The 56,071-nt window shown below is 73.2% G+C and carries 51 protein-coding genes (1 of these 51 cut by a window edge); 19 read left to right on the plus strand and 32 right to left on the minus strand.

The features are described 5' to 3' along the window. Positions 1–43 precede the first annotated feature (43 nt). The 15 genes from eboE to ABD371_RS25945 form a co-directional block, all read right to left on the minus strand. The gene (gene eboE / locus ABD371_RS25875) at positions 44–1,213 is read right to left on the minus strand and encodes a metabolite traffic protein EboE (protein ID WP_344481270.1); all 1,170 of its coding nucleotides are present in this window, start codon (positions 1,211–1,213) and stop codon (positions 44–46) included. A gap of 12 nt (positions 1,214–1,225) precedes the next feature. Then, positions 1,226–2,074, minus strand: a complete 849-nt coding sequence (locus tag ABD371_RS25880) for a TatD family hydrolase (protein ID WP_344481273.1) — start codon at positions 2,072–2,074, stop codon at positions 1,226–1,228. Further along, entirely contained in the window at positions 2,074–2,670 is a 597-nt protein-coding gene (locus ABD371_RS25885) for an EboA domain-containing protein (RefSeq protein ID WP_344481276.1), read from the minus strand. The genes ABD371_RS25880 and ABD371_RS25885 overlap by 1 nt, the downstream gene beginning before the upstream one ends. Beyond that, entirely contained in the window at positions 2,664–3,536 is an 873-nt protein-coding gene (locus ABD371_RS25890; RefSeq protein WP_344481279.1) for a sugar phosphate isomerase/epimerase family protein, read from the minus strand. Before ABD371_RS25890 ends, ABD371_RS25885 begins: the two co-directional genes overlap by 7 nt. Beyond that, the gene (locus tag ABD371_RS25895) at positions 3,533–4,597 is read right to left on the minus strand and encodes an SCO3242 family prenyltransferase (protein ID WP_344481285.1); all 1,065 of its coding nucleotides are present in this window, start codon (positions 4,595–4,597) and stop codon (positions 3,533–3,535) included. Before ABD371_RS25895 ends, ABD371_RS25890 begins: the two co-directional genes overlap by 4 nt. Next, positions 4,594–5,715 carry an inositol-3-phosphate synthase gene (locus ABD371_RS25900; protein ID WP_344481291.1) on the minus strand — a complete coding sequence of 374 codons (1,122 nt, stop codon included), beginning with the start codon at positions 5,713–5,715 and terminating at the stop codon, positions 4,594–4,596. The genes ABD371_RS25895 and ABD371_RS25900 overlap by 4 nt, the downstream gene beginning before the upstream one ends. A gap of 93 nt (positions 5,716–5,808) precedes the next feature. Further along, a complete protein-coding gene (locus ABD371_RS25905) occupies positions 5,809–9,480 on the minus strand; it encodes a ThuA domain-containing protein (RefSeq protein WP_344481964.1) in 3,672 nt (1,223 codons plus the stop codon). A 349-nt stretch (positions 9,481–9,829) separates the two neighbouring features. After that, positions 9,830–10,834 (minus strand): sugar phosphate isomerase/epimerase family protein, encoded by a 1,005-nt coding sequence (locus ABD371_RS25910; RefSeq protein WP_344481297.1) that lies wholly within the window; start codon positions 10,832–10,834, stop codon positions 9,830–9,832. A gap of 25 nt (positions 10,835–10,859) precedes the next feature. Next, positions 10,860–12,131 (minus strand): Gfo/Idh/MocA family protein, encoded by a 1,272-nt coding sequence (locus ABD371_RS25915; RefSeq protein ID WP_344481302.1) that lies wholly within the window; start codon positions 12,129–12,131, stop codon positions 10,860–10,862. Positions 12,132–12,209: 78 nt separating this feature from the next. Beyond that, complete coding sequence (locus ABD371_RS25920; protein ID WP_344481305.1) at positions 12,210–13,268, minus strand: substrate-binding domain-containing protein; 1,059 nt, start codon at positions 13,266–13,268, stop codon at positions 12,210–12,212. Positions 13,269–13,334: 66 nt separating this feature from the next. Further along, entirely contained in the window at positions 13,335–14,372 is a 1,038-nt protein-coding gene (locus tag ABD371_RS25925) for an ABC transporter permease (protein WP_344481308.1), read from the minus strand. Continuing rightward, positions 14,369–15,895 (minus strand): sugar ABC transporter ATP-binding protein, encoded by a 1,527-nt coding sequence (locus ABD371_RS25930; RefSeq protein ID WP_344481313.1) that lies wholly within the window; start codon positions 15,893–15,895, stop codon positions 14,369–14,371. Before ABD371_RS25930 ends, ABD371_RS25925 begins: the two co-directional genes overlap by 4 nt. A 156-nt stretch (positions 15,896–16,051) precedes the next feature. Continuing rightward, positions 16,052–17,233 carry an ROK family transcriptional regulator gene (locus tag ABD371_RS25935; RefSeq protein WP_344481316.1) on the minus strand — a complete coding sequence of 394 codons (1,182 nt, stop codon included), beginning with the start codon at positions 17,231–17,233 and terminating at the stop codon, positions 16,052–16,054. A gap of 167 nt (positions 17,234–17,400) precedes the next feature. Then, entirely contained in the window at positions 17,401–17,877 is a 477-nt protein-coding gene (locus ABD371_RS25940) for an NUDIX hydrolase (protein WP_344481319.1), read from the minus strand. A gap of 43 nt (positions 17,878–17,920) precedes the next feature. Then, a complete protein-coding gene (locus ABD371_RS25945) occupies positions 17,921–18,868 on the minus strand; it encodes a beta-ketoacyl-ACP synthase III (protein ID WP_344481325.1) in 948 nt (315 codons plus the stop codon). Between the two features lie 240 nt (positions 18,869–19,108). Here ABD371_RS25945 and fdhD point away from each other — a divergent pair, with 240 nt between their 5' ends. Then, a complete protein-coding gene (gene fdhD / locus ABD371_RS25950) occupies positions 19,109–19,960 on the plus strand; it encodes a formate dehydrogenase accessory sulfurtransferase FdhD (RefSeq protein ID WP_344481966.1) in 852 nt (283 codons plus the stop codon). A gap of 23 nt (positions 19,961–19,983) precedes the next feature. Here fdhD and ABD371_RS25955 read toward each other — a convergent pair whose 3' ends face one another. Continuing rightward, complete coding sequence (locus ABD371_RS25955; RefSeq protein ID WP_344481332.1) at positions 19,984–20,430, minus strand: (2Fe-2S) ferredoxin domain-containing protein; 447 nt, start codon at positions 20,428–20,430, stop codon at positions 19,984–19,986. 384 nt (positions 20,431–20,814) lie between these two features. Between ABD371_RS25955 and ABD371_RS25960 the strand changes: the two genes are divergently transcribed. The 5 genes from ABD371_RS25960 to ABD371_RS25980 all read left to right on the plus strand — a co-directional run bounded on the left by ABD371_RS25960 (position 20,815) and on the right by ABD371_RS25980 (position 25,215). Further along, complete coding sequence (locus ABD371_RS25960; protein WP_344481340.1) at positions 20,815–22,638, plus strand: AMP-dependent synthetase/ligase; 1,824 nt, start codon at positions 20,815–20,817, stop codon at positions 22,636–22,638. Between the two features lie 134 nt (positions 22,639–22,772). Continuing rightward, a complete protein-coding gene (locus ABD371_RS25965; protein WP_344481347.1) occupies positions 22,773–23,108 on the plus strand; it encodes a hypothetical protein in 336 nt (111 codons plus the stop codon). A 111-nt stretch (positions 23,109–23,219) separates the two neighbouring features. After that, positions 23,220–24,053: an aldo/keto reductase gene (locus ABD371_RS25970; protein ID WP_344481352.1), complete on the plus strand. Its 834-nt coding sequence runs from the start codon at positions 23,220–23,222 to the stop codon at positions 24,051–24,053. Between the two features lie 188 nt (positions 24,054–24,241). After that, positions 24,242–24,667, plus strand: a complete 426-nt coding sequence (locus ABD371_RS25975) for a hypothetical protein (protein ID WP_344481355.1) — start codon at positions 24,242–24,244, stop codon at positions 24,665–24,667. Between the two features lie 92 nt (positions 24,668–24,759). Continuing rightward, positions 24,760–25,215: an RICIN domain-containing protein gene (locus ABD371_RS25980; RefSeq protein WP_344481358.1), complete on the plus strand. Its 456-nt coding sequence runs from the start codon at positions 24,760–24,762 to the stop codon at positions 25,213–25,215. Positions 25,216–25,234: 19 nt separating this feature from the next. On the opposite strand, the gene ABD371_RS25985 is transcribed toward ABD371_RS25980, so the two are convergent. After that, entirely contained in the window at positions 25,235–26,128 is an 894-nt protein-coding gene (locus tag ABD371_RS25985) for a class I SAM-dependent methyltransferase (protein ID WP_344481360.1), read from the minus strand. 80 nt (positions 26,129–26,208) lie between these two features. Beyond that, positions 26,209–27,789, minus strand: coding sequence for an ATP-dependent DNA ligase (locus ABD371_RS25990; RefSeq protein WP_344481363.1), 1,581 nt, complete (start codon positions 27,787–27,789; stop codon positions 26,209–26,211). 529 nt (positions 27,790–28,318) lie between these two features. On the opposite strand from ABD371_RS25990, the gene ABD371_RS25995 reads away from it, so the two are divergent. From ABD371_RS25995 to ABD371_RS26020, 6 genes are all read left to right on the plus strand, one after another. After that, entirely contained in the window at positions 28,319–28,873 is a 555-nt protein-coding gene (locus ABD371_RS25995; RefSeq protein ID WP_344481366.1) for a toxin-antitoxin system, toxin component, read from the plus strand. Between the two features lie 27 nt (positions 28,874–28,900). Further along, entirely contained in the window at positions 28,901–30,061 is a 1,161-nt protein-coding gene (locus ABD371_RS26000; RefSeq protein WP_344481369.1) for an MAB_1171c family putative transporter, read from the plus strand. A gap of 417 nt (positions 30,062–30,478) precedes the next feature. Beyond that, positions 30,479–31,057 carry a hypothetical protein gene (locus tag ABD371_RS26005; RefSeq protein ID WP_344481375.1) on the plus strand — a complete coding sequence of 193 codons (579 nt, stop codon included), beginning with the start codon at positions 30,479–30,481 and terminating at the stop codon, positions 31,055–31,057. 6 nt (positions 31,058–31,063) lie between these two features. Beyond that, a complete protein-coding gene (locus ABD371_RS26010; protein ID WP_344481381.1) occupies positions 31,064–32,317 on the plus strand; it encodes an MAB_1171c family putative transporter in 1,254 nt (417 codons plus the stop codon). Positions 32,318–32,462: 145 nt separating this feature from the next. Beyond that, positions 32,463–32,891, plus strand: coding sequence for an SsgA family sporulation/cell division regulator (locus tag ABD371_RS26015; protein WP_344481388.1), 429 nt, complete (start codon positions 32,463–32,465; stop codon positions 32,889–32,891). A gap of 70 nt (positions 32,892–32,961) precedes the next feature. Continuing rightward, a complete protein-coding gene (locus ABD371_RS26020) occupies positions 32,962–33,768 on the plus strand; it encodes a helix-turn-helix domain-containing protein (RefSeq protein WP_344481394.1) in 807 nt (268 codons plus the stop codon). Here the strand turns inward: ABD371_RS26020 and ABD371_RS26025 are convergent. The 3 genes from ABD371_RS26025 to ABD371_RS26035 form a co-directional block, all read right to left on the minus strand. Next, complete coding sequence (locus ABD371_RS26025) at positions 33,765–34,190, minus strand: hypothetical protein (protein WP_344481402.1); 426 nt, start codon at positions 34,188–34,190, stop codon at positions 33,765–33,767. The genes ABD371_RS26020 and ABD371_RS26025 overlap by 4 nt on opposite strands. A gap of 225 nt (positions 34,191–34,415) precedes the next feature. Continuing rightward, entirely contained in the window at positions 34,416–36,524 is a 2,109-nt protein-coding gene (locus ABD371_RS26030) for an alkaline phosphatase family protein (protein ID WP_344481410.1), read from the minus strand. Between the two features lie 186 nt (positions 36,525–36,710). Beyond that, positions 36,711–37,115 (minus strand): recombinase family protein, encoded by a 405-nt coding sequence (locus ABD371_RS26035; protein WP_344481417.1) that lies wholly within the window; start codon positions 37,113–37,115, stop codon positions 36,711–36,713. Between the two features lie 131 nt (positions 37,116–37,246). On the opposite strand from ABD371_RS26035, the gene ABD371_RS26040 reads away from it, so the two are divergent. Together ABD371_RS26040 and ABD371_RS26045 are read left to right on the plus strand one after the other, a co-directional pair. Beyond that, the gene (locus ABD371_RS26040; RefSeq protein WP_344481424.1) at positions 37,247–38,017 is read left to right on the plus strand and encodes an MBL fold metallo-hydrolase; all 771 of its coding nucleotides are present in this window, start codon (positions 37,247–37,249) and stop codon (positions 38,015–38,017) included. Then, entirely contained in the window at positions 38,014–38,688 is a 675-nt protein-coding gene (locus ABD371_RS26045) for a DedA family protein (RefSeq protein ID WP_344481432.1), read from the plus strand. The genes ABD371_RS26040 and ABD371_RS26045 overlap by 4 nt, the downstream gene beginning before the upstream one ends. A gap of 40 nt (positions 38,689–38,728) precedes the next feature. Here the strand turns inward: ABD371_RS26045 and ABD371_RS26050 are convergent, their stop codons facing one another. Further along, positions 38,729–39,961, minus strand: coding sequence for an aminotransferase class I/II-fold pyridoxal phosphate-dependent enzyme (locus tag ABD371_RS26050; RefSeq protein WP_344481440.1), 1,233 nt, complete (start codon positions 39,959–39,961; stop codon positions 38,729–38,731). Between the two features lie 141 nt (positions 39,962–40,102). Continuing rightward, positions 40,103–41,341 carry a sulfite oxidase gene (locus tag ABD371_RS26055; protein WP_344481446.1) on the minus strand — a complete coding sequence of 413 codons (1,239 nt, stop codon included), beginning with the start codon at positions 41,339–41,341 and terminating at the stop codon, positions 40,103–40,105. 297 nt (positions 41,342–41,638) lie between these two features. Here ABD371_RS26055 and ABD371_RS26060 point away from each other — a divergent pair, with 297 nt between their 5' ends. The 3 genes from ABD371_RS26060 (at position 41,639) to ABD371_RS26070 (ending at position 44,518) form a co-directional block, all read left to right on the plus strand. Further along, positions 41,639–43,186: a bifunctional phosphatase PAP2/diacylglycerol kinase family protein gene (locus ABD371_RS26060; protein WP_344481456.1), complete on the plus strand. Its 1,548-nt coding sequence runs from the start codon at positions 41,639–41,641 to the stop codon at positions 43,184–43,186. Positions 43,187–43,295: 109 nt separating this feature from the next. After that, positions 43,296–44,105, plus strand: a complete 810-nt coding sequence (locus ABD371_RS26065; protein WP_344481466.1) for a methyltransferase domain-containing protein — start codon at positions 43,296–43,298, stop codon at positions 44,103–44,105. 53 nt (positions 44,106–44,158) lie between these two features. Next, positions 44,159–44,518 (plus strand): VOC family protein, encoded by a 360-nt coding sequence (locus ABD371_RS26070; protein ID WP_344481477.1) that lies wholly within the window; start codon positions 44,159–44,161, stop codon positions 44,516–44,518. 8 nt (positions 44,519–44,526) lie between these two features. Here ABD371_RS26070 and ABD371_RS26075 read toward each other — a convergent pair whose 3' ends face one another. The 3 genes from ABD371_RS26075 to ABD371_RS26085 form a co-directional block, all read right to left on the minus strand. Beyond that, positions 44,527–46,500, minus strand: a complete 1,974-nt coding sequence (locus ABD371_RS26075) for a DUF5107 domain-containing protein (RefSeq protein ID WP_344481483.1) — start codon at positions 46,498–46,500, stop codon at positions 44,527–44,529. Between the two features lie 101 nt (positions 46,501–46,601). After that, positions 46,602–47,213: a GNAT family N-acetyltransferase gene (locus ABD371_RS26080; RefSeq protein WP_344481489.1), complete on the minus strand. Its 612-nt coding sequence runs from the start codon at positions 47,211–47,213 to the stop codon at positions 46,602–46,604. A gap of 47 nt (positions 47,214–47,260) precedes the next feature. Continuing rightward, positions 47,261–47,503: a lipopolysaccharide assembly protein LapA domain-containing protein gene (locus tag ABD371_RS26085; RefSeq protein WP_344481496.1), complete on the minus strand. Its 243-nt coding sequence runs from the start codon at positions 47,501–47,503 to the stop codon at positions 47,261–47,263. Positions 47,504–47,668: 165 nt separating this feature from the next. Here ABD371_RS26085 and ABD371_RS26090 point away from each other — a divergent pair, with 165 nt between their 5' ends. After that, entirely contained in the window at positions 47,669–48,415 is a 747-nt protein-coding gene (locus ABD371_RS26090) for a GntR family transcriptional regulator (protein ID WP_344481520.1), read from the plus strand. Between the two features lie 67 nt (positions 48,416–48,482). Beyond that, positions 48,483–49,547 (plus strand): adenosine deaminase, encoded by a 1,065-nt coding sequence (locus tag ABD371_RS26095; RefSeq protein ID WP_344481528.1) that lies wholly within the window; start codon positions 48,483–48,485, stop codon positions 49,545–49,547. 50 nt (positions 49,548–49,597) lie between these two features. Here the strand turns inward: ABD371_RS26095 and ABD371_RS26100 are convergent, their stop codons facing one another. From ABD371_RS26100 to ABD371_RS26125, 6 genes are all read right to left on the minus strand, one after another. Continuing rightward, positions 49,598–50,530 (minus strand): S66 peptidase family protein, encoded by a 933-nt coding sequence (locus ABD371_RS26100; protein WP_344481535.1) that lies wholly within the window; start codon positions 50,528–50,530, stop codon positions 49,598–49,600. Further along, entirely contained in the window at positions 50,527–52,551 is a 2,025-nt protein-coding gene (locus ABD371_RS26105) for a S9 family peptidase (RefSeq protein WP_344481541.1), read from the minus strand. Before ABD371_RS26105 ends, ABD371_RS26100 begins: the two co-directional genes overlap by 4 nt. A gap of 41 nt (positions 52,552–52,592) precedes the next feature. Further along, entirely contained in the window at positions 52,593–53,945 is a 1,353-nt protein-coding gene (locus ABD371_RS26110) for a M20/M25/M40 family metallo-hydrolase (RefSeq protein ID WP_344481545.1), read from the minus strand. Further along, positions 53,938–54,774 (minus strand): M55 family metallopeptidase, encoded by an 837-nt coding sequence (locus ABD371_RS26115; RefSeq protein WP_344481551.1) that lies wholly within the window; start codon positions 54,772–54,774, stop codon positions 53,938–53,940. The genes ABD371_RS26110 and ABD371_RS26115 overlap by 8 nt, the downstream gene beginning before the upstream one ends. A gap of 81 nt (positions 54,775–54,855) precedes the next feature. Next, positions 54,856–55,608: a class I SAM-dependent methyltransferase gene (locus ABD371_RS26120; protein ID WP_344481558.1), complete on the minus strand. Its 753-nt coding sequence runs from the start codon at positions 55,606–55,608 to the stop codon at positions 54,856–54,858. 124 nt (positions 55,609–55,732) lie between these two features. Next, positions 55,733–56,071 carry the final stretch of a SpoIIE family protein phosphatase gene (locus ABD371_RS26125; RefSeq protein ID WP_344481565.1) on the minus strand. It continues 2,112 nt past the right edge of the window, so only the last 339 of its 2,451 coding nucleotides appear in the window; the start codon falls outside the window, past its right edge; its stop codon occupies positions 55,733–55,735.

The following is a 56,071-nucleotide window of genomic DNA, read 5'->3' on the forward strand; positions in this document are numbered from 1 at the left end:
GGGGTGGGTGGGGAGGGGGGAGGGGGGAGGCCCCCGGGGGTGGTCATGGGAGCTCCTTGAGTCCGAGGCCGGTCAGGAGGTCTCGGGCGAGGGCGAGTTCCGCGGCGATGCCGTCCGCGAGCTGGGCGCGGTTGCGGGGGCGCAGCGCGGTGGGGAGGGCCTGCCAGGTGTAGGTCTCGACTTCGAGGTGGCGGACCAGTGGTGCGGCTTGGCCGACGAGCCGGGTCAGGGTGTCCTGGAGGACGGGGAGGGTGGAGGTGAGGGGTGGGGCGGGCGGGGCGTGGAGGGGGACGTGGAAGTGGGCGCGCCAGGGTGCGCCGTCGGGCAGGGCTTCCTGGTTGAGGGCTTCGTGGAGGTCGTCGGTTCCGCGCAGGCCGGCGGCGGTGCGGGTGCGGGTCTGGTGGAGGAAGCGGGGTTCGGCGAAGGCGGCGAGGGCGGTGCGTACGTCGGGGAGGTGGGGTTCTTCGGCGTGGAGGGCGGCGGACAGCTGTGCTTTGGGGATGGTGATGCCGGCGTTGGTGAGTCGGGTGAGTGCGGTGGCGGGGTCTTCGAAGGAGGTGGCGAGGTGGCAGGTGTCGACGCAGACGCCGATTCGGGGGGATCCGATCGCGGTGAGGGGTTCGATGGCGTCGGCGGTGGTTTCGACGGCGCAGCCTGGTTCGGGTTCGAGTCCGACGCGGATGGATTTTCCGGTGAGTTCCGCCAGGGCGTCCAGTCGTTGGGCGAGGGTGGTGAGGGCTGTTCGGGCGGTGGTGGCGGCCGCGGTGTCGAAGTGGGTGCGCCAGGCGAGCGGGAGGGTGGAGATGGTGCCTTCGGTGATGTCGTCGGGCAGGAGTGCGGCGAGTAGTCGGGCGAGGTCGGTGGTGTGGGAGAGGCGTTCGGGTTCGGTCCAGTCGGGTCGGTAGACGCGGTGTTTGACGTGGCCTGTGCCGAATCCTTCGTAGGGGAAGCCGTTGAGGGTGACGACTTCGAGTCCTCGGCGGTCGAGTTCGGCGCGTAGTGCGCGTTGTGCGGAGGGGTCGGCGATCAGGGTGCCGGCGGCGGCTTTGGCGAGCCAGAGGCCGATGCCGAGTCGGTCGCGGCCGAGTCGTCTGCGTACGGGTTCGCAGTGGTCGCGGAGTTGGGCGAGGACTCCGTCGAGGGTTTCGGCGGGGTGGACGTTGGTGCTGTAGGCGAGGTGGACGGTGGTGCCGTCGGGGTGGCGGAAGCGCATGGGGGTGGCCTCTCATTCCCCGCCGCGGAGGATGGAGTTTCCCTGGTGGAGGGGTGGGGGTGGGGTGGTGTCGAGCTGGAGGCGTCCGCTGAGTCCGTAGAAGGTGACGGGGTTGCGCCAGAGGACTTGGTCGACGTCGTCGTCGGTGAATCCGGCGGTGAGCATGGCGTCGCCGACTTTGCGGGTGGCGAGGGGGTCGCTCTTGCCCCAGTCGGCGGCCGAGTTGACGAGGATTCTCTCGGTTCCGTGGGTTCGGAGGAGGGTGACCATGCGGTCTTCGTCCATCTTGGTGTCGGGGTAGATGGAGAAGCCGAGCCAGCAGCCGCTGTCAGTGGCGTGTTCTACGGTTGTTTCATTGAGGTGGTCGAGGAGGACTCGCTCCGGGGGGAGGTCTGATTCCCGGATGACGTCGAGGGTGCGGTGGAGTCCGGCGAGCTTGTCGCGGTGCGGGGTGTGTACGAGGGCGGGCAGGCCGTGTTCGGCGGCGAGCTGGAGTTGGGCGGCGAGTGCGGTGTCCTCGGCGGGGGTCATGGAGTCGTAGCCGATTTCGCCGACGGCGACGACGGAGTCTTTGACGAGGTAGCGGGGCAGTTCTTCGAGTACGGGTGTGCAGCGGGGGTCGTTGGCCTCTTTGGGGTTGAGGGCGATGGCGCAGTGGTGGGCGATGCCGTATTGGGCGGCGCGGAAGGGTTCCCAGCCGAGGAGTGCGTCGAAGTAGTCGTGGAAGCTGGCGGGTGAGGTGCGGGGCTGGCCCAGCCAGAAGGCGGGTTCGACGAGGGCGCGGATGCCTGCCGTGTGCATCGCCCGGTAGTCGTCCGTGGTGCGGGAGGTCATGTGGATGTGCGGGTCGAAGATGCGCATCAGGTCTCCTTGGGCGGCTCGCCGGTGAGGGTCTGTACGCGGGTCAGGTCGGGGGGTGTGGTGCGGCCTGCGGCGGTGCGTTCGGCGGTGTAGTCGGTGAGCATGCGGGCGAGTTCGCGGTCGCCTCGGGCTCGGCGTTCCAGGTCGGCGACGGTGTCGAGGGGGACGCCGGTGAAGAGGCATTTGAGGATCGCGTGCCGCCAGGAGTGGGCGTCGAGGTGTTGGGCGGCGTAGGGGCCGAGGGCTGCGGCGATGAGTCGGGTGTCGTGGGTGCGCAGGGCGTCTTCGACGAGTGGGAGTGCGGCGGTGGGCGGGGTGAGGCTGTCCAGGTGAGGGAGGGCGAGGAGCAGGGCTCGGCGTTCGGCGGCGCTGCCGTGGTGGTAGAGGCGGGTGAGGGTGGGTGGGTCGGGTCTGGCCGCGGTGAGGAGGAGGGCGCGTACGGGGTCGGCGTTGTGTCGGCCGCAGTGGCGGCCGGCGGTGGCGAATCGGGTCTCCCAGGCGGGTTGGCGGGTGGTGGCTTCGGTGAGGGCGTGGTCGAGCCAGGTGCGGGCGGTGGCGTCGAGGCGGGTGTCGAGTTCGGTGCGGGGGGTCAGCACGCGGTCGCTTCCTGGGTCCGGAGGAAGTCGAGGGAGGTGCGGGCGAGTTCGGGGCCCGCGTGGGAGTGGCGGGGCAGTTCTACGACGGTGAGGCCCTGGTAGCCGATGTCGGTGAGGGCGTGGAGTACGGGTGGGAAGTCGATGTCGCCGTCGCCGAGGGGGAGGTGTTCGTGGATGCCTCGGCGCATGTCCTCGATCTGGACGTGGCGGAGCCAGGGGGCTGCGGTGCGGACGCAGTCGGCGGGGGGCTGGTCTTCGAGGCATTGGCAGTGGCCGATGTCGAGGGTGAGTCCGAGGGGTTCGGGGTCGCCGAGGAGTCCGCGCAGATGGTGGAAGTCGTCGAGGGTGGCGAGGAGGTGGCCGGGTTCGGGTTCGATGGCGAGGGGGATTCCGGCGGTGTGTGCGGCGTGGAGTGCTGGGGTGAGGGATTCCGCCAGGCGTTTCCAGGCGGTGGCGGGGTCGGTGTGGTGGGGGGTGGTGCCGCTGAAGCAGTGGACGGCGTGTGCTCCGAGGTCGGTGGCGATGCGGAGGGCGGTGATGAGGAGGTTGGTGCGGGTGGCGCGGGCGTCGAGGTCGGGGTCGAGGAGGGAGGGGCCGTGTTTGTGGCGGGGGTCCAGGATGTAGCGGGCTCCGGTTTCGATGGTGACGTGGAGGCCGAGTTCGCCGAGCCGGGTGGCGGTGTGCCGGGTGCGGGCGGGGAGGTCGGGGGCGAGGGGGTCGAGGTGCATGTGGTCGAGGGTGAGTCCGACGCCGTCGTAGCCGAGGTCGGCGAGGAGGGCGAGGGCGTCGTCGAGGCGTAGGTCGGTGAGCCCGTTGGTGCCGTAGCCGTAGCGGAGGGGGTGCGGGTGGGTGGGGGCGGGCCTCATGTGGGGGTGATCCTCCGGGCGAGTCCGCGGGCGAGGGGGGCGAGGGTCATGAGGGTGAGGGCGGTGAGGGTGCCGGTGGGGCTGTGGTGGTGGGCGGCGAGGGCGGATTGGAGGGGGATGAGGGCGCGGATGCCGCTGCCGACGGCGTGCTGGGTGAGGCGCGGGGAGGGGTTGAGTGCGGCGTGGAGGTAGGGGGTGGCGGCGGTCTGTGCGTAGTGGGTGGCGAGGGTGGTGCGCAGGAGTCGTCCGGGGGGTGAGGGGGGGCCGGTGGCGGTGAGGGCGGCGAGGGTGAGGGCGGCGGCGAGGGCGGTGAGGGGGGCGGTGGTGGAGCCGCCGTGTGCTTCGTGTCGTGAGACGGCGGTGACGGAGCAGGTGTGGGCGGCGAGGGTGAGGGCGGCGGGCAGCGCGGTGCGGAGGGCGGCCGCGGGCGGCGGCTTCCGGTGCGGGCGCGTGGTGGGCGTGGCGGTGGCGGTGGCTCCGAGGAGGAGGTCGAGTGCTCTTGCCGCGCCCATCGCCGCGGGGCCGGCGGGGGTGTGTTTGAGGTGGAGGTCGTAGGCCCAGACGGTGGCGGCGAGGGTGGTGGCGACGGTCAGTGCGGGGCGGCCGGCTCGGGCGGCGAGGGTGAGGCCTGTGGTGGTGAGGACGGTGGCCGCGGTGAGGGCGGCGGTGGGGGTGACGCGTCCTGAGGGGATGGGCCGGTGGGGGCGGTCTCTGGTGTCTTCCTCGCGGTCGGCCCAGTCGTTGAGGGCCATGCCCGCCTCGTAGAGGCAGAGGGAGGCTCCGAGCGCGAGTGCGGTGCCTCGGTTCGGGCGGATGCCGAGGGTGGCCGCGCCGGTGAGGGTGTCGCCGGGGACGGTGGCGAGTGCGGAGACGCGGAGGAGTTCGGCCCAGGCTCGCGCCCGGTCTCGTGGGGTGCGCCGGTCCGGGTCGGGTGCGGCGGCGGCCGGGGAGTGGGCGGGCGCGGGTGGGTGCCGGGGGCCGGGGGTGGTGAGGCGGCGGAGTGCGGTGCGGAGGCGGGTGGCCGGGGGGCGGGGGCGGGCGATGCGGCCGAGGAGGGTCATCGGGTCTCCCCCAGGCGTCGGGCGAGGGCGAGGAGTTCGGTGAACTGTTCGTGGAGGGAGGCGGGGCCGCCGTCGGGGTCCTTGAAGTAGAAGCCGAGCTGGGGCAGGGGGCCGGTGAGTCCGGCTTCGTGGGCGCGGGCGGCCAGCCGGGCGAGGTCGAGGACGAGGGGGGCGGCGAGCGCGGAGTCGCAGCCCTGCCAGATGGTCTGGAGGATCGTGCGGGAGCCGAGGAAGCCGTCGAAGGCGATGTGGTCCCAGGCGGTCTTCCATTCGCCGAGGGCGGGGACCTCGTCGATGTGGACGTCCCCCTCGGGGGTGTGGCCGAGGGTGTCGGTGAGGACGCGTTCCTTGCCCTTGTTCTTGGCGGCCGCGGCGGCCGGGTCGGCGAGGGCGGCGCCGTCTCCGCCGCCGAGCAGGTTGGTGCCGGACCAGGCGCGGACGGTGAGGGCGCGCTGCGTGAGCATGGGGGCGAGTACGGAGCGGAGCAGGGTCTGTCCGGTTTTGCCGTCGCGGCCCGCGTGGGGTGGTGCGCCGGGTGCTGTGGCGGTGTCGGCGAGGGCGGGGGTGCGGAGTCCGGTGGAGGGGGTGAAGTTGATGTAGGGGGAGCCGGTGCGGAGGGCTGCGGCGGCGTAGAGGGAGCTGGGGGTGAGGCGGGTGGTGCCGGGTGGGGGCGCTGGTTCGGTGGAGGCGAGGTTGATGACGACGACGCGGGTGAGGGCGTGGTGTTCGCGGAAGTCGGTGATGTCGGCGGTGAATCGCCGGATGAGTTGTTCGTCGGTGCGGGTGTCGCCGGGTTGGGGGCCGCCGGGGCGGATGGCCCGGTCGGCCGCGGTGAGTTCGGTGTGGATGGCGGTGGTGAGTCCGTGGGGCAGTGCGCCGGCGGCGGTGAGGGCTTCGGCGCGTTTGGGCAGGGGGCAGTCGGTGGTGTCGTGGCCGCCGAAGACGAGGGAGTCGAGGGCGGGGAGGCGGGCGTCGGCGAAGGGTGGGGTTTCGGTGAGGAGGCCGGTGGGCGGGTGCAGTCCGGCGGTGAGTGCCGCGCATCCGGCGATGGTGGTGGTGGCGACGGAGCCGCGTGCTCCGATGAGCCAGACTCCGGTGTGCGTTCTCTCGTTCGGCACGTACCGCTCGCCTTTCTGGCCGGTGTTTCCGAAGGGGTGGGGCGGCGGGCGGGGGTACGGCGTCTCCCCGCCCGCCGCGGTCGGTGGGGTGGGTCAGCCGGGGAGTTCCTTGAGGGTGATGTCGCGGAAGGAGACCTGGTCGTCCGGTCCGTGGTTCTGGAGGCCGATGTGTCCGTCGGTGAGGCTGCGTTCGGGGTCGGTGTTGGTGAAGCTGTTGATCTTGGAGCCGTTCAGGAAGACCTGGACGTTCTCGCCTCGGACCTTGATCTCGTAGGTGTTCCACTGGCCAGGGGGTCGCAGTACCCGGTCGCGGGCTCTGAGGTCGGCGGATTTGAAGCCGTAGACGGAGCCGGTGGTGCGGTCGGGTGTGTCGGTGGCGTCGATCTGGATCTCGTAGCCGTGGTTGACGGCGGACCAGGGGTCGTCGGAGGCGGGGAAGCCGATGAAGACTCCGGAGTTGGAGTCGCCGGTGATCTTCCAGTCCAGTTCGAGGGTGTAGGCGTGGAGTTCTCTGGCCTGGTACCAGAGCATTCCCATGCCGTCCTCGGTGCGCAGTTCGGCGTTGGCGACGGTGAATTTCCCGGGGCCGGCCTGCTTCCAGCCGTTGAGGGTCTTGCCGTTGAAGAGGGGGCGTTCGCCGGTCTTGGGCCGGCAGTCGGCCGTGACCTGTCCGGAGGCGTAGCGCAGTGCGCCGAGGAGGTGTTGGCGGAAGTCGGGTTCGGCGTAGGAGGTCTTGGTGTGTCCGCCGCCGGTGTAGAAGGAGCGGCCGCCCTGGTAGGTCTGGCACCAGGCGATGGGGTGGTCGCCGTTCATGGTGCCGCCCTCGTAGGTGGTTTCGTCGAGGGTGGCGAGGACTCGGGTGCGGTCGCGGGGGTTGGCGGCGTAGTTGTACCACTCGTCGGTGCGCTGCCATTCCTGGCCGAGGTGCTGGGTGGCGGGGTGGCTGTGGTCTTCGACGCGGACGGTGGCGGGCTGGATCCGGGGGTGGGAGCTGAAGTACGCGCCGACGAGTTCGCCGTAGAAGGGCCAGTCGTACTCGGTGTCGGCGGCGGCGTGGACGCCGAGGTAGGCGCCGCCGGTGGTGATGTAGTTCTCGAAGGCTTGTTGCTGGGCGGCGTTGAGGACGTTTCCGGTGGTGGAGAGGAAGACGACGGCGTCGTAGCGGGCGAGGTTGCTGGTGGTGAACTGGCCTGCGGTCTCGGTGGAGTCGACGGTGATGTTGCTGGTTCTGCCGAGTTCTTTGAGTGCGGTGATGCCGGTGGGGATGGAGTCGTGGCGGTAGCCGGCGGTTTTGGAGAAGACGAGGACGCGTTTGGCGGTCCGGTCGCGGGGGCTGTTGGAGAGGATGAAGTCGTCGAGGTCGTAGAGGGCTCCGCTGCCGCCCTTGAAGACGAGGAAGAGTTCGGTGGTCTTCTTGGGGACGGATCTCAGGGCGATGTCGATGTCCTGGAAGGTCTCCCAGCCGCCGGTGACGGGGACGGCGCTGGATCCGAGGATGGTGCCGCCGGGGGATCCGGTGCGGACTTCGAGGAAGCCGCCGGCTCCGTTGGAGGAGATCCGGGCGGTGAGTTTGGTGGATCCGGTCAGGTTGTAGGGCTTGAAGGAGATCCAGTCGTCGTTGTGGATGTCGCCGACGGTTTTGCCGCCGTTGGCGGTGGCTTTGTTGTAGGTGCGGACGCCGGCCGATCCGGTGTAGTGCTCGGCCTGGCGGTGGCGGGGCTGGAGCTGTACCTGGTCGTGGGTGGTGAGGGGGGCCTGGCCGCCGCCTCCGCCGTCGGTGTATTCGGCGTCGAAGACGCCGAAGATGTTGGCGTTGGGGTCGTGTCCGCCGTCGGACGAGGTTTTGATGGTGCCGGTGCATCCGTTGGCGGAGGTGATGGGGTGGCCGTGGCTGTCGTGGCCGAGGATGTAGCTGACTTTGATTTTGGCGCAGTCGACGGTGCCGTCCTCTGCGTCGGTGGCCTTGACCTTGAAGGGGATCTCGTCGCCGAAGCTGAAGAGGGATCCGTCTTCGGGGAGTTGCAGGGTGACTTTGGGGGCGGTGTTGCCGACGACGACGCGGACGCCGGCGGAGCCGGTGCGGCCGCTGGGGTCTTTGGCGGTGAGGGTGGCGGTGTAGGTGCCGTTGGTGCGGTAGACGTGGGTGGGGTTGGCTTCGGTGGAGGTGGTGCCGTCGCCGAAGTCCCAGTGGTGGGTGAGGGTGTCGCCGTCGGCGTCGGTGGTGCCGGCGGAGGAGAGGGCCACGCTCAGCGGTGCTTTTCCGGAGGTTCTGTTCGCGGTGGCCTCGGCGACGGGCGAGCGTCCGCCGGTGGCGTTCTCGATGCGGTAGAGCGCGGAGTTGTGGTCGCCGCCGAACCAGGCGGTGCCGTAGTCGAGTACATAGAGCGCGCCGTCGGGGCCGAAGGCCATGTCCATGACCTGGGTGCCGGTCCAGGGGAAGGCGTTGATGGTGCTGACGGCGCCGTCGGGGCCCTGTTCGATGCGTTTGATCCAGCGGCGGCCGAATTCTCCGGCGAAGTAGTCGCCGTCGTAGGCCTCGGGGAATTTGACCAGGGAGGGGTTGGCGGGGTCGTAGCGGTAGACGGGTCCGCCCATGGGGGATTCGGAGCCGCTGCCGAAGGCGGGCAGTGAGCCGCCGTCGTAGACGATCCACGCTTTCTGCGCGGCGGGCAGATCGACGAGTCCGGTGTTGTGGGGGGAGTCGTTCTTGGGGGCCGCGCAGTTGAAGGCGGCTCCGGGGGTCTTGGTGGCGAAGTCGTAGTCGACGTAGGGCTCGCCGGCGACGTTGCAGAGGGGCCAGCCGAAGTTCCCGGGGCCGGTGACGCGTACGAAGCCGACTTTTCCGGCCGGGCCGCGTGCCGGGTCGGCGGCGGCGGCGTCGGGGCCGTAGTCGCCGACGTAGAGGTGGCCGGTCTTCTGGTCGACGCTGAAGCGGAAGGGGTTGCGGAAGCCCATCGCGTAGATCTCGGGGCGGGTCCTGGCGGTGCCGGGCGCGAAGAGGTTGCCGGTGGGGACGGTGTAGGAGCCGTCGGCGGCGACCTTGATGCGGAGTATTTTGCCGCGCAGGTCGTCGGTGTTGGCGGAGGTGCGGCGGGCGTCGTAGGCGGGGTTGCGGCCGGGCCGTTCGTCGATGGGGGTGTATCCGTCGGAGGCGAAGGGGTTGGAGTCGTCGCCGGTCGACAGATAGAGGTTGCCCTGTGCGTCGAAGTCGATGTCCCCGCCGACGTGACAGCAGATGCCCCGGGTCGCGGGGACGTCGAGGATCTTCTTCTCGCTGGCGTTGTCGAGGGTGCCGTCGGGCTTGAGGACGAAGCGGGAGAGCCGGTTGACGCCGTCGAAGCGGGCGAAGTCGGCGGCGGTGCCGGTGGTGGGGGCGTCGCCTGCCGGGGTGGCCAGGGGTGGCGCGTAGTACAGGTAGATGAAGCGGTTCTGGCTGAACCCGGGGTCGAGGCCGATGCCCTGGAGGCCTTCTTCGTCGTGGGTGTAGACGGGGACGGTGCCGGCGAGGCGGGTGGTGCCCGCGCTGTCGGTGAGCCGCAGTTCGCCGTTGCGGGAGGTGTGCAGCACGCTGCGGTCGGGGAGGACGGCCAGCGATATGGGCTCGCCGGTCTCGGCCGCGCCCTTGGCCAGGGTGACCTGCTGGAATTGTTCGGCTGCCGGGTCCGGGGCGGGGTCGGCGGCGGCCTGGGGCGCGCCGAGGGCGAGGGTGGAGGCGGCGAGCAGGAGGCCGGTGACGAGTGCGAGGGTCCGGCGCGCTCGTGGCAGTGGCCGGTACTGCGGCCGTGGTCGTGGTCGTGTCCTTCGGGCTGGGGGGTTCCTGTGCGGGTTCGCGTGCACGTGATCCTCCGGAATGGACCGGTCGGGCGGGCGGGCTGCCGTGGAACCGGAGTGCGCCGTCACACCGGGCACGACCTAGGTGCTGTACACATCTGGGACGGTAGACGCGTAGGTACGGATCGGATAGCCCTTGCGTGGTGCCTAAGTCGGCCTTTCTCCCGCGACAGGACAAAGCCGGGGCGGGGCGTGGCGGAGCGTCCGGCGGCGGGGCCGGCCGTCCGGTCCGGACCTGCGGTGAGGCCTGTGGTGAGGGCCTGTGGTGAGGGGTGCCGGGGTGTCAGTCGCCGGAGCCGAAGGCGGCGTCGAAGGCTGCGGCCGGGGGGTCGAAGTCGAACTGCCGCAGATGGGCGAGTGCCTGGGGCGCGCCGGTGAGCCGGTCCATTCCGGCGTCCTCCCATTCCACGGAGACGGGCCCTTGGTAGTCGATGGAGCGCAGCATCCGGAATACGTCTTCCCAGGGGACGTCGCCGTGTCCTGCGGAGACGAAGTCCCAGCCGCGCCGGGGGTCTCCCCAGGGGAGGTGGGAGCCGAGCCGGCCGTTGCGTCCGTCGAGTCGTCTGCGGGCTTCTTTGCAGTCGACGTGGTAGATGCGGTCGCGGAAGTCGTAGAGGAAGCCGACGGGGTCGATGTCCTGCCAGACGAAGTGGCTGGGGTCGAAGTTGAGGCCGAAGGCGGGGCGGTCGCCGAGGGCGGTGAGGGCGCGCCGGGTGGTCCAGTAGTCGTAGGCGATCTCGCCGGGGTGGACCTCGTGGGCGAAGCGGACTCCTTCGGCGTCGAAGGTGTCGAGGATGGGGTGCCAGCGTTCGGCGAAGTCCTCGTAGCCTCGGTCGATCATGGTGGGGGGTACGGGCGGGAACATGGCGACGAGGTGCCAGATGGCGGAGCCGGTGAATCCGATGACGGTGTCGACGCCGAAGGCGGCGGCGGCGCGTGCGGTGTCCCGGAGTTCGGCGGCGGCTCGTCGGCGTACGCCTTCGGGTTCGCCGTCGCCCCAGATCCTGGCGGGCAGGATGCCGCGGTGGCGTTCGTCGATGGGGTTGTCGCAGACGGCCTGGCCGACGAGGTGGTTGGAGACGGCCCAGCAGTTCAGTCCGTACTTCTCCAGGAGGGCGTGCCGGCCGGGGAGGTAGGCGGGGTCGGCGAGTGCGCGGTCGACTTCGAAGTGGTCTCCCCAGCAGGCGAGTTCGAGGCCGTCGTAGCCGAAGTCGCGGGCGAGTCGGCACACCTCTTCCAGGGGCAGGTCGGCCCATTGGCCGGTGAAGAGTGTGAAGGGTCGTGGCATGGTGCTCGGCCTCCCTCGTTCCGGTTCACGGCTGTACGGGCACGGGCTGTACGGGTGTGGGCTCTGCGGGCACGGGCTCTGCGGGCACGGGCTGCGCGGGTGCGGATTGTGTGGGTACGGGGGTGTGGACGGAGTTCTTCCGGGCGCTCTCCTCGACGGCGGCGAGGACGCGCTGGACCTGGAGTCCGTCGGCGAAGGAGGGTTCGGGCCGGGTGCCGTGGGCGATGGCTTCGATCAGGTCGCGGGCCTGGTGGGTGAAGGTGTGTTCGTAGCCGAGGGCGTGGCCGGGCGGCCACCAGGCCCGTAGGTAGGGGTGGTCGGGTTCGGTGACGAGGATGCGGCGGAAGCCGGCGGAGGCGGCGGGTTCGGTGTGGTCGTGGAAGGAGAGTTCGTTGAGGCGTTCCAGGTCGAAGGCGAGTGAGCCGCGTTCGCCGTTGATCTCGAAGCGGAGGGCGTTCTTTCGGCCTGTTGCCATGCGGGTGGCTTCGAAGGAGGCGAGTGCGCCGGAGGCGAGCCGTCCGTTGAAGAGGGCCGCGTCGTCGACGGTGACGGTTCCGTATCCCCCGGCGGCGGTGGAGTCGTGGGGCAGGGGGCGTTCGCGGACGAAGGTCTCGGTGAGTGCGCTCACTCCGGTGAGGAGTTCGCCGGAGAGGTGCTGGGCGAGGTCGACGATGTGGGCCCCGAGGTCTCCGAGCGCGCCGGAGCCCGCGTGTTGTCGCAGCAGTCGCCAGGTGAGGGGGGCGGCGGGGTCGACCAGCCAGTCCTGGAGGTAGCTGAAGCGGAGGTGGCGCAGGGTGCCGAGGCGGCCTTCGGCGATGAGCCGGCGGGCGTGGGCGACGGCGGGGACCCGGCGGTAGTTGAAGCCGGTCATGGCGACTTGGCCGCGGGTCCGGGCGCGGTCGGCGGCGGCGGACATGGTTTCGGCTTCGGCGACGGTGTTGGCGAGGGGTTTCTCGCACAGGACGTGTTTGCCGGCTTCGAGGGCGGCGACGGCGATCTCGGCGTGGAGGTCGCCGGGGGCGCAGATGTCGACGAGCTGGACATCGTCGCGGGCGACGAGGGCGCGCCAGTCGGTCTCGGCTGCGGCCCAGCCGTGCCGGGCGGCGGCGGCGTGGACGGCGGTGCGGTCGCGGCCCGCGATCGCGGCGAGCACGGGCCGCAGGGGCAGGTCGAAGACGCGGGCGGCGGTGCGCCAGCCCTGTGAGTGGGCGGCTCCCATGAACGCGTGTCCGACCATGCCGACGCCGAGTGCCGGCGGTGGCCCGGCCTCGCTGTCGCTCTGTTCCGTACGGTCCATCTGTAGGGGTTCCTCCTCGTGGGTCTGCGCGGTGGTGGCGCGGTCGCCGGTCGGTCCGGTCCGGTCCGGTCGGTCCGGTCAGCTGAAGCCGGTGGGGAGGTACTGGTCGACGTTGTCCTTGGTGACGACGGCGGAGTAGAGGGTGATGGTGGCGGGGATCTCCAGTTCGGCCAGGCCGCCGACGCCTTTGCCCTGGGCGACGGCGCGGGCGATGTCGATGGCGGAGGCGGACATCGTCGGCGGGTAGAGCACGGTGGCCTTGAGGACGCTGTCGTCGGCCTTGATGGCGTCCATGGCGGATTTCGCGCCGGCGCCGCCGACCATCAGGAAGCCGTCGCGGCCGGCTTGGGCGATGGCGCGCAGTGCGCCGACTCCCTGGTCGTCGTCGTGGTTCCAGAAGGCGTCGAAGTCGCTCTGGGCCTGGAGGAGCTGGGCGGTCTTCGCCTGTCCGGACTCGACGGTGAAGTCGGCGGCCTGGCGGGCGACTTTGGTGATGTTGGGGTAGTTCTTGAGGGCGTCGTCGAAGCCTTTGGTGCGCTGTCTGGTGAGTTCGAGGCTGTCGACTCCGGCGAGTTCGATGACTTTGGCGCCGGTCTTGTTCTTGAGGTGTTCGCCGATGTAGCGGCCGGCGTTGAGGCCCATGCCGTAGTTGTCGCCGCCGATCCAGCAGCGGTAGGCCTGGGGGGAGGCGAAGACGCGGTCGAGGTTGATGACGGGGATGCCGGCTCTCATGGCCTGGAGGCCGACCTGGGTGAGGGCTTTGCCGTCGGCGGGGAGGATGACGAGGACGTCGACCTTTTTGTTGATCAGTGTCTGGATCTGACCGATCTGGGCGGCGGTGTCGTTGGAGCCCTCGGTGATCTCCAGGGTGACGTCGGAGTATTTCTTCGCGCGGGCGCGGGCGTTGTCGTTGATGGCGTTGAGCCAGCCGTGGTCGGCCTGGGGTCCGGCGAAGCCGATGGTGACGGCTTTGCCCGGCCGGTCGTCCGCGGCGGGCGCGGGGTCGTTCGCGGGGCTGTTCGCGGGCTTCTTCCCGGCGGGTTCATTGCTGGTACAGGCGGTGAGGACGGCGCCCGCCGAGACGGCGGCGGTGCCGAGGAGGATGCCTCTGCGGCTGGGTACGGGGCTCTGTGGCATGGCGGGACCGGCCCTTCGGAGGGGTTTCCAGGGGGTGGGTTCGTGCGGACGGGGCGGTGGGCCGGGTCAGGTGCGGCCCTCGCGCAGGGTGCGGTGCTGGACCAGGACGGCGGCGACGATGATCGCGCCCTTGGCGATCTGCTGGACGGCGCTCTCCAGGTTGTTGAGGGCGAAGATGTTGGTGATCGTGGTGAAGATCAGGACGCCGAGGAGGGAGCCGGTGATGGTGCCCCGGCCGCCGCTGAGCAGGGTGCCGCCGATGATGGCCGCGGCGATGGCGTCCAGCTCGTAGAGGTTGCCGTTGGTGTTCTGGCCGGAGCCGGAGAGCACGATCAGCATGAAGGCGGCGATGCCGCAGCAGAGTCCGGAGAGCAGATAGAGGTACAGGCGCTGGCGGCGGACGTCGATGCCGGCGAGCCGGGCGGCTTCCGGGTTGCCGCCGACGGCGAGGGTGCGGCGGCCGAAGGTGGTGCGGTTGAGCAGCAGCAGGCCGAGGGCGACGACGACCGCGAAGACGAGGACCAGCGGCGGGACGCCGAGGATGTTGGCGTCCTTGACGCCGAGGTCGAGCACGGAGTCCACGGTGACGATCTGGGTCTTGCCGTCGGTGATCTGAAGGGCGAGTCCCCGGGCGGAGGCGAGCATCGCGATGGTCGCGATGAACGGCACCATGCCCCCGTAGGCGATCAGCACTCCGTTGACCAGTCCGCAGCCGACGCCCACGGCGACGGCGGTGAAGAGGATGCCGGTGAATCCGTACTCCTGGGTGGCGACGGTGGTCGCCCACACCGAGGAGAGCGCCACGATCGCGCCGACCGACAGATCGATGCCGCCGCTGGTGATGACGAAGGTCATGCCGACGGTGACGACGCCGATGACGGACGCCTGGGTGAGGACGAGCTGAAGGTTGCTGGTGGCGAGGAACTCCTCGGGGCGGGTGAGGCCGCCGACGACGATCAGGGCGGCGAGTACGCCGAGGAGCGAGAGGGTGCGGATGTCGGCGCGCGCCACCGGCGCGGGGCGGGGGTCGCCGCGCCGGGGCTGCGGTGTCTTCGGGGGGCCGGCGGGGTCGTCCCGCCGGGCCGGTGTGGCCGGCTGCGTCATGCCGCCGGGCTCCCTTCCATCACGAGATCGAGTACGCGGTGCTCGTCCAGGTCGCGGGCGTCGGCGGTGTGCACGACGGTCCCCTCGCGCAGGACGAGGACCCGGTCGGCGAGGCCGAGCACCTCGGGCACCTCGCTGGAGACCAGGAGTACGGCGAGGCCCTCGTCGGCCAGCGCGCGGATCACCGCGTACAGCTCGGCGCGCGCTCCGACGTCGACACCGCGGGTGGGTTCGTCCAGCAGCAGTGCCTTGCAGCCGCGCAGCAGCCAGCGGGCGAGTACGGCCTTCTGCTGGTTGCCGCCGGACAGGGTGCGGACCGGGGCGTCGGGGTTGTCGGGGCGCAGGGAGATCTCCCTGGTGGCGCGCTCTGCGGCGGCGCGTTCGGCGGCGCGGTCGACCCAGCCGGCGCGGGAGAGGCGGGGCAGTGCGGCGAGGGAGACATTGCGGGTGACGGTCTCGATGAGCAGCAGCCCCTGGGCCTTGCGTTCCTCGGGGGCGAGTCCGATTCCGGCGCGTACGGCGGAGCGTACGCTGCCGGGGCGCAGCGGGGTGCCGTCGACGAGGACGCGTCCGGCGGTGGGGCGGCGGGCTCCGTAGATCGTCTCCAGGATCTCGGAGCGTCCGGAGCCGACGAGTCCGGCGATGCCGACGATCTCGCCGGGGCGGAGTTCGAGGTCGAGGGCGGTGAATTCGCCGGCTCGGGCGAGTCCTTCGACGCGGAGGACGGGCGGCGGCGGGGGGCCGGCGCCGGTCGGAGGGGGGCGTCGCGGGAAGGCGTACTCGGTGTCGCGGCCGGTCATCAGGGCGACGATGTCGCGGGTGGGGGTGGTCTTGGCGGGGAGTCCGCCGGCCACGGCGCGGCCGTCCTTGAGGACGGTGACGCGGTCGCCGATGCGGCGGATCTCTTCGAGGCGGTGGGAGATGTGGATGACGGCGACGCCTTCGGCGGTGAGGTCGCCGACGATGCGGAAGAGGTTGTCGACTTCGTCGGGGTCGAGGGCGGCGGAGGGTTCGTCCATGACGATGAGGCGTACGTCGTGGGAGAGGGCGCGGGCCATGGAGACGATCTGCCGCTGGGCGGCGGGGAGTTCGCCGACGAGGCGCGCCGGGTCGATCTCGGGGTGGCCGAGGCGGGCCAGGAGGCGGGTGGTCGCGGCGCGGGCGTCTTTGCGGCGTACGAGGAATCCGGCGGTGGTGGGTTCGTGGCCGAGGTGGATGTTGTCGGCGGCGGAGAGCCCTTCGACGAGGTCGAGTTCCTGGTAGATGGTGGCGATGCCGAGGCGCATGGCGGCGATGGGCGAGGTGAGGGCGATCCGTTCGCCGTGCCAGGTGATGGTGCCGCTGTCGGGGCGGTGGGCTCCGGCGAGGACTTTGATGAGGGTGGATTTGCCGGCGCCGTTCTGTCCGAGGAGGCAGTGGACCTCGCCCGTGCGGACTTCGAGGTCGACGCCGTCGAGGGCGCGGACGCCGGGGAAGGATTTGGTGATGGCGGACATGGTGAGGAGGGGGGTGGGTGGGGGCATGGGTGCCTCCGGGGGGCGGGGGCGGGAGCCTGATGGTGCGGGTTCTCCGAGTGCGAGGTCCGTCCTCAATCTCCCCCAGGGCTTCGCCTGGGAGGGACCCTCCGACGGGCTGGAATTGACGGACCCCCAGGGTTCGCCGGGGCTGGGGTTGACCGGTCAGGCGGGGGAGAAGAGGTGGTCGGTGATGAGGCGGGCGGCGCCGGTGACGCCGGCGAGGGGGCCGAGTTCGCCGAGGACGATGGGGAGGTTGCCGGTCGCGAGGGGGAGGGACTGGCGGTAGACCTGGGTTCGTATGCTGGCGAGGAGGGTGTGTCCGACGCCGGTGACGCCGCCGCCTATCACCACCAGGCCGGGGTTGAAGAAGCTGACGAGGCCGGCGATGACCTGGCCGACGCGGTTGCCGCCCTCGCGTATGAGCCGGAGCGAGGTGGTGTCGCCGGCGGCGGCCGCGGCGGCGACGTCGACGGCGGTGAGTGTTCCGGTGGCGGCGAGGCGTTCGGCGAGTTCCGGGGAGCGGCCGGAGCGGGCGGCGTCCTCGGCGTCGCGGGCGAGCGCGGCCCCGCTGAAGTGGGCTTCCAGGCAGCCCCGGTTGCCGCAGGCGCAGGGGCGTCCGCCGGGGTCGACCTGGATGTGGCCGATGTCGCCGGCGCTGCCCGTCGTACCCCGGTAGACCTCTCCGCCGACGACGATGCCGCAGCCTATGCCGGTGCCTATTTTGACGCAGAGGTAGTCGGCGACGGAGCGGGCGACGCCGGCGTGCTGCTCCCCCATCGCCATGAGGTTCACGTCGTTGTCGACCATGACGGGGCAGCCGAGGTCCTGGCTGAGGGCCTCGCGTACGGGGAAGCCGTCCCAGCCGGGCATGATCGGCGGGGCGACCGGGACGCCTTCGGGGAAGCGGACCGGTCCGGGGACTCCTATGCCCGCGCCGTCGAATCCTTCGGCGAGTCCGGTGGCTTTGAGTTTGGCGGCCATGGAGAGGGCTTGTTCGAAGACCGCGACGGGGCCTTCGCGGACGTCCATGGGGTGGTTGAGGTGGCCGAGTACTTCCAGTTCCGCGTTGGTGACGGCGACGTCTATGGAGGTGGCCCCTATGTCGACGCCGAGGAGGCGCAGTCCGGGGGCGAGCCGGATGTTGTGGGAGCGGCGGCCGCCGCGTGAGGCGGCGAGGCCGTCGGCGACGACGAGACCGGTGTCGAGGAGCCGGTCGACCTCGACGGCGAGTTTGGACCGGGAGAGGTCGATCAGATCGCCGAGCTGGGCGCGGGAGTTGGGTCCCTGGTCGCGCAGCAGCCGGAGCAGCCTGGCCTGGTGCGCGTTCGCGGGTCGAGCGGTCATCCGTCTCAACTGCCCCTCCCATCCCCCGGGCTTCGGCGCGGGGAACCCGATGCGGCTGTCGGTGCTGCGGCTTCGAGGGGAACGTAGCAGCGCTTTCACCGGGTGGGAAGAACTTGCGCGGAGTTCTGGTGCGACTTCTTCCACACCCGGGACAAAGGGCTGGGCGGTCAGTGGGGTGCGGTCTCGGGGAGGGCGGCCAGCCGGTCGAGGAAGATGTGCTGTCCCTTCACCAGCTTGCGGCGGGCCTCGTCGAGGCCGCACCACTGGGCCCGGTCGATCTCGGGGAATTCCCGGGTGCGGCCGGAGTGCGGGGGCCATTCCATGGTGAAGGTGCCGGGTACCACCAGGTCGGTGTCGAGGTCGCCGGCGAGCGCCCAGAGGGTGACGATCTTGCCGCCGGGCTGTCGTGACTCTCCGAGGGGGAGCCAGGGCCCGTCGGGCGGGGGGAGTCCCAGTTCTTCCTGGAACTCGCGGCGGGCCGCCGCGCGCGGTTCCTCGTCGGGGGTGTACTGCCCCTTCGGCGCGGACCAGGCTCCCTCGTCGCGGTCCTGCCAGAAGGGGCCGCCCATGTGGCCGATGAGCACCTGGAGGTGTGTGCCCCGGCCGCGGAACAGCAGGAGTCCCGCACTCGTCACAGCCGTCATGCCTGCCAGTGTGCCTCTGGGGACGGGGTGGACGGCGGACGGCTCACGGGCAGCGGATGATCTGGCCCGCGTAGGAGAGGTTGCCGCCGAAGCCGAAGAGGAGGACCGGGTCGCCGGAGGAGATCTCGCCGCGTTCGGCGAGCTTGGCGAGCGCCAGCGGGATGGAGGCGGCCGAGGTGTTGCCGGACTCGACGACGTCGCGGGCGATGATCGCGTTCACCGCGCCGATCTTCTGTGCCACCGGTTCGATGATCCGGAGATTCGCCTGGTGCAGGACGACGGCGGCCAGCTCGTCGGGGCGTACGCCGCCGCGTTCGCAGACCTTGCGGGCGATGGGCGGCAGCTGGGTGGTGGCCCAGCGGTAGACGGCCTGGCCCTCCTGGGCGAAGACGGGCGGGGTGCCCTCGATCCGTACGGCGTGGCCCATCGAGGGGACCGAGCCCCACAGCACCGGGCCGATGCCGGGCCGTTCGCCGTCCGGCACGGCCTCGACCACGGCCGCGCCCGCGCCGTCGCCGACCAGGACGCAGGTGGTGCGGTCGGTCCAGTCGGTCACGGCGGTCATCTTGTCCGCGCCGATGACCAGGACCCGCTCGGCGGCGCCGGCGCGGACCGTGTGGTCGGCGGTGGCGAGGGCGTGGGTGAATCCGGCGCAGACGACGTTCACGTCCATCACCGCCGGGGACTCCATGCCCAGCCGGGCGGCGACGCGCGCCGCCGTGTTCGGGGAGCGGTCGATCGCGGTGGAGGTGGCGACCAGGACCATGCCGATGTCCTGGGGGCCGAGTCCGGCGGAGGCGAGCGCCTTGGCCGCGGCGTGCGCGGCCAGCTCGTCGACCGGCTCGTCGTCCGCGGCGCGGTGGCGGGTCTCGATGCCCACCCTGCTGCGGATCCACTCGTCGCTGGTGTCGACCAGGCCGGCGAGGTGCTCATTGGTGAGCACGCCGGCGGGCTGGTAGTGCCCGAGGGCGGTGATACGTGAACCGGTCATGTCGGATCCCCTCCGTGCGGGCAGTGGAATGCCCCAGTCTTCGCTGCTACCAACCGGTACGACGGCAGGTGATCCCACAGGATTGGGGCCCATGAATTTGGAGCTTCCCGAAGGGTGACGGTACCCGTGCCGTGCCCGCCCCGGCCCCGGGGGGCCGCCGTCGGTGAGAATGGGGCGGTCGAAAGCACCTCGGCGAAGACCACGGCGAAGAACCTCAGCGAAGAATCGGGACTGATCATCATGGGACGGCTCACCGAGCGCCGCCGCACCATCCGCGTCCGCGACGGGGTGGTCTCGTCGCGCCCCGACACCCTGGTGGCGGAGGAGCCGCTGGAGATCCGGCTGAACGGCAAAGCGCTCGCGATCACCATGCGCACCCCGGGCGACGATTTCGCGCTGGCGGCCGGTTTCCTGGTGAGCGAGGGCGTGGTCGCGGCGGCGGACGACATACGGACGATCGCGTACTGCGCGGGGGCGACCGCGGAGGGGGTGAACACCTACAACGTGGTGAATGTGACGCTCGCGCCCGGGGTGGCGGTGCCGGACATCGGTCTGGAGCGCCATGTGTACACCACCTCGTCGTGCGGGCTGTGCGGCAAGGCGAGCCTCGACGCGGTGCGCACCACCGCGCGTTTCGCGATCGCCGACGCTCCCCCGCTGCGGATCGCGCCGGCGCTGCTGTCGGCGCTGCCGGACCGGCTGCGGGCGGCGCAGCGGGTCTTCGAGCGGACCGGGGGGCTGCACGCGGCCGGGCTCTTCTCCGAAGAGGGGGAGCTGCTGGACGTGCAGGAGGACGTGGGCCGGCACAACGCCGTCGACAAGCTGGTCGGGCGGGCGCTGCGCGGCGGTGGGCTGCCGCTGTCGCGGGCGATTCTGCTGGTCTCCGGGCGGGCGTCGTTCGAGCTGGCGCAGAAGGCGGTGATGGCGGGGGTGCCGGTGCTGGCGGCGGTGTCCGCGCCGTCGTCGCTGGCGGTGGATCTGGCGGCGGAGAGCGGTCTGACGCTGATCGGTTTTCTGCGGGGGACGCAGATGAATGTGTACGCGGGTGAGGAGCGGGTGGTCCTGGACGGCGGCGACGGCGGCAGGGCCTGAGGGTCCGAACCGCCGGTCACGCCTCAGCGGCGTCTGCCCCTGCCCTTGGCGCCGGCCTTGGTTCCTGTCTTGGCCTTGGTCTTGGCGGGGGTCGGGGCCGGGATGGTCTGGAGGGTGAGCGCGGCGGGCGGTTCGGCGAGCCCGGGGCCGCCGGCCTCCGCCCAGGCGACGACCTCGCCGAGGGCGTCGTCGTCGAGCGCCCAGCCGATCCAGGTGGCGCGGGCGCCGCGGCGGCGGCCCTCGGTGGAGGGCTGGACGACGATCACATTGGCCTGTCCGCAGGGGCCGAGGCACTCGCTCGTACGGATCTCGATGCGCCCCCCGGAGGCGGCGGCGGCCTCGCGCAGCCGGACCAGCTGGCCCTCGTGGTCGGTGCCGGGGTGCTTGGCAGCGCTGCCGCAGCAGCAGCCCCGGCAGACGACGAGGGTGCAGGGGCGGGCGCGGAGGGGGCTTATCGCATACGAGGTCACCGGATGATCGTCTCAGTCCCGGCGGCCCGAGCACAGAGCGCCTCGCACAAGTGTCCGTATCTGATGCGCCGCCGATCCGGAGGAGCCGGGGAGGCGGGACGGTGGCGGTATCAGGGTTTTCCGGAAAGGTCCGGACCAAATCCCCGGGGGAAGGTAAAGCGACGGTGAGCGCAGAGTGGCGATTCCGTGGAGATTTCGTCCCGACTTGTCTGATCCGTCGTCAGAACTCCGCCGCCCCCCTCGCCCCGGGACCACAGTCCCGTGCCTGACCTGTGATGACGCCCCCGGACGCCCCGGTCCCCGGCGTACGGGCGGCGCCCGGGCCCGCGCACCGGGGTGGGATAGCGTCGCGGCGCTGAGCTGAGCACCACGAGGAGCAGGCCCTTGCGCGAGTTCACCGTCCCTCCCCTGGACGCCGCGCCCCTGGTCGGCGGACTGGCCGACGCGGTCTTCGAACACGCGGAGCGGGACCCGGACCGGGTCGCGCTGGGGCGCAAGGACTCGGCGGGCCACTGGCGCGACATGAGCTCCGCGCAGTTCCGGGACGAGGTGCTCGCGCTGGCCCGGGGGCTGCTCGCGAGCGGGGTCCGGTTCGGGGACCGGGTCGCGCTGATGTGCCGGACGCGGTACGAGTGGACGCTGTTCGACTTCGCGATCTGGACGGTCGGCGCGCAGTCGGTCCCCGTCTATCCGACGGCCTCGGCCGAGCAGGTCTTCTGGACGCTGTACGACGCCGGGGTCTCCGCCTGTGTCGTGGAGCACGAGGACCACGCCATGACCGTCGGCTCGGTGATCGGCCGGCTGCCGCTGCTGAAGCGGCTGTGGCAGCTGGACGCGGGCGCGGTCGCCCAGCTCGTCGCGTCGGGCGCGCACCTCGACGACGAGATCGTCCACCGGCACCGGCGGGCGGTCACCCCGGACTCGACGGCCACCGTGATCTACACCTCGGGGACCACCGGCCGCCCCAGGGGCTGTGTGATCACCCACGCCAATCTGATGTTCGAGACCGACACCGTCGCCGGGCGCTGGGCCTCGGTGTTCCGCGCCCGGCCCGGGGACGAGCCCGCCACCCTGCTCTTTCTGCCGCTGGCGCATGTCTTCGGCCGGATGGTGGAGGTGGCGGCGGTGCGGAGCCGGGTCAAATTCGGCCATCAGCCGGTGCTGCGGGCGAATGTGCTGCTGCCGGACATGGCGGCGTTCCGGCCGACGTTCTTCCTCGGCGTTCCCTACATCTTCGAGCGGATCTTCGACGCGGCCCGCCGCCGGGCCGAGACCGAGGGGCGGGCGGGCCCCTTCGACCGGGCGGTCGAGGTGGCGGTGCGGCACGCGGAGGCCAGGGAGCACCGGGCGTTCGGGCTGGGCCCCGGGCCGTCGGCGGCGCTCAGGGTGCGGCATCAGTTCTTCGACAAGGCGGTGTACGCGAAGCTGCGCGAGTCGCTGGGCGGCCGGGTGCGGTACGCGATGTCCGGCGGGTCGGGGATGGACCGGCGGCTGGGGCTGTTCTTCGAGGGGGCGGGGGTGACCGTCTTCGAGGGGTACGGGCTCACCGAGTCGACGGCGGCGGCGACGGCCAATCCGCCGGAGCGCCCCCGGTTCGGCACGGTGGGCCGGCCCATCCCGGGCACGACGGTGCATGTGGCCGAGGACGGCGAGGTGTGGCTGCACGGCGGTCATGTCTTCTCCGGGTACCTGGGCGACCCGGGGGCCACCGGGGCGGTGCTGCGCGACGGCTGGCTGGCGACCGGGGATCTGGGCTCGCTGGACGAGGACGGCTATCTGACCATCACCGGGCGGAAGAAGGAGATCCTGGTGACCTCCAGCGGCAAGAGCCTCTCGCCGCTGGCCCTGGAGGCCCGGGTGCGTTCCCATCCCCTGATCTCCCAGTGCCTCGTGGTCGGCGACGACCGGCCGTTCGTGGCGGCGCTGATCACCCTCGACCAGGAGGCCGTGGCGCACTGGCTGTCGGTGCGGCACCGTCCGCCGCTGCCCCCCGCCGAGCTGGTGCGGGACGCGAGCCTGGAGGCGGAGATCCGCCGGGCGGTGGTGGCGGCCAACACCCTGGTCTCGCAGGCCGAGTCGATCCGTACGTTCAGGATTCTGGCGTTCCCCTTCAGCGAGGAGGAGGGTCTGCTCACCCCCTCGCTGAAGCTGAGACGGCGGGCGATCGAGGAGGTGTACGCGGCGGAGGTCGACGCGCTGTACCACTGAGGGGTATGCGTCAGGGGCCCGGCCGCACCCGTCCGGCGGAACCGCGGAACTCTCGTACCACCGGGCGGACAGGCCCTAGGGTGGCAGCGGATCAGCGCCGCCGTACGTCCGCTCCTTGAGGGGGAATTCGCACGATGACCGTGGTCAGGGTCGAGACCGTCAGCAGCGACGGCGAGGGGGTCGCCCGGAGCGGCGGGGCGCGGGCGGCGGGGGTGGAGGAGGCCATCATGCAGGCGTCCGAGAGCGCGCGGCGGTCGCTGGCGAGCACCCCGGACGCCGACGGATGGCGGATCTCCGGCATGGACGTGACCTTCGGGCTGACTCCGGCGCCGGGTGCCCCGGACGCGTCCGGCGGTACGTCGTTCGAGGTCAGGCTGACAGTGGAGCGGGAGCCCGGCCCGGCGTCCGGCTGCTCTTCGGGAGCGGCCGGATCCGGTGGCCGGGAATGCCCGTTCGGCGCTGATCGTTGACCATGGGATGACTGACCGACGGACTGACCGACGGACTGACCGACGGACTGACCGACGGACTGACCGACGGACTGACCGACGGACTGACCGACGACGTAAGGACCGCCTCTCGTGAGCAAGGTTCCCTCCATCACCCTCAACAACGGTGCGGCGATGCCGCAGCTGGGCTTCGGCGTGTGGCAGGTGCCCGACGACGAGGCCGCGCGGGTGGTCGGCACGGCCCTGGAAGCGGGCTACCGCAGCATCGACACCGCGGCCGTCTACGGGAACGAGGCCGGCACCGGCCGGGCGATCGCCGAATCCGGGCTGCCGCGCGAGGATCTCTTCGTCACCACCAAGGTGTGGAACGACTCCCAGGGGTACGACACGACACTGCGGGCCTTCGACGATTCCCTCGGCAGGCTGGGCCTCGACCGGGTCGATCTGTATCTGATCCACTGGCCGCTGCCGTCGAAGGACTCCTACGTCGACACCTACCGGGCGCTGGAGAAGATCCTCTCGGACGGCCGGGCCAGGGCCATCGGTGTGTCGAACTTCCTGCCGGAGCATCTGGAGCGGCTGCTCGCCGAGACCTCGGTGGTCCCCGCGGTCAATCAGATCGAACTCCATCCCCAGCTCCAGCAGCCCGCGGTGCGCGCCTTCCACGCGGAGCACGGCATCGCGACCGAGGCCTGGTCGCCGCTGGGCCAGGGGAAGGGGCTGCTGGAGGTGCCGACGGTCATCGCGGTCGCCCGGAAGCACGGGCGGACCCCGGCGCAGGTGGTGCTGCGCTGGCATCTCCAACTCGGCAATGTGGTGATTCCCAAGTCGGTGACGCCCTCCCGCATCCGCGAGAACCTGGACGTCTTCGGATGGGAGCTGGACGCCGACGATCTGGCCGCGCTGACCGCGCTGGACGAGGGCAAGCGGCTGGGGCCGGACCCGGCGACCTTCGACGTCGTCTGAGCCGGGCGGCGCACACACGCCCGACAGCTCCGCGCCCGAGGGCCTCCGTGCCCGCTCGCCGCGTGTCGCGACGGGCGGGTACGGCCGGGCGTGGCATTCCTGTCACCCCCATGCGCGCGTCTCATCATATTTACGTACGGTATGCCTAACTTGGCGCTCCAGGTTCCCCACTCGCTGGAGGCAGTCCCATGGAGCGCCGCACCCGGACCACCGTCACCGCCCTCAGCGCCGCCGCCCTGCTGGTGGGGACCGTGGGCATGGCCATGGCCGTCGTCGACCCGGCCGCCCCGGGCCCGGCGAGGCCGCCGGCGGCCCGGCCGGGGACCGGCGGGGGCGGCGGAGAGGCCCTCACCGCCCGGGCCACCGCGAGCGGGGTGCGTGCCTGGGAGCAGTTCCGGGTGCACGGAAGCGCCGACGATCTGCGGCCCGGCACCCGGGTGGCGCTCCAGCAGCGGCAGGGCAGACGGTGGGTGACCCTGCCCGCCGCCATGAGCATCACCCAGGAGTCGACCTACCGGATGCGGGTCCGCCTCGGCCTCCAGGGCCGCAACACCCTGCGGATCATCGGCGGCGGCCTGGCCTCCGCCCCCTTCACCGTCCACGTCCGGCGCTGACCGGGCGCGAACGCCCGGCCCGGACCTCTCGTACGATCATGCGGCGACGAGTTCAGACGGGTTCACGGGACCGAGCGAGGAGTACGGGGATTTTGAGCGGGGCATTCCGGCCGGGCCGGCATCTGGTGCGCAATGTGGGCAGCGGGCTGCTTCTGGAGGTGTACGCCGGGGCCCGGGGCAGCGGAGCCGTCGTCCAGCAGGGCCGGGAGAGCGGCACGGACGCCCAGCGGTGGCGGATCGAACCCGTGCCGAACGGCAGCGGGCTCTACCACTTCGTCAACGCGGCCAGCGGCAAGCGCCTCGACGTCACCGGGGCGTCCACCGAGAACGGCGCGCGGATCCAGCAGTGGCGGCCGAACAACTTCGGCGCGCAGGAGTGGATCATCGAGGGCCATGTCGACGCGCCCGGCACCTTCTCCGTGGTCAGCTTCGTCAGCGGCCTCCTGCTGGAGGTCGCCGACGGCAGCACGGAGGAAGGGGCCCGGGTGCGGCAGTGGGAGGACACCGACTCCCCCGCCCAGCAGTGGCGGCTGGAGCCCTGCGACTGAGAGCCGGGTGACCTGGGGGTCAGCGGCGGGCGGTGTGGACGGTGTGCGCGGTGAGCAGGAAGGTGTCGGAGCGGTTCAGCAGCCCCTCGGGGTCGTCCGGGTCGAGCAGCCGGTCGATCACGGCGAGGTCCTCGTCCGCGAGCACTCCCCCGGGGGCCTCCCGGAGCCGCTCGAAGAAGGCGACATGCTGTTCCCGGACCGGCGCGGGCGCGGGCGCGGGAATGTCGAGGAGGAAGGTGCGGGAGCCGCTCGGGGTGAGGCCGGCGGCGGCGAGCAGTGCGGGCCAGTCCTCGACCACGTCCTTCACGCCCGGCAGATCGGCCCGCATCGCGGCGAACCACTCGGAGTGGGCGGCGTCCACCCGTGCCTCCAGACCGGGGCGTCCGAAGCCGAGGTCGCGGGGGAGCCTGCGGGTGGGCAGACCGCCCTCGACCACGGCGAGCACCCCGCCGGGGCGCAGCAGCGCGCCGAGGTCGGCGAGGGCGGTGCGCTGGTCGCCGACGTGGTGGACCATGTTGCCCGCCCAGACGAGATCCGCGCTGCCCAGTCCGGAGAGGTCGCCGGGGAGCTGTGCGCGCAGCGCCTGGAAGCGGTCGGCGAAGCCGGCCCGCTCGGCGCGGGCCCTGGCGCGCTCCAGCAGTTGGGGGGTGGGGTCGACGGCGACCGTCTCGGCCTCGGGGAAGGCCTCGGCGAGCAGGGTGGTGAGGACTCCGGGGCCGCTGCCGACGTCGAGGACACGGCAGACGCCGGCGGGCGGGGTCAGTTCGCCGAGCCATGCGGCGGCCTGGCGGTAGAGGGGGCTCTCGACCTCGGCCTTGCTCTCCAGGAGCGGGCCCATGGCGTCCCAGTCCGGCTGGGTGGCGGCGTGGTCGTGGTCGTGGTCGTGGTCGTGGTGGTGATGGTGGCGGCTCATGCGGTCATGGTGGGCGACCGGGGGCGCGGGAGGCGAGATCTGTTGCGGTTTCGGCAACGGGGGGTGCTGTCCGGGGTGGTTCAGGGGGCGGGCGGCGGCGGGGACTGTCCGAGGATCCGCTGGATGGTGTCGGCCTGCCGGGCGGGCTTGTCGGGGCGGTGGCGCACCACCCGGGCGAAGCGCAGGGTGATCCCGGCGGGATAGCGCGGGGAGCGCTGGAGACCGTCGTAGGCGATCTCCACGACCAGTTCGGGGCGGACCCGTACGGTGAAGCCGTCGTCGTCGACGGCGAGTGCGCCGAGCAGTTCCGTCTGCCGGGTCAGCATGGCGTCGGTCAGTCCTTTGAAGGTCTTGCCGAGCATGACGAAGCCGTCGCCGTCGCGCGCGCCGAGGTGGAGGTTGGAGAGCAGGCCGGTGCGGCGGCCGTGTCCCCATTCGGCGGCGAGGACGACGAGGTCGAGGGTGTGGACGGGTTTGACCTTGAGCCAGGCGCGGCCCCGGCGGCCGGCGGCGTAGGGCGCGTCGAGCGCTTTGACGAGGACGCCCTCGTGGCCCCGGCGCAGGGCTGCGGCCATGAACTCCTCGGCGGCGGCGAGGGCGTGGGGGTCGCCGGGGTCGGTGACGAGGGCGCGGCGTACGCGCAGGGGTTCGGGGACGAGCCGGGCGAGGACGGTGTGCCGCTGTCCGGCGGGCAGGTCGAGGGTGTCGTCGCCGTCGGCGGCGAGGACGTCGAAGAAGACGGGGGTCAGGGGGAGCGCGGCGCGGGCGGCCTCGACGTCGGTGCGGGAGCCGACGCGGGAGGCGATCTCCTGGAAGGGGACGGGGCGTCCGGCGCGGTCGAGCGCGATGACCTCGCCGTCCAGGACGAAGCGGTCGGAGGCGATGCCCCGGGCGGCTTCGGTGATGTCGGGGAGCCGGTCGGTGATGTCGTCGAGGGAGCGGGTGAAGACTCGGACGAGGTCGCCGTCGCGGTGCACCTGGACGCGGATGCCGTCGAGTTTCTCCTCGACGGCGCAGGGGGCGGCGAGGGTGCGCACGGCTTCGGTGACGGTGGGCGCGGTGTGGGCGAGCATGGGCAGTACGGGGGTGCCGACCGTGAGCCGGAAGCGGTCGAGGGCGGCGGGGCCTTCGGTGAGGAGTGCGGTGGCGACGCGGGGCAGGGAGCCCTCCAGCATGACGGCTCTGCGGACCGCGCCGGCGGGGGTGTGGGCGGCCTCGGCCACCGCGTCGAGGGCGATGGCGTCCAGGGCTCCCTGGCGTACCTCGCCGAGCAGCAGCCGGGTGAGGAAGCGCTGTTCGGCGGCGGTGGCGGCGGCCATCAGCCCGTGCAGGACCCGTTCGCGCGCGGCGCGGGAGCCGGGGCCGTTGAGCCGGGTGAGCGCGGTGATCGCGTCGTCGGCGTCGCCGACGGTGAGGGTGGCGGCCTCGGCGGGCGGCGGCAGGTTCTTGAGGAGGCCGGGTCCGACGCCGACGCGGCCCTGGGGGAGGCGTCCGGAGAGGTAGGAGATGACGAGCGCGACCTGTTCGGGGCGGGTGGCGGCGAAGAGGGCGGCGAGCAGCGCGGTCTTCCGGGAGCGCGCGGAGTCGGCGGCCACGTCCCGGGACACCTCGGCGAGCCCGGCCAGGGCGGGGCTCTCGCCGGGTGGGGTGTCGGGGGTCATGGGGCCATGGTGCGTCGGCCGGACGTCCGCCGCACCCGCGAGCGGTCCGCGGTGGTGCGCGCGCTTCGCCGTTCCGTAGGGGGATGGCGGCATACGCACCCCCTCAGGTTCTGACGCCGCCGGAGCCTGAGGGTGGCCTGGGGAGTGTCTTCGAAGTAGCGTCGTCCGCCCGCTGGTGGGAAGGCACGACCGGCGGACGGGACTTCGAGGACACGGCCTGGGGGCGGCCCGCGGACGACGACTTGGGAGACCGTCGTGCACGGGACGCGCGGGTACGAAGTACGGTTGCGCTGGGACTCCCCGAGGGGGAGGGTCTTCGAAGTGACGCCTCCGCCCGGGCGGGTTCCTCCCGGGCCGCCGGGCACGGTGGGCGGTGGGCGGACGGGGTTTCGGGGGACGGCCCGGGTGCGCGCGCACCGGGGGTGGTGGCGGAAGTGCGGGCTCCGGCGGGTTCGCGCCGGGGACGGGTCGGACGGGGTGGGGTGCTGTGTGCCGCAGAAGCAGGGAGATGCGTCGGCTGTGCGCGCATTTGGCGAGAAGTCTTCGGCTCCGCGTTCCCGCCGAGCCCTTTCTGGTCTTCACGGCGCTCGCCGGGGTGCTGAGCGCGCTGCGGCGGCGTGAGGTCCGTATCGTCTTCGTCCACTTCCCGCCGGAGACGGTGAGCGGGCTCTGGGCCGACCGGGGCGACCACGATCTGATCGTCGTGGAGGAGCGGGTGCCGCCGCAGCACCAGTTGGTGATCGCGGGGCACGAGATCTGGCACATGCACGCCGGGCATCGTGGCGGGCACGCCGACGGCGCGGCGGCGGCGGCCCGGGCCCTGGTCCCGTCGGAGGCGGCGGTGCCGGACGGCGCGGCGCTGCGCGAGGTCATCGCGGACGCGGCGGCGCGCTCCGGTTTCGCGGGCTCGGAGGAGCGCGCGGCCGAGCTGTTCGGGCTGCTGCTCGGCACCGAGCTGCGGCCACTGCTGGAGGAGGACCCCTCCCCCGCCTGTGCTCCCCCGCACGGGGTCGCGGACCGGATCCGGACCTCGCTGGGACGCCGGGGGGCGCTCGCCGATCCGCTTCCCTGCCGGGTCCGCTGAGGGCGGCCGGCCATGGGAGAGATGGGCATGATCATTCCGGCGGGGCTGCTCTTCGGGGCGTTTCTGCTGAAGCTGCCCGCGCTGTGCCGCAATCGGCAGGACATCCTGCTGGGGGCCGTGTGCGGGCTGCTGCTGATGGCATCGTTGGTCTTTCTGCTCGCCGCGGTGCCCACCATCGCGGCGATCAACCGGGTCACGGGCGTGGCCAATATCGCCGCCCCCGTGGTCTACAGCGTGCTGACGGCCTTCAGCGGGGCCTGTCTCGTGCTGATCGTCATCTGGCGGGGCGGGACCACCGAGAGCACCCGGCGGACCTCGCGGATCTGTGTCGTCTCCTACGGCGCGGTGATCATCGCGCTGATTCTGCTGTTCCTGGCCGGGGAGGCCCCCGAGGAGCGGCTGCGCGACTTCGACACCCACTACGCGAGGACCCCGTTCATCCGCGAGATGATCGTTCTCTATCTGCTGGCGCACACGGCGGCGGTGGTGGTGACGGCCGCGCTGTGCTGGCACTGGTCCCGGCGGGTGACCGGGGAGCTGCGCGCCGGTCTGGTGCTGATCTTCATCGGCTATCTGCTCAATCTGGGGTTCGACGGCACCAAGCTGGTCGCGGTCGCGGCCCGCTGGACGGGGCGGGACTGGGACTGGCTGAGCACCCAGGCGGCCCCGCCGCTGGCCTCGCTGGCCGCGCCGCTGATCGGCGGCGGGTTCGTGCTTCCGCTGGTGACCCAGCGGCTCGGCATCGGCTGGCGGGCGGCGGTGCGCTATCGCAGGCTGGGCCCGCTGGCCAGCAGGCTGACGGGGGCGGCGGGCGGCGGTGCGCCGGGGGTGACGATAGGCCCCTGGGCCTCTCTGGAGCTGCGGCTGATCCGGCGGGAGGCGGCGATCCACGACGGGATCATCAGTCTGCGCCCGTACTTCGACGGGACGGTGCGCGACGAGGTCCACGCCCGCGCGCTGGCGCTGGGGCACTCGCCCGAGGAGGCCGAGATCCTGGCGGACGCCGCGATGATCGCGGCGGCGGGTCTGGCGTACGAGGCGGACCCCGGGCGGACGGTGCTGGCCGGGGACGGCAGATGCGTCCAGCCGTCCACCCGCGCGGACGATCTTGTACGGATGTCGCTCGCGCTGCGCAGCTCGCCCCTGGTCCACGAGGCGAGCAGACGGGCGGCGCTCTCGGACGTCTGACCCGGCCGAGGGCTCGGCCGCGGGCGGTGCGGGGCCGGCCGAAGGCCCTGGCGGGGAGCCCGCCGGGGCGGTGGCGCACCGGGGTGCGACGTCCCGACCGGCCGTCCGGTTCCCCCGGTGGTGCGCACCCGTCAGAATCCCGCCAAAGGTGAGGTGAGGCACCGTACGGGCCGGGTCCGGGCCGGGGCCGCGCCACCGGAGCTGATCGACATGCTCATTACAGTCCCAACCGGCGCACTCTCCGGTCCGCCGGCCCCCTCGCCGAGTACCCGCGCATGGCTGACACGCCCTCAGCCTGTCCGGAAAACTCGCAACCTCGCCAGGGGCCCGAGACCGCGAACCCAACCCTCTGTACGGTGTGGTGCCAGGCTGAGCCGCCGACCGACCGGGGAGAGTGCAGTGGGCACCAGGAGCGCCATGCGCCAGCTCCGTGACGAACTCGCGCGGGCTCTTGACCAGGCCGACCCCGCCGGTCCCGACGAGGTGTTCGCCGCCCTGTGCGCACGGCTCGGCGAGCATCGGGGCCGGCCGGTGCTCCTGCGGTTCGTCGACTTCCCCCCGGGGACCGCGAGCGGGCTCTACCTCGACATGACGGACCGTGACGTGATCTGCGTCCAGGCGAACACCCACCCCGTCCACCAGCTGATCATCTTCGGGCACGAGGTCTGGCACATGGTCGCCGGGCACACCGGGCACCACGGCGGGGGCGCGACGGCCGCCGCGCGCTCCGGCCCCGCCGGTCCGGCCGCCGCCGCGCGGCTGGTGACCGGGGAGCCCGGCAAACCCGGCGAACCGGCCGTCGACGAGCTGAAGAGCGCCGTGCAGCAGCTGGCCGCGCGCACCGACTTCCGGCAGGCCCAGGAGACCGAGGCGGAGACTTTTGGTCTGGAACTGGGGGCCCATCTGCGCAGATGGCTGGAGCGAAAGCCCGCCGCGACGCCGCGCAGCCCGGTCGCCCAGCGCATTCAGGACTCCCTCGGACACCGCCAGGTCTGATCATCCATGCGCAACAGCCACTACTACATTCCGGCCATCGCCCTCGGGATCGCCTTCGCCGCCAAACTGCCCGCCTTCCGGCGCGATCCCCGCGACCCGCTGGTCCGCTCGGTCCTCTTCCTTCTCCTCACCGGGGCGGTCTGCTTCTTCCTCGCCGCGCCGCCCACCGTCGCCGCGGTCAATGAGATCACGGGAATCCCCAATGTCTCGGCCCCGCTGGTCTACTGCGTCATGTGTGCCTTCAGCTGCGCCTGTCTGGTGCTCATCGTCAACTGGCGCGGGGGGCCGGGCGGGCGGGTCCGGCGCGACTCCCGGCGCTGGATCGCCGTCTACGGAACGGCCGCCGTCGCGCTGCCCGTCCTCTTCGCACTGGGCGAGGCCCCGGTGGAGCGGCTGCGGGACCTCGACACGTACTACGCGAACACCCCGTTCGTCCGGGAGATGATCGTGACCTATCTGGTCGCGCACATCTCCTCCGCCGCCGTGACCACGATGATGTGTCTGCGCTGGGCACGGGCGGTGGCGCACTGGCTGCGGCTGGGTCTGATCGTGCTGGTCGTCGGTCTCGGGCTCAATCTCGCCTTCGGCCTCTGCAAGCTGACCGCCGTCGTGCTGCGGTGGACCGGCCGCGACGGCGATGTGCTCAGCACCTCGGTGGCCCCGCCGGTCGCCGGCGCCGCCGGGCTGGTCATCGCCGCCGGCTTTCTGCTGCCGCTGCTGGGGGCCCGGTTCACCGGGCTCCGGCGGAGCTGGCAGACCTACACCCGGCTGGGCACGCTGTCGCGGTGTCTGCGCGCGACGCCGGGAGCGCACGCGCCGCTGCCCCGGATCCCCTGGTGGGCCCCGGCCGGGCTGCGGCTGACGGTCCGGGAGACGGTGATCCACGACGAGCTGCTCAGACTCCAGCCGTATCTGGACGACCGGGTGCGGCGGCGGGCCCACGCCGCCGCCCTCACCGGCGGCGCACGGGGGCGACCGGCCCACACGGTGGGCGTCGCGGCGATGGTGGTGGCCGCCGCGACCGCCCGCGGCCTCGGACGCCCGCCCGCCGACGACGAACACGCCCAGGCGGGCGCGCTGGCGCTCACGGCCGCGCTCGGCCCCGGGCGCGACCGGCTGGTACGGCTCTCCCGGGCCCTGGAGTCGCCGGTCGTCGCCGCCGTACGGCCGGGTCCGGCCGCCAAAACCCCCGGCCCCGGTGCCGATTCCGATCCCGGCCCCCTGCACTCGCCGAACGGCGCGAAGGCCGGTACGCGATGACGCGCCGCGGAGCTTCCGAGGCCGGCCGGACACCCGGCCCACTGTGACGCACCTCACAATACTTGATGGCGATTCCTGTGCTGCGCCTCGGCCCTCAAGCACGTCTTGAGTACGAGGAGTTGAACCCGCAGCAGAGGAGCGACTCGTGTTACGCACTGTCGAGCAGTCGATCCCGGCCCATCTCGTCAACGGCACCCCGCCCATCGCCTCCATGACGGTCCGCCTGGCCTACACCGCCGATGACCCGCTCGCGGTCCGGATGACCTTCCCGGCCGCCGCCTCCCTCCACGGCTCCAGCGTCACCTGGGTCTTCGCCCGCGATCTGCTGGACTCGGGGCTGCGCGCCCCCTCCGGCCGGGGCGATGTACGGATCCGGCCGTGCGGACGCACCCGTACGACGGTCGAACTGCGGTCGCCGCAGGGGGTGGCGCTGCTGCGGTTCGCCACCGGCAGGCTGCGGCACTTCCTGCTCCACTCGTACACGGCGGTCCCCGCCGACCTGGAGTCGCGGGCGCTGGGCATCGACGCGGCGCTGGCGGCCCTGCTGCCCGGGGCCCGGGACACCCAGGAGTGAGCCCGGCGACCGCGACCGGGGCCGGGGGCGGCCACGCCGTGATAACGCGGGGCCGTAATACGGTCATCGCATGACGACTGTTGCACCCGGTACCGGTATCGGCCCCCTGCTGCGCGGCTGGCGGCAGCGCCGGCAGGTGAGCCAGCTGGATCTGGCCCTGCGCGCCGACTCGTCGGCACGCCACATCAGCTTTGTCGAGACCGGCCGCTCCCGTCCGAGCGAGGACATGGTCCTGCGGCTGGCCGAACATCTCGACGTGCCCGTCAGGGAGCGCAACTCCCTCCTCCTCGCGGCGGGTTACGCGCCCCGGTACGCGGAGACCGCCATCGACGATCCGTCGATGGCGGCGCTGCGGGAGGGGATGGACCGGCTGCTGACGGGGTACGAGCCCTATCCGGCGCTGGTCGTGGACGGGCTGTACAACGTGATCGCGGCCAACCGGGGCATCATGATGCTGCTGGAGGGGCTGCCCGCCCAGCTGCTGGCCCCGCCGCTGAACGCGATGCGGATCACGCTCCACCCCGAGGGGCTGGCCTCGCGCATCCGCAACCTCCGGGAGTGGCGCGGCCATCTGCTGCACCAGATGGAGCGCCAGATCGCGCTGGCCCGCTCCGAGGCCCTGCGCGAGCTGTATCAGGAGGTCATCGCCTACCCCCTGGCGGAGAGCCCCGGCGGGGCGGAGCTGACGGACTTCACCCCGTACCCCTATTTCGCGCTGCCCATGGTGGTCGAGCACGACGGGCGGACGCTGTCCTTCGTGTCGTCCATCTCGACGTTCAACACGCCGATGGATGTGACGGTCGCCGAGCTGGCCATCGAGACCTTCCTCCCGGCCGATCCGGCGACCGTCGACTATCTGCGGTCCCTGGAGTTCTAGGGGGTGTTCCTGGCCCGGGCCGCCAGGGCCAGGAACTGGAGGACCGCGAAGCCCGCGACCGTCAGCGCCTGGAGCGGGATCCAGACGACGCCCGCGGTGGTCGGGTCGAGCCAGAGCGCCAGTGCGGCGACGCTGAGGATGGCGTACACCAGATTGATGTCGATGACCGCCTTCACCGCGAGCGCGGCGGGCCGCTTGCGGGCGGCGAGGAGGCCGACGGCCGCCCCGTACCCGACGAGGACCGCGCCGAGCGCGGTGAGGAAGACGGAGTCGACGCCGATGAGCCGTCCGACGGGCCCGGCGGCGGCCAGATAGATCAGCCCGTTGCCCCCGGTCACGACGGCGTCGAGAGCAAGGAAGCGGCGCAGCACGGTCTGCGGCTCGGTGGTGCGGGCGAGGCCGGTGAGCAGGGTGGCGGTCATGGCGGATCAGCCTCCAGGGAGGGACAGCTACGGGTCGGGGAGCCGGAGCCCGGACGGTGTGCGCCGCCCGGGTTCCGGTGGGACCAGAGTGCTGGAGAGGGCGGGGGCCGGTCGATTACCCGCCGGGTAATGCCGGGCACGGGCGGCACGGAGGTGCCGGGGCGTTCGGGGCCGCGCGGCTCGCGTGCCGGCCGGGTGTTCCGGGTGCGCCGGGTGCTCCGGGCCTCAGATCGCCTCGACGCCGTCGTCCTGGGGCGCGACCGGGCGGTGCGCGGGCTCGCCGACGGGGCTCCGGGGGCCCGTGCACTCGTGGAGCCAGTGCCGCAGCACCCGGTGGACGGCCTCCGCGCCGACGAGTTCCGCGCCGGGGGCGACGGGGGCGGAGAGTTCGGCGGGCGAGAGCAGGAAGGGCCGTGACTGCTCTCCGCCGAGGCCGCCGTGGGAGCCGATCTGCTCCTCGAAGGCGTGCACCCGGCCGGTCTCCGGGTCGTACATCGAGTTGACCATGATGTCGGCGACATGGGGGAAGGAGTCGGTGCGGCGTACGGCGTCGGCCGCGCCCTCGCCGAAGCCCGCGAGCGGTCCCCGGCCGTCGGCCAGCTCGGCGAGGGGCGTCTCGGTCCCGCCGCCGAGCACCACGGAGCCGTGCCGCTCGCTGCGGACCAGCAGGAAACCGATGCCGGGGTGGTTGGCGAGGGTGCCGAGGAGCCCGGGGTGGCGCGCCTCGATCTCCTCCCCGCTGAGCCGTCCGGGGACGTCGGGGAAGGAGATCAGCCCGAGATTGCCGGAGGCGAGCACGATCGGGTCGGAGCCCGTGCCCCGGCCGGTCTCCGGCGGCGGTTCGCCCTCCTCCAGCCGCCGGTGCAGCGCGCTGCGCAGGGCGTCCCCCGCGGCGTCGCGGGCCTCCGCGCCGCAGCGGGAGCGCTCGGCGCGCCGTGACACCGGCAGTCCGCAGCCGGCGCGTACCAGGTCTTTGAGGCTGAGCCCGTACGCGCCCTGGAAGGTCTCCCCCGGGCTCTGTCCGTGGTCGGAGAGGAGGACGATCCGGTAGTCGCGGGGCGCGTGCTCGGCGGCCTTGGCGATCAGTGCCAGCGAGCGGTCCAGGGAGGTGAGGACCTGTGCCGCGTCCCCGCTGTGCGGCCCCGAGTGGTGGGCGACCTCGTCGTAGGCGACGAGGTCGGCGTAGACGGCGGTACGTCCGCCCAGCATGTCGCCGATGACGGCGGCGACCACCACATCGCGCGAGACCACGGTGGCGAAGGCCCGGATGAAGGGGTAGAGCCCGCCCCGGGAGACGCGCGGCCGGTCGCCGCGGAGCCGGGCGCGGACGGACTGGCGCAGCTCGCGGGCGACTTCGGCGGTGAAGGAGAGCGCGGTGCGCACCGCGTTGGCGGGGTCGGAGAAGTAGGCGAAGTATCCGGCCCGGGAGCGGTTGGCGCGACCGCGCCGGGTGGACACGGACAGGACGAGGGCGACCTGGTCGGCCCCGCCGCTGAAGAGGTTGCCCCGGCTGGCCCCGTCGTGGGTGAGGAGTCCGCCGTCGCCGGTGCGGGCGACGGCGCGGCGCTGGAGCTCCACGGCGGAGGCGGGGCGGTTGCTGACCATGAGCCGGCCGCGGTCCTTCTCGTACCAGCGGAAGGCGGGGACGTCGTGGTTGGAGCCGTGGAGGATGCCCAGCTGGCTGGCGCCGGTCTGGCTGGACCAGTCGGTGCGCCAGGGGGTGAGCCGGTGGGTGCCGGCGAGCCAGTCGGCGACGGTGGGCATCAGGCCGTCCTTGGCGGCGCGCAGGAGTACCTCGTGGCCGACGCCGTCGAGCTGGAGGAAGAGCAGGCCGGGCGGGCAGGGGCCGGGGGTGTCGCCCTGGCCGGAGCGGCGACGGCGGCGGGTGGCGAGCCGGGAGAGCCGGCGGCGGTAGGCGTTGTCGTCGCGCACGGCGAGAGCGGTGGAGGTGGCCGAGGCAACGGCGGACATCACGGCGGCGACGACGACGGCGGTCTCGGGGGCCGCGTCGCCCCGGCCGTCGGGGATCAGCCGCAGGGCGATCAGCAGCAGTGAGCCGTTGAGGAAGAAGACCAGCAGGCCGAGGACGAGGGCGGGCACGAGCAGCAGGGCGCGCACCACCAGCGGCCACACCAGCGCGGTCAGCAGACCGAAGGCTCCCGCGCCCCAGGCGGCGGTCAGCGCGGTGCGGGTGACGCTGTCCCCGCCCGGGGACTGGAGCCGGAAGTCGGGGAGCGCGGCGGCGAGCGCCAGCATCGTCAGGGTGGAGACCGCCCACACCACGGCCACCCGCAGCAGGGTGCCGCTCGCCCTGCGCCATCGCCCCTCGGTCACGCCGCCACCTCATCCCGGATCAGGCGTCCAGCCTGGCACAGCGGCGGACGCGAGCAGACCGGACGGCAAGGTTCCGCCATCCGGGCCGGAGCACGGGGGGCGGGTGCGGGGGCGTGCGGGGCCCGGGGGCTCCCGGGTGCGGGCGCGTGGCGCGGGTCTCCCGGAGCGGCTCCCCGGGCGGGGGGCTCAGCAGCCGTCGTAGCCCGCCGTCGGCATGGAGAGCCTGCGGTGGACGTCCGCCTTCATGGCCGCGTCGTACACCGGCTCCTCCCGTCCGGCGGTCTCCACCGGGACGCCGCGCCGCTCGCACTCCGCGAGAAAGTCCGGGACCGAGACCAGCGCCCGGGCCAGCACCCGTTCCGTGGGGACGAGGAAGAGGTCCACCTGCCCGTCGTCGACATCGGCCCACAGTCCCCGGTGCCCCGGGCTCAGCCCGTAGAAGAGCAGCTCCCTGGTGACGGTGTGGCCCCGCTCGGCCGCCCATCGCGCGCACATCGCCTGCTGGCGGCGGGTGTCGACCAGGAAGGGTTCCCGGTCCAGCTCTTCGAGGGGGGTCAGGCTGGCGATGGTCGCCACGCGTAAGCCGTTCATGGTGGGTCACCCTGCTCTCGTCGTTCGCCGCAGACCCTACTCCCGATCGGCTCCCCGGGCAGAGGCCCTAGGCTCGTACGGGAGCGGTTGTACGGGAGCGGTCGGGCAGAAGGCGGAAGAAGGAGGGCCACGTGCCGGTGGAGGTCACCTGGTGGGGTCATGCCACCTGCACGGTCGAGGACTCCGGGACCCGGGTGCTGACCGATCCGCTGTTCGCGCGGCGGCTGGCGCATCTGCGCAGACGGCGCGGGGAGCTGCCGCCGCCCGAGGCCGCGGTCGCCGACGCGGTGCTGGTGTCGCATCTGCACTCGGACCATCTGCATCTGCCCTCGCTGGCCCGGCTGGCCCCGGGCACCCCGCTGGTGGTGCCGCGTGGCGCGGCGCGGGCGGTGCCGGGGCTGACCCGGCTGGGCCTGCGGGTGCGCGAGGTGTCCCCGGGGGACGAGTTCCGGGTGGGGCCGCTGACGGTACGGGCGGTGCCCGCGCTGCACGACGGGCGGCGGCTGCCGGTGGGTCCGCGCCGCTCTCCCGCGCTGGGCTATGTGATCGCCGGGGAGGCCCGTACCTACTTCGCCGGGGACACCGGGCTCTTCGACGCGATGGCGGAGGAGGTCGGCGAGGTGGATGTGGCGCTGCTGCCGGTCGGCGGCTGGGGCCCCTATCTGGGCCACGGTCATCTGGACGCGGGCCGCGCGGCGCAGGCGCTCGCCGCGCTCCGGCCCGACTGGGCCGTTCCGGTGCACTACGGCACCTACTGGCCGATCGGTCTCGACGGGGTGCGCCCGCACGAGTTCCACGCGCCGGGCGACGAGTTCGTCCGGCACGCGGCCCGGCTCGCGCCGCTGGTGGCGGTGCGCCGGCTGGGCCACGGGGAGCGGTTCCGGCCGGAGGCGGCGCGGTGAGCTCCCTGCCGTCACAGGGGTGGGAGCGGGTGTCGGAGGTGATCGGGGCGCTGCCCCCGGAGTCCACCCAGCAGGCCGTGGGCTATCCGTCGCTCTTTCTGCTGGTCGCCCTCGGGGCGCTGGTGCCGGTGGTGCCGACGGGGGCGCTGGTCAGTTCGGCGGCGGTGGTGGCCTTCCACCAGGCCTCGCCCCTGGCGCTGCTCCTCATCTTCCTGACCGCCTCGTCGGCGGCGCTGCTCGGCGATGTGACGCTGTACTGGCTCGGGCGGCGCGGGGTCAGCTCCAGGAACGGCTCCCGCTGGCTGGAGCGGCTGCGCGGCCACGCCGCGCCGGAGCGGCTGGAGCAGGCCCAGCTGAAGCTGGCCGAGCACGGGATCGCGGTCCTGGTGCTCTCCCGGCTGATCCCGGCGGGGCGGATCCCGGTGATGCTGGCGTGTCTGCTCGCCCGGATGCCCCTGCGGACCTTCGTCCGGGGCGATCTGCTGGCCTGTCTGGCCTGGGCGGTGACGTATCAGCTCATCGGCATCCTGGGCGGCGCCCTCTTCGACCAGGCGTGGAAGGGCGTGGCCGTGGCGGTGGCCCTGACCGTGCTGATCAGTGCCACCCCGCCGGTGTGGCGCAGACTGCGCCGCCCGCGCCCGGACCCGGACCCGCCGGGCAGGCACGCCTGAGGGTCCCCCGTACGGGGGGGCGGCGGGGTGTTCGGCCGCGTCAGCGCAGTTCCCCGAGGGCGGTGGCCAGCAGCGTCAGGGCGTCGGCGACCTGGGGCAGTCCGAGGGGGTCCGGGGAGGCGAGGGCCTCGGCGCGCAGCGCGGCGGTCGCGCCGAGGAGGGGGGCGGTGGAGAGCCGTACCCGGAGCGCGCCGAGTTCGTCGCCGAAGCGGTGGCCGCCGGGGACGGGGGTCCCGAGACGGCGGGTCAGATACTCCTCCAGCTCCATGGAGTCGCCGACGCCCCGGGCGGCGAGGCCCCGGCGGAGCGGGCCGAGGTCCGCGTAGAGGTGGCGGCCGGCCGCGGGCGGGCGGGCGAGCGCGCCGGAGGCGAGGACGGCGCGGTGGGCGGCGGCCCCCACCCGGGCGTGGAGGGCGACCGCGCGCTCGCGGTGGGCGGTGACGGGCGCGGGTTCGGCGAGCGCGTGGGCGGCGACGGCGGCGACGGGTTCGGCGACGTTCGCGCCGAGCGCGGTGAGCAGGTCGAGGGTCCCGGCGCGCAGGGCGGCCCCCGCGGCGGTCGGCGGGAAGCGGGCCACGGCGGCGGGCCAGGCGGAGGGGAGCAGCGCCCCGGCGAGGTCGGCGATGACGGTGACGTCGTCGGGGCACATCTCGGCGGGGCTGATCAGGGTGGTGTCGCCGGGCCGGTGGAGGGTGTCGCGCCAGGTCTCGTCGCTGATGATGTGCAGCCCCTCGCCGACGGCGGCCTCGCACGCCTCGCGGAGGATCTCGGGCGGCGGGACGGTGGCGGTGGGGTCGTCGGCGACGGAGAGCAGCAGCAGGGCGGGCGCGCCGCCCTCGGCGCGGACCCGGCGGACGGTCTCCAGGAGGGCGTACGGGTCGGGCACTCCCCCGCACTCGGCGGGCGTCGGGACCCGGTAGGCGGGCCGGCCGAGCAGCCGGGCCTGCGGTGTCCACCAGGCGGGGCTGGGCCGGGGCAGCAGCACATCGCCCCGGCCGTGCACGCCCGCCCCGCCGTACGCGCCGAGGAGGGCGAAGAGCAGCGGCTGCGGGCCGGGCGCGGCGACGACGCCGTCCGGTCCGGCGGCGAGGCCGCGCCGCCGCCAGTAGCCGGCCGCCGCCTCGCGCAGGGCGGGCCCGCCGCCGGGCGGCTCACCGGCCCAGCGCCGGGACGCGGCGGCGAGCACCTCGGCGAGGCCGTCCGGCACGGGCAGCCCGGGTTCGGGCGCGGGCGGGCCGTAGCGGACGGGGCCGTGCCCTTCGTGAGGCGTCATCCGCGCTGAGGAGGTCCGCTCGTGAGGTGTCCGCTCGGGGGGCGTGCGCGCCATGCCGTGGCCTCGCCGTCCGTCGGTCGGTCGGTGTCGTGGGCGGGTGCCCATGAGCCCTTTATACAAACGGCGGGGCCCCCGGGCGCGTCAGACGACGGTGACGGGGTGACGCACGACGGCGTCGAAGAGGTACCCCTGGGTGTTGTGGACGGTCCGCTCCGGCTGGCGGTTCCCGGCCCGGTCGGTGGCGCGGGCGAGGAGTTCGGCCGGTCCGGTGCGGTCCGGCCGCCAGTCGGCGCGCCAGCGGACCCAGCCGTCGCGGCAGGGGGTGTCGAGCGGGCGCGCCCGCCGCCAGCTCCGGCCGCCGTCGGTGCTGATCTCCACGGCGTCCACGGGGGCGGCGGCCGACCAGGCGCGGCCGGTGAGGGTGTGGGTCTCGCCCGCCGCCAGGGTCGCGCCGAAGGGCAGTTCCCAGGCGCTCTTGATCGTCTGCCGGGTGAGGGGCGCGCTGCCGCCGGGCGGGTGGGCGGCCCCGAAGAGACGGTAGAACTGTGTGTTCCACGGTGAGGCGAGCGGGGTGTCGCTGACCTCGATGTCGCCGAGCCATTTGACGGACGCGATGCCGATCCAGGACGGGACGACCACCCGGACCGGGTAGCCGTGGTCGTACGGGAGGGGTTCGCCGTTCATCTCGTACGCGAGGATCACATCGTCGAGGGCCTTGGCGACGGGCAGCGGGCGGCGCACCCGGCCGAGGTTGACGCCTCCGGTGACGAATTCGTCGTCGAGTCCGCTGGGCATGACGTCGACGGCGGACGAGGAGAGCCCGGCCTGATGCAGCACGTCTCTCAGCCGTACGCCGCGCCAGCGCGCCGCGCCGATCGCGCCGAGGGTCCAGGAGGTGCCGCTGACGGTCTCGCCCTGCTGGGTGGTGAAGAGGCTGCGGCCGTTTCCGGCGCACTCGATCACGGCGGTGCGGGTGACGGAGGGCAGGGAGCGCAGCCGGGCGTAGTCGAACTCGACCGGGCGGCGGCCGGTCAGTCCGCTCCCCCACACCGTGAGCTTCCAGTCGCTCTCGCCGATCCGGGGCGTGGAGGTGTGGTTGCGGACGAAGAAGCGGTCGGCGGGGGTGAGCGGGCCGGTGTCGCGCAGGGCGGAGAAGACGGTCTCGGCGTTGGTGCCGCGCAGGGTGAACAGCTCGGGCGGGACGGGCTTGACGATCCCGGCGGCAGCGGCGGCGACGGCAGCCGGGGCGGGCCCGGTGCGGGCCGGGGCCGCGGTGGCGGCTCCGGCCGTGGCGGTGGCGGTCGCGGCCAGGGCCCCGGCGGTCAGCGGTGTCGCGGCGAGCAGTCCGAGGAGTTCGCGGCGGTCGGGTGAAGAGGGCACGGATGCCTCCTGGGCGAGGGGCGGGGAGGGTGCGGATCGCGGTGCCGTACGGGAGGGCGGGTGGCGGCCCGCCGGTGTCACCGGGGACAGGAGGAGGGCGGACGGCCCCAAGGGGCTGCCGTGGAAGCGCTGTTGCCCGGGACGACGGCCATGGACGGGAGCTTAGGACCTGTCCCGGGGATCCGTGGCGGGTTGCCGGAACGCGCGGCCCGCCCGGTCGGACGGACGCCGGTCCGCGTGGCGGCGGCGATTACGGGGTACTCGCGACCCATGTCGTACAAAGAGTCACAGCCGCGCATGAGTACCGAAGGCGCCCGTCGGCGGCCGAAGACCCCGGGCCCGCTCGGCCGGTGGGACCGGAAGGTCTTCCACGCCGTGGCCGAACGGGAGTGGCCGGCGGCCGAGCCGGTGCTGCCCCGGCTGAGCCACGCCGCCGACCACGGGGTGCTCTGGCTGGGCGCGGCGGCCGGGATCGCGGTGCTGGGCGGCGGGAAGCGGTCGCGGCGGGCGGCCGTGCGCGGAATGGCGTCGCTGGCGCTGGCCTCGGCCGTGATCAACACGGTGGGCAAGCGGTCGGTGCGCAGGGCCCGGCCGCTGATCGACGCGGTTCCGGTGATACGGCAGCTGAAGCGGCAGCCGTTCACCACCTCCTTCCCCTCGGGGCACGCCGCGTCGGCGGCGGCGTTCGCGACCGGGGTGGCCCTGGAGTCGAAGGGCTGGGGCGCGGTCGTCGCCCCGGTGGCGGCGTCGGTCGCGTTCTCCCGGGTGTACACGGGGGCGCACTATCCGAGCGATGTGCTGGTGGGCGCGGCGCTGGGGGTGGGCGCGGCGTTCGCGGTACGGGGGCTGGTGCCGACCAGGTCCCAGCTGCCGCCGCCGGGCCGGGCCCAGGGCGACGCGCCGGCGCTGCCGCGCGGCGAGGGGCTGGTGATCGTGGTCAACCAGGACGCGGGGTCGGCGGATTCGGCGGAGCGGGTGCGCGAGGCGCTGCCGCTGGCCGAGATCGTGGAGTGCGGACCGGGTGAGCTGGGCCCCGCGCTGGCGAAGGCGGCGGAGCGCGGCCGGGCGCTGGGGATCATCGGCGGGGACGGCACGATCAACGGCGCGGCGGCCGTCGCCGTGGCGCGGGGGCTGCCGCTGGCGGTGTTTCCCGGCGGGACGTTCAACCACTTCGCGTACGACCTGGGGATCGAGACCTTCCAGGACACCTGCCGGGCGCTGGAGAGCGGTGACGCGGTACGGGTGGACCTGGGGCGGTTCACCCCGGAGCCGCTCCGGGACGGTTCCGGCGAAGGCGGCGGCGAAGGCCACGGTTCCGATGAAGGGGACGGCGGTGCCGGGGGTCCGGGGTACTTCCTGAACACCTTCAGCCTGGGCGTCTACCCGGAGCTGGTGAACATCCGCGAGCGGTGGTCCCCGCGCGTCGGCGGCTGGCCCGCCGGGGTGATCGCGGCGGCGAAGGTGCTGCGCCACGGCCGGCCGCTGGAGGCCTCCGTCCAGGGCCGCCGCCGCCCGATGTGGCTGCTGTTCGCGGGAAACGGGATCTACCAGCGGGTGGGTCCGACGCCGGGCCACCGCCAGGATCTGGCGGACGGGCTGCTGGATGTACGGGTGGTCCACGGCGGCCGGTGGCCGGGGCTGCGGCTGCTGGCGGCGGCGCTCGCGGGCCCGTTGAGCCGTTCGCCGGTGCACGCGGCGGAGCAGCTGCACCGGGTGCGGATCACCGGTCTGGAGCCCGGTACGCCGATGGCGTACGACGGCGAGGTGGTCGACGCGCCGGCCGGGCTGACGGTGGACAAGGCGGTGGGGGCGCTGACGGTCTACCGTCCGCAGACGCTGCTCTGAGCCCGCTCCGGAGCACTCACCAACCGTCCATCATTCAAGACACTTCATCTCACCATGTGAATCTGCGGGATCATGGAGGCAGTCGCCACAGCGAAAGGAAGGCTCCGCCGTGCCCTCTGAGTCCGCCGTCTACACCCATGGCCACCATGAGTCCGTGCTCCGCTCCCACACGTGGCGCACCGCCGCCAACTCCGCCGCGTACCTCCTCGGCGAGCTGACGCCCGGGGCCCTGGTCCTGGACATCGGCTGCGGCCCCGGCACCATCACCGCCGATCTCGCCGCGCTGGTCCCCGGGGGCCGGGTCACCGGGGTCGACCGGGAGCCCGGCATCGTCGAGCGGGCCAGGGCCGAGGCGGCCGGGCGGGGGCTGGCCAACACCGAGTTCGCCGTCGCGGACGTCAATGAACTGGACTTCCCCGACGACTCCTTCGACGTGGTCCACGCCCATCAGGTGCTCCAGCACCTCGGCGACCCCGTCCGGGCGCTGCGCGAGATGCGGCGGGTGTGCCGCCCCGGCGGCCTCGTCGCGGTACGGGACTCCGACTACGGCGGGTTCACCTGGTTCCCCGAGTCCCCCGCGCTGGACGAGTGGAACCGGCTCTACCACCGGGTGGCCCGCGCCTCGGGCGGGGAGCCCGACGCCGGGCGCAGACTGCTCTCCTGGGCCCGGTCCGCCGGCTTCACCGACATCACCGCCACCGGCTCCGCCTGGTGCTACGCGACCGAGGACGAGCGCGCCTGGTGGAGCGGGCTGTGGGCGGACCGCACGACCACCTCGGGGTACGCGCGCCTCGCCGTCGACGGCGGCCACGCCACCGCCGAGCGGCTGGCGGAGATCGCCGCGGGCTGGCGGGAGTGGGGCAGCCGGCCGGACGCCTGGTTCCTGGTCCCGCACGGCGAACTCCTCTGCCGCGCCTGACCGTCCCGCGCGAAAACGCCCCACCTGGGCGGGAACCGAATTAGGGTCGCCCCATGGAGATCCTCGGAACCACGCTGCGCATCTGCGTCGACGATCTGGACGCGGCCGCGGCGGTCTATGAACGACTCACCGGAGCCACCCCGCAGCGCTTCGAGCGCGGCGGGGTGTCGGTCGCGGCGGTCGGCTGCTTCCTGCTGATGAGCGGGCCGGCGGCGGAGCTGGACATCCTGCGCAAGGTGACGGCGACGATCGCGGTGAAGGACGTGGACCAGGCCCACGCCACACTCGCCGAGGTCGGCGCGCGGATCGTCGCGGGCCCGGTGCCGACCCCGGCGGGCCGCAATCTGATCGCGGTCCACCCGGACGGCTCGGTCTTCGAGTACGTCGACCGCAAGGTGACCGCCGGGAGCTGAGTGAGGGGCTACGGGGTCTCGGGCCGCATCCGGTAGTCGTACTCCTCGGGCAGCGGATCGTCCGAGACCGCCGACCAGACCTCGCCCAGGATCTCCGCGCCCTCGTGGAGGTCGGCCACCTCGAAGCCCGCGTCGAAGACGGCGCGGGCCTCCGCCCGGTGGCCCTCGGCGAGCAGCAGCCGGGCGTGCAGCAGCCGGAACCGGCCGCGCCGCTGGACCGGGGGGCGGAGCCGGGCCCAGACGGAGCGGGCGTCGGCGGCGCGGCCCGCGCGCAGCAGGCTCTCGATGGCCTCGCGGCCGAGGGAGGCGGTGGCGGCGGTCCAGGTCTCGCCGTCGTCGCGGCGCTCCTGGAGGAGGTCCTCGAAGGCCTCCAGATAGCGGTCGGCTGCGCGCTGTTCGTGTCCGCTCTCCTCGTCTGCGACGGCGAGGCAGCGCAGCAGCGGCCAGCGCGAGGGGGCGAGCGCGAGGCCGCGCTCCCAGCTGCGGACGGCCTGGGCGAGATCGCCGGCGTGCCACTGGGCGACCCCGAGGTGGTACTCGGTCAGCGGGTCGGCGGGGGCGGTCTCCAGCATGTCGCGCCAGTGCGGGGAGACGAGCGAGGGGCCGGGCGGGGCGACCCTGCGGGGCTCGGGGACGGCGCCGGTGGTCAGCAGTTCGCGCCAGGGGGCCTGTTCCTCGCCGAGGGTGGACTCGGCGAAGGGGGTGCCGGGGAGCTTGATACCGGAGCGCAGCACTTCGAGGGCTCCCCAGCCGGAGCCGACGGCGAGGGTGCGCACCGGCTCGCTGTCCGCGTGCGGGAGCCAGTCGCGGTGGGCGGCCTCCACCGCCTCCCTCGGCAGCGCGGCGGCGAGCCGGGACTCGACCTCGGCGACGGCGGCGGCCCAGTTGGCGCCGTGCACGGTGCCCGCCTCGCCGGTCAGCGGCCCGTAGCACTCCAGCCAGCTCAGCTCGGCGCCCTCCTCCAGGCGCACCCGCTCCAGCTGGGTGCGGGCGAGGCCCGCCTGTATCTCCGCGTATCCGACGGTGTCCGGTTCGGTCAGCCAGCGCTGCCAGCGCCGGCCCGCGCGCCCGGAGCCCCAGAGGAAGAGCTTGCGCCCGCGCAGTGTGTCGGTCGAGGTCTGGACGAGGCCGTGTCCGTCGCCGCCGAGCGCGGCGATCCATTTGCGGGCCGGGGCGGGCACCTCGTAGAAGTAGTCGGCGGGGTGTTCGGAGCGCAGCGGGTAGGTGCGGTCCTCGCCCCGGTAGTCCGGCACGGGCACGCGGCGCAGGGTGCGTTCGTGGCCGAAGTGCCAGGCCTCGTCGGCGGGGGCGAGGATCCGGGTGGAGGGGTGCTCCTCGACGGCGGTGTTGGACCACCAGTAGAGCGGTACGGCCCGCTCGTGCGGGTTGCGGACGCGTACGCCGACATGGAGGAAGGCCGAGTCGGCGGGGAGCCAGAGGTCTATCTGGAACGGCAGGTCGCGCAGCCGCTCCCACTCCCAGAGGCGGATCATCTCGCCGCCGTCGGGGGCGGGGACGACGGCGGCGTGGAGGGGGGCGACGGAGAGCGCTCCGTGGCCGGTCGCGCCGATGTTCCACTCGATGCCGCCGGAGTACCAGGCGCCGTTGAGGGCGAAGCCGGCGGGCTGGAGGACGGGGTTGCGGTAGAGGAGTTCCCGGCCCGTGGTCTTGTGGTGCAGGGAGTGGACCCGGCCGCCGAGGCCCGGCAGGACGGTGGCGCGCAGCTGGTCGTTCTCGATGACCAGGGCGTCGATGCCGGTGGGGGTGCGGTCGCGTCCGTAGCCGTCGAGGATCCGCACGGGCAGCAGGGTGCGCAGCGGCTCGTAGTCGATCTGCCGGACCATCTCGCGCGGCAGCTCCCGCCTGGTGCGCTCGTCGACGGGGTGCGGGTCGGCGAGCCGGCGGAGCGGGGGCAGCGGGTTCGCGGGCCCCACCGGGGCAGCGGGCAGGGTCAGTACGGTACGCCGCACGGTCGTGGCCAAGACAACCTCGCTTCACTCTGGAAAAGGGCCGCCGACCGCTGTTGGGCGACCCGGTGACCATGGAACAGGGTCAGCGCCGTGCCGAACAGGGTTTCCGGGGGTCAGACTTCGGCAAAGTCGTCGCCGGGTCCGGGGCCGGGGCCGGGGGCCTGCTGCGGCCCGGCGGTGATCGCCCAGCGTTCGTGGTCGCGCCAGGCCCCGTCGATGAGGAGGAAGTCGGGCGAGAAGCCTTCGAGCCGGAAGCCGGCCCGGCGCACCAGGGCGATCGAGGCGGTGTTCCCCGGCTGGATGTTGGCCTCCAGCCGGTGCAGTCCCATCGGGCCGAAGGCGTGTTGGAGGACGAGGGCGAGCGCCTCGCTCATCAGGCCCCGTCCGGCGGCATGGGCGAACGCGCCGTAGCCGAGGGCTCCGCAGCGGAAGGAGCCCGCCACGATGTTGTTGATGTTGATGAATCCGGCGAGGCGGCCGGAGGCGCGCTCATGGACCAGGAAGCCGGATCGGGCCGGGTCCTCGGTGAGCCGGGCGGCGTAGGGGGCGTACTCGGCGGCCGTGAGCGGGGGGAAGAGCCAGGGGCGGTGGTGCGCGGTGGCGGCGCGGGCCGCCGCCGTGAACTCCTCGGCGTCGTCGGCGGTGAAGGGCCGGAGCGTGACACGGGGGCCGGCGGCGACGGGGGGCGCGCCTGCGGCGGGCCGGGGCGGGACGGGCTCGGACATCCGGCCAGGCTAGCGGGGGCCGCCCGGGTACGGCGGGCGGCGGGGCGTCAGCGGTCGCGGCGGCGGAAGAAGTACGCGCCGCAGAGCGCGCCGATGACGAACATGGCGAGCAGCGCCAGATAGAGCGGCATGGTGACCTCGGGGATCAGCAGCCGGATCTTGACCTCCCGGGTGTTCTCGAAGATGAAGACGATGGCCAGGACCGCGAGGACGGTGACCGCGATCCTCGACGGGGTGAACCACTCCGCCGCCCGGCTCTTCCCGGTCCTCGGTGCTTGTTTGGCGCTCATGGCACCAGAATGGGCCCCGGCCCGGCCGGACGGCGGGGCGAGCGGGCCGTACGGGTGAGCGCCAGGACCCGGGGTAGGGTCCGCACCGAGAAAGCCTTGTCTGACAAGCTGAGTCGCTGATGTGGGCCGGGCGCCAGTCCGGAGCAGCGAGCCGAGGAGGAACCAGTGACAGCCGGCCGGCCGCAGCGCAGACCCGTCGTAGCCCTGTACGGGCGGATCGCGGACGCCATCCACGAGGGCGTCTATCCGCCGGGCTCGACCCTGCCGTCGGAGCCCCGGCTCGCGGCCGAGCTGGGGGTGGGCCGGCCCGCCCTGCGCGAGGCGCTGCTGCTGCTCCAGGAGGACGGGCTGCTCTCGGTGCGCCGGGGCGTGGGCCGCACCGTCAACGCCAGCCCGCCCAGGCGCGGCTACGAGCTGCTGCGTCCGCTGGAGGAGCTGCTGGCCGGGGGCGCCGGGCTGCGGGTGCGCCCGCTGCTGCGCACCGTGGAGGAGCCGACCGACTTCACCGCCCAGCATCTGCTGGCACCGGCCGGTTCGGAGCTGCGGTTCTGGGAGTCCGTGCTGACCGGGGACGGTTCGGCGGGGGTGCTCAGCCAGGAGTGGTCGGCCCCCGAGGAGGTGCTGGAGCGCGCGCACCCGGCGTTCGCCGAGGCGCTGCGCGCGCCGACCGCGCCGGGCGGTTCGATGCTCGCGGTGCTCGCGCCGGCCTCCCGGGGGATCGCCCTGAGCGGGCACAGCGCGGTGAGCGCGACCCTGCTGGGGGCGCGGCGCGGCGAGCAGCTGGGCCGTGCGCCGGACACCCCCGCCGTGCTGGTCACCCAGGTGGTGCGGGTCGGGGAGTCCCCCGTGCTGGCCGCCAAGCACATGCTGCCGACGGGCGCGCCCGCCCTGCCGGTGCTCCAGTCGAACTGACCGGCGCTACCTGGGTGCGCCTGACGTGTACAGCACCGGCCGCTCCGGTGCCGTACACTCCCGGGGCATGCACTTGTCTGACATCCTCCGCGCGCCCAAGGTCGTACTCCACGACCACCTCGACGGCGGACTGCGCCCCGCAACGATCATCGAACTGGCCCGGGAGTACGGCTACGGCCTGCTCCCCACCGAGGACCCCGCCGCGCTCGCGGTCTGGTTCCGGGACGCCGCGGACTCCGGCTCGCTGGAGCGCTATCTGGAGACCTTCGCCCACACCTGCGCGGTCATGCAGACCCGCGAGGCGCTGGAGCGGATCGCGGCGGAGTGCGCGGAGGACCTGGCGGCCGACGGCGTCGTCTACGCCGAGATCCGGTACGCCCCCGAGCAGCACCTGGAGCGCGGGCTGACCCTGGACGAGGTCGTCGAGGCGGTGAACGCCGGATTCCGTGAGGGCGAGCGCCGCAGCGGCCAGAAGATCACCGTCCGCGCCCTGCTCACCGGGATGCGCCACACCGACCGCTCGCTGGAGATAGCCGGGCTCACCGTCGCCCACCGCGACCGCGGGGTGGCGGGCTTCGACATCGCGGGCGGCGAGATCGGCAACCCGCCCGCCCGTCATCTGCCCGCCTTCCAGCACCTCAAGCAGCACAACTGCCACTTCACCATCCACGCGGGCGAGGCCGTCGGCGCGGAGTCCATCCACGAGGCCGTGCAGGTCTGCGGCGCGGAGCGGATCGGGCACGGGGTGCGGATCACCGACGACATCACCGTCCACGACGACGGCACGGCGACCCTCGGGCGGCTGGCGGAGTACGTCCGCGACAACCGGATCGCCCTGGAGGTCTGCCCGACCTCCAACCTCCAGACGGGCGCGGCGAAGGACTACGCCACGCACCCGATCGACCTGCTGCGCCGGCTGGGCTTCCGGGTCACCCTCAACACGGACAACCGGCTGGTGTCGGGCACCACGATGAGCCAGGAGTTCGGGCACATGGCGGAGGCCTTCGGCTACGGCCCCGAGGTCTTCGAGGAGCTGACGGTCGCGGCGGTCGAGTCCGCGTTCCTGCCCCTGCCGGAGCGCCGCCGGCTGATCGACGAGGTCGTCCGCCCGGGGTACGCGGCCCTGCGCTAGGCCACGGGAGAGGGGCGGCTCCCGTGTGCGGGAGCCGCCCCTCTCCCGGCTCAGTCCAGCGCCGGCCGGTCCAGGGTCAGGGTGCCCGCCTCGGCGTCGAGTACGGCAAGGACGCCCAGCGGCATCGTCAGATTGACGTCGCCGTGGCCGAAGCCCAGCTCCTCCACCACCGGCACCCCCAGCCCGCCGAGCCGGTCCCGCAGCACCTCGCGCACCCGCTCGTACGGGCCGCAGTCGGCCCAGGAGCCGAGCGCGACGCCGGTGACGCCGTCCAGCAGACCGCTCCGGAGCAGCTGGGTGAGGATGCGGTCGAGCCGGTAGTCCTCCTCCCCCACGTCCTCCAGGAGCAGCAGCCCGCCCCGGGCCGAGACCCTGGCGTGCGGGGTGCCCAGCTCGGCGGCGAGCATGCTGGCGCAGCCGCCGAGAGTGACGCCCCGGGCCCGGCCGGGGACCAGGGCGCGCGCCGACGGCAGCCCCAGGACCCGGACGGACTCGGGCTCGAAGAGGGTGGCCCGCAGCGACTCCCGGGTGGTCTCGTCCTTGAGGAAGGTGAGCGCGCCGATCATCGGGCCGTGCAGGGTGGCGAGGCCCGTCCGGGCCGCGAACGCCTCGTGGAGGACGGTGACGTCGCTGTATCCGACGAAGACCTTGGGGCCCGCGGCCCGGATCGCCGTCCAGTCGAGGAGGTCGGCCATCCGCTGGGCCCCGTAGCCGCCCCGGGCGCAGATCACGGCGGCGACCGAGGGGTCGCACCAGGCCTCGGTGAGATCGCGGGCGCGGTCGGCGTCGTCCGAGGAGAGATAGCGGAACCGGGTGTGCCGCCCCCGGACATGGGGCATGACGACGGGTTCCAGGCCCCAGGAGCGGAGGATGTCCAGGCCCTCGTCGAGGCGCTCGTCGGGCACCGGCCCGCTGGTGGCGGCGACGGCGACCCGGTCGCCGGACCTGAGCCTGCGGGGCCGGGTCAGCTCGGTGAGGGTCATGGGGTCAGCTCCGGATCGGGGACGTCGGTACGGTTGAGGCCGAAGGTCCGGTTGTAGAGGCCGAGTTCCGTCTCCAGCGCGCGGATCAGGGTGCCCGCCCGGCGGAAGCCGTGGCTCTCGCCCTCGAAGGCGAGGTACGCGTGCGGGACTCCGCGTCCGGCCAGCCGGGCGAGGAGGCGTTCGCTCTGCGCGGGCGGGCAGATCACATCGTCGAGCCCCTGGAGCAGCAGGAACGGCGCGGTGATCCGGTCGGCGCGCTCCAGCGGCGAGCGGCTGCGATAGCGGTCGGGGAACTCCGCGAGGGGGCCGAGCAGCGATTCCAGATAGCTCGACTCGAAGTCGTGGGTCCCGTCGGTCACCCAGCCCAGCGGGTCGAGGACCGGGTAGAGGATGGTGCCGCAGGCGTAGACGTCGGTGCCGGCCAGCGAGGCGGCGGTGGTCCAGCCCCCGGCGCTGCCGCCCCGGACGGCGATCCGGCCGGGGTCGGCGGCCCCCTCGGCGGCGAGCCCCCGGGCGACGGCGGCGCAGTCCTCGACGTCCACCACGCCCCACTCCTCGCGCAGCCGCTCGCGGTAGGCCCGGCCGTATCCGGTGGATCCGCCGTAGTTGACCTCGGCGACACCGATGCCGCGCGAGGTGAAGTAGGCGATCTCCAGATCGAGGACGAGCGGGGAGCGGCTGGTGGGTCCGCCGTGCGCCCACATCACGAAGGGCGGGAGTTCGCCCTCGGGCGCGGTCCAGCCGGGGTGGTGCGGCGGATACACATGGGCGTGGATCTCCCGGCCGCCGGGCCCGGTGAAGGTACGGATCCGGGGTTCGGGGTAGTGGGCGGGGTCCACCGGATCGGTGTGCGCCGCGCCGATCACCCGGGTGTGGCCGGTACGGGTGTCCAGCTCCACGATCTCGTAGCCGCCGCGCACTCCCGCCGCGACGCCGGTCACCCGGTCGCCCTGGACGGCGAGGGAGGGCGCCCACTCCGTCCAGGGTCCGACGGCGTCGGCCAGTTCTCCGGTCTTCGGGTCGAGGATGCCGAGCGCGGTGGTGCCGGTGCCGTGGATGACGGCGATCAGACCGTTCTCCAGGGGGTGGAACCACTGGAGGCCGATCTTCCACAGCGGGCCGCCGAACTCCTCCTCGCGGCCGGGGAGGACCGGGGCGCTGAAGGCCGGGCCGTGCGCGGGTCCGGCCGTCGCACCGGCCGCGGAGAGCGCGCCGGGTTCGGCCCGGTGCGGCTGCCACCAGCCGTCGGCGTCGGTGAGGAAGAGAAGGCCGCCGTCGGGGGCCCAGTCGACCTGGCAGATCGACGCCGTCCCCGTGGGCGCGGACCGGACCCCGGTGAACTCCCCGTCCTCGGTGACATCGGCGAGCACCACGGTGGTGGTGTCCCAGGGCATCGCGGGGTGGTCCCAGGCGATCCAGGCGGCGCGCCGGCCGTCCGGGGAGAGCCGGGGGCCGGTGACGAAGCGGTGCCGGTCCCCGCAGAGTTCCCGTACCGCTCCCCGGTCGTCGGCGGCCGAGCCGTCCAGCGGGACGGCGGCGATCACCCGGCGCACATCGGTGGGCGCGGGGCCGGTGAACTCCTCCAGCACGCCCCACACCTCGCCCCGGTCCTCCTCGATCCGCAGATCGGCCCAGCGCAGCCCGTCGCCGACGGCCGTCAGGGGCGTGAGCGGGCGGGGCTCGGAGCCGGGCGCGTCCGGTTCGTACGCGTACAGCCGCTGGTCGGGGAAGTGGACGAAGACGACGAGCGGGCCGCCGTCGCGCGCCACGGCCGCCCAGGGGTGTCCGCCGTACTCGATGACCCGGCTGCGCGCGTTCCACGGCTCGGGGAGCACGGACTCCTCCGTGCCGTCGGCGCGGCGGCGGATCAGCGCCCTTCTGCCGCCCTCGGCGGGGCGGGGCGCGGTCCACCAGACCTCCGCGCCGACCGTGCCGAGATACTCGGGCCGGCCGTCGTGCGAGGCGGCGAGCGCCGCGTCGATCGGCGAGGGCCAGCTGCCGTAGGGGCCTGTGGAGGCCATGTCCTTGCTCCCTTGGATCGCCCGGGTCGCCCGGGTCACCGTCATGCCGAACGGAGGTAGTGGTCGAGCACCTCGACGCCGAAGTGCAGTGCCTCCACCGGGACCCGCTCGTCCACGCCGTGGAACATCGCGGCGTAGTCGTAGCCGACGGGCAGCTTCAGCGGGGTGAAGCCGTAGCCGGTGATGCCGAGGCGGGAGAACTGCTTGGCGTCGGTGCCGCCCGACATGCAGTACGGCACGACATGCCCGGCCGGGTCGAAGTGCTCGATCGCGGCGCGCAGCTTGGCGTAGGTGGGCGAGTCGACGGGGGCCTGGAGCGGCACCTCGCGGTGCTGGAACTCCCACTCCACATCGGGCCCGGTGAGCAGGTCCATGGTGGTGTGGAACTCGTCCTCCCCGCCGGGCACCATCCGTCCGTCGACATGGGCCGTGGCATGGCCGGGGATCACATTGATCTTGTACCCGGCGTCCAGCATCGTCGGGTTGGCGCTGTTGCGCAGGGTGGACTCCACCAGGGCGGCGGCCGGGCCGAGCTTGGCGACGAGCGCGTCGGCGTCGAAGTCCGCCGCGTGGACGTCGACCTCGATGCCGTGCAGGGCGGCCAGTTCGGCGAGGGCGGCGCGGGTGGTGGCGGTGAGCCGGATCGGCCACTGGTGGTCGCCGATGCGGGCGACGGCGGCGGCGAGCCTGCTGACCGCGTTGGCCCGGTTGACCTTGGAGCCGTGGCCCGCCTTTCCGCGGGCGGTGAGCCTGAGCCAGCCGGTGCCGCGTTCCCCGGCGGCGACGGGGTAGAGCGTCATGCCCCCGCCGGCGTGGAAGGAGAAGGCCCCGGACTCGCTGATGCCCTCGGTGCACCCCTCGAAGAGGCCGGGGTGCTGATCGGCGAGGAAGCCGGAGCCGTCCTCGGCGCTGGCCTCCTCGTCGGCGGTGAAGGCGATGACGATGTCCCGGCGCGGCCGTACGCCGGCGCGCGCCCAGGCCCGCACCACGGCGAGGATCATCGCGTCCATGTTCTTCATGTCGACCGCGCCCCGGCCCCAGACGACTCCGTCGCGGACCTCCCCGGAGAAGGGGTGCACGCTCCAGTCGGCGGGTTCGGCGGGCACCACGTCGAGATGGCCGTGGAGCAGCAGGGCGTCGGCCGAGGGGTCGGTGCCGGCGATCCGGGCGACCACATTGGTCCGTCCGGGGGTGCGCTCCAGCATCACGGGTTCGAGCCCGGCGGCGGCCAGGCGCTCGGCCGCGTACTCGGCGGCGGGCCGCTCCCGGCAGTCGCCGCCGCCCCGGTTGGTGGTGTCGATGCGGATCAGCTCGGAGGTGAAGTCGACCACCTCGTCCAGCGCGCGCCGGTCGACCGGGCTCGCTCCGTCGGCGGGGGTTCTCACATCAGCCATACTGCTCCTCCACTGCTGCCGAGACGATCGTGGTGACCGCCTTGAAGGTACGAATGGCTTCGTACATGGTCTCGCTGGTGTAGCCGGCCCGGCGCTCGCCGCCGCCGCGCGTCACCCCGGGTACGACGGTGGCGGCGGCCGCGAGATGCTCCGCGTCGAACTCCAGCTCCATCGCGAACGGCCCGCCGCGCACCGGCTCGTGCCGGACCGCGAGCGCGGCGGCCTCCTTGGCCGCCGCGCGGATGTCGGCGGCGGTACGGGTGGGGGTGCGGCAGACGGCCGCGTACCGGGAGACATGGTCCTTGACGGCGACCTTGCGGGAGTCCGGGGCGTATCCCCGGGCGTCCACGCAGGTCAGGTCGTCGCCGGTGACGAGCACGACGGGGACGCCGTACTCGGCGACCACATGGGCGTTGAGCAGCCCCTCGGAGGCGCGGACCCCGTTGAGCCAGACGCCGGTGAGCTGGTTGGCGAGATAGGTGTGGGCGAGGACGCCCTCGGCTCCCGCGCCGGTGTGGTAGCCGACGAAGGCGATGCCGTCGACGTCTCCGTGCTGGACGCCTTCCACCATGGAGAGCGACTTGTGCCGGCCGGTGAGCATCTGGACCCGCTCGTCGAGCCGCTCCAGCAGCAGATTGCGCATGCTCCAGTGGGCCTCGTTGACGAGGACCTCGTCCGCGCCCCCGTCGAAGAAGCCGAGCGCCGCCGCGTTGACGTCCGAGGTGAACATGGCCCGGCAGCGTTCCCACTGCGGATGGCCGGGCAGCACATCGGCCGGCCAGGTGACTCCGGTCGCGCCTTCCATGTCGGCGCTGATCAGGATCTTCATGATTCACCCTAACCCTCCCGGTTCAGCCGTCACCGGGGGGTCCGTCCTGTGCGGACGGTCCCCCTCCGGCCGACCGGCGGGTCAGTCGTCCCGGCCGACCACCAGCCACTTCGACGGCAGCTCGACCCGGGAGCCGTCGGGCTCGTACTCCGTGGTCGTCAGGGGCAGTTCCCCGGCGGCCAGCACGGTGAGTCCGGCGGCGGTGAAGTACCCGGGGACGTCGGCGTCGGAGACCGCGCCGGGGACGATCCCGTGCCGGAGCACGGGCCGGAGCTTGGGCGGCGGCCCCGCGGGCCGGCTCGCCAGTTCCGCGAGCCGCCGGCCGGCGGCCTCGGCCGGCTCGACGACGAAGGCCCGGCCCCGGGTGCCGACCAGCGCGGCCACCGACTCGGCGAGGGGCCGGCGGTCCTGCGGATCGGTCTGGTGGAGCACCCCGCGCACATAGACATTGCAGTCGCCGCCGAGATCCTCCCGGAGCCCGGCCACCATCGGGGCGTCGACCGCGTCCAGCCGGCGGAATCCGGGGCGGCCCGACAGGGCGTCCCCGTACCGCCGGGGCCTCTCCTGGCCGCGGGCCAGCTCGATCGCGGCGGCCGAGAGATCGACTCCCACCACCCGGGGGAAGCGGTCGGCGAGAAACCAGGTCTGGGTGCCGTTGCCGCAGCCCAGATCGACCAGGGGCAGTCCGGGGTGGTCCACATGGGGTTCGTACAGCGCCAGATGGAGCCCGGCGGTCAGCTCGGGCTCGGCGTCCCAGATGACCTCGCCGGGCGCGCCGGAGATCTCGCCCCAGAAACCGTCCCAGGCGGCGGCGTATTTTTTTGTCACGCTCATGACTAACTCTCCTATGATATGACACAGCGTCATGAGCGGTTTACCCCCGGACAGTTGACTCGGCAACCGGATCCTGAGCCTCTCTTCGGATCAGTCACCGCGGTCCGCCGGACGGGTCGGGACCTCAGGGCAGCGGCACCTCGAACCAGACGGTCTTGCCGTCGGCCGTACGGCTCGCGCCCCACTCCCGGGCCAGGGCGGCGACCACCCGGAGCCCTCGGCCCTCCTCGGCCGAGGAGGCGGCGGCGCGCAGGGCCGGGAGCGTGGGGTCCTCGTCCCGGACCTCGCACTGGAGCGAGCCGGTCAGCACCATCCGCAGCTCGGCGCGGCGGCCCCTGGCATGGCGCACGGCATTGGCGACGACCTCGCCCACCAGCTGTTCCACCGTCTCGGCCAGCGCGTCGAGCCCCCAGGCGCGCAGCTGCCCACGGGCGAGCCGGCGCGCCCTGGCCGCCTCGTCCGG

This window comes from Streptomyces amakusaensis, assembly GCF_039532665.1.
Lineage (GTDB): Bacteria > Actinomycetota > Actinomycetes > Streptomycetales > Streptomycetaceae > Streptomyces > Streptomyces amakusaensis.

What these genes read in the sequence shown, in the direction of transcription:
- eboE (WP_344481270.1), bottom strand. Translation starts at nt 1,213, where the DNA reads ATGCGCTTCCGCCACCCCGACGGCACCACCGTCCACCTCGCCTACAGC.
- ABD371_RS25880 (WP_344481273.1), bottom strand. Translation starts at nt 2,074, where the DNA reads ATGCGCATCTTCGACCCGCACATCCACATGACCTCCCGCACCACGGAC.
- ABD371_RS25890 (WP_344481279.1), bottom strand. Translation starts at nt 3,536, where the DNA reads ATGAGGCCCGCCCCCACCCACCCGCACCCCCTCCGCTACGGCTACGGC.
- ABD371_RS25895 (WP_344481285.1), bottom strand. Translation starts at nt 4,597, where the DNA reads ATGACCCTCCTCGGCCGCATCGCCCGCCCCCGCCCCCCGGCCACCCGC.
- ABD371_RS25910 (WP_344481297.1), bottom strand. Translation starts at nt 10,834, where the DNA reads ATGCCACGACCCTTCACACTCTTCACCGGCCAATGGGCCGACCTGCCC.
- ABD371_RS25915 (WP_344481302.1), bottom strand. Translation starts at nt 12,131, where the DNA reads ATGGACCGTACGGAACAGAGCGACAGCGAGGCCGGGCCACCGCCGGCA.
- ABD371_RS25920 (WP_344481305.1), bottom strand. Translation starts at nt 13,268, where the DNA reads ATGCCACAGAGCCCCGTACCCAGCCGCAGAGGCATCCTCCTCGGCACC.
- ABD371_RS25925 (WP_344481308.1), bottom strand. Translation starts at nt 14,372, where the DNA reads ATGACGCAGCCGGCCACACCGGCCCGGCGGGACGACCCCGCCGGCCCC.
- ABD371_RS25930 (WP_344481313.1), bottom strand. Translation starts at nt 15,895, where the DNA reads ATGCCCCCACCCACCCCCCTCCTCACCATGTCCGCCATCACCAAATCC.
- ABD371_RS25935 (WP_344481316.1), bottom strand. Translation starts at nt 17,233, where the DNA reads ATGACCGCTCGACCCGCGAACGCGCACCAGGCCAGGCTGCTCCGGCTG.
- ABD371_RS25940 (WP_344481319.1), bottom strand. Translation starts at nt 17,877, where the DNA reads ATGACGGCTGTGACGAGTGCGGGACTCCTGCTGTTCCGCGGCCGGGGC.
- ABD371_RS25945 (WP_344481325.1), bottom strand. Translation starts at nt 18,868, where the DNA reads ATGACCGGTTCACGTATCACCGCCCTCGGGCACTACCAGCCCGCCGGC.
- fdhD (WP_344481966.1), top strand. Translation starts at nt 19,109, where the DNA reads ATGGGACGGCTCACCGAGCGCCGCCGCACCATCCGCGTCCGCGACGGG.
- ABD371_RS25965 (WP_344481347.1), top strand. Translation starts at nt 22,773, where the DNA reads ATGACCGTGGTCAGGGTCGAGACCGTCAGCAGCGACGGCGAGGGGGTC.
- ABD371_RS25975 (WP_344481355.1), top strand. Translation starts at nt 24,242, where the DNA reads ATGGAGCGCCGCACCCGGACCACCGTCACCGCCCTCAGCGCCGCCGCC.
- ABD371_RS25985 (WP_344481360.1), bottom strand. Translation starts at nt 26,128, where the DNA reads ATGAGCCGCCACCATCACCACCACGACCACGACCACGACCACGACCAC.
- ABD371_RS25990 (WP_344481363.1), bottom strand. Translation starts at nt 27,789, where the DNA reads ATGACCCCCGACACCCCACCCGGCGAGAGCCCCGCCCTGGCCGGGCTC.
- ABD371_RS26000 (WP_344481369.1), top strand. Translation starts at nt 28,901, where the DNA reads ATGATCATTCCGGCGGGGCTGCTCTTCGGGGCGTTTCTGCTGAAGCTG.
- ABD371_RS26005 (WP_344481375.1), top strand. Translation starts at nt 30,479, where the DNA reads ATGCGCCAGCTCCGTGACGAACTCGCGCGGGCTCTTGACCAGGCCGAC.
- ABD371_RS26010 (WP_344481381.1), top strand. Translation starts at nt 31,064, where the DNA reads ATGCGCAACAGCCACTACTACATTCCGGCCATCGCCCTCGGGATCGCC.
- ABD371_RS26020 (WP_344481394.1), top strand. Translation starts at nt 32,962, where the DNA reads ATGACGACTGTTGCACCCGGTACCGGTATCGGCCCCCTGCTGCGCGGC.
- ABD371_RS26025 (WP_344481402.1), bottom strand. Translation starts at nt 34,190, where the DNA reads ATGACCGCCACCCTGCTCACCGGCCTCGCCCGCACCACCGAGCCGCAG.
- ABD371_RS26035 (WP_344481417.1), bottom strand. Translation starts at nt 37,115, where the DNA reads ATGAACGGCTTACGCGTGGCGACCATCGCCAGCCTGACCCCCCTCGAA.
- ABD371_RS26050 (WP_344481440.1), bottom strand. Translation starts at nt 39,961, where the DNA reads ATGACGCCTCACGAAGGGCACGGCCCCGTCCGCTACGGCCCGCCCGCG.
- ABD371_RS26060 (WP_344481456.1), top strand. Translation starts at nt 41,639, where the DNA reads ATGAGTACCGAAGGCGCCCGTCGGCGGCCGAAGACCCCGGGCCCGCTC.
- ABD371_RS26070 (WP_344481477.1), top strand. Translation starts at nt 44,159, where the DNA reads ATGGAGATCCTCGGAACCACGCTGCGCATCTGCGTCGACGATCTGGAC.
- ABD371_RS26080 (WP_344481489.1), bottom strand. Translation starts at nt 47,213, where the DNA reads ATGTCCGAGCCCGTCCCGCCCCGGCCCGCCGCAGGCGCGCCCCCCGTC.
- ABD371_RS26085 (WP_344481496.1), bottom strand. Translation starts at nt 47,503, where the DNA reads ATGAGCGCCAAACAAGCACCGAGGACCGGGAAGAGCCGGGCGGCGGAG.
- ABD371_RS26095 (WP_344481528.1), top strand. Translation starts at nt 48,483, where the DNA reads ATGCACTTGTCTGACATCCTCCGCGCGCCCAAGGTCGTACTCCACGAC.
- ABD371_RS26100 (WP_344481535.1), bottom strand. Translation starts at nt 50,530, where the DNA reads ATGACCCTCACCGAGCTGACCCGGCCCCGCAGGCTCAGGTCCGGCGAC.
- ABD371_RS26105 (WP_344481541.1), bottom strand. Translation starts at nt 52,551, where the DNA reads ATGGCCTCCACAGGCCCCTACGGCAGCTGGCCCTCGCCGATCGACGCG.
- ABD371_RS26110 (WP_344481545.1), bottom strand. Translation starts at nt 53,945, where the DNA reads ATGGCTGATGTGAGAACCCCCGCCGACGGAGCGAGCCCGGTCGACCGG.
- ABD371_RS26115 (WP_344481551.1), bottom strand. Translation starts at nt 54,774, where the DNA reads ATGAAGATCCTGATCAGCGCCGACATGGAAGGCGCGACCGGAGTCACC.
- ABD371_RS26120 (WP_344481558.1), bottom strand. Translation starts at nt 55,608, where the DNA reads ATGAGCGTGACAAAAAAATACGCCGCCGCCTGGGACGGTTTCTGGGGC.